We start from the raw sequence: 57180 nt of genomic DNA on the forward strand, positions 1-57180 counted from the left end.
GCATGACTGACCAGCCGGTGTTCGTCCTGGGCGAGGAACTACGGGCGCTGGAACGTGCCGGGTTCGAGACCGAGGCAGAGTTCCAGGAACTTCTCGCGCGCCATCCGCGGGTGCTGGACTTCGGCACGCTCGCGGACGGCCGGCCCCTGCGGCTGGTGCTGGTGGCCCGGGAGATGGGGATTCCGACGGGCACGGAGAGCGGGTCGGCGTACTGGCTGGACCATCTCTTCGTCGACGCCGACGGTGTGCCGACGCTGGTGGAGGTCAAGCGGGCCACCGATACCCGGATCCGGCGTGAGGTCGTCGGGCAGATGCTGGACTACGCGGCGAACGCCGCCCGTTACTGGCCGGCCGCACTGTTGCAGCGGTCCTTCGAGGACACCTGCGTCAAGGACGGGCGTCCACTGGAGGAGGCGTACGGGGAGCTCCTGGGCGAGCGTTCCGCGGACGAGTTCTGGTCGACGGTCGAGGAGCGGTTGGCCGCCGGGCAGATGCGGTTGCTGTTCGTTGCCGACAGGATTCCGCTGGAGCTGCGGGCGATCGTCGAGTTCCTCAACCGGCAGATGCGGCAGACGGATGTGTACGCGGTCGAGCTGACCCAGTACCGCGGCGGGGGAGACCGTGACCTTCGTGTCCTCGTCCCGCGCATTCACGGGGAGGTCGCCACGGCGGCGAAGTCCCCCTCCGGTCGCCGCACCACGCAGCGGACCACGCGGGCCGAGATGGACGCGGCGATTCAGTCCCGCCCCGATCCGGAGGTACGGCGGATCGCGACCGCCCTGCTCGATCACGCGGCGGCCGACGGGCGACCGGAGGGCGGAACAGCCAAGTACCGGAGCATGTCCGTCTACTACCCCGTCTCCGGGCGGCAGGTGCCGGTGTGGACCCTGTCCCTGCAGGACGGCCCGGTGAGGGACGACCTTGCCTTCGCCTTCGGTTCGATCACCTATCACCTCGGCCGCGAGCGGGCGGCAGCGTTCGCTGCTTCCCTGCCGGCCGTCCCCGGCCTGGCGGAGAGGCTGGAGGCTCTACCGGACAAGGCGTACAACGCGTGGCCGTCCGTCTCCCTGACCACGCTCGCCGCCGCGCCCGGCGCCTTGGAAGACATCCTGTCCGCGGTGGAGAGGCTCATCGACGGTCGGGAGTCCTCCGCCTGATCGCCTGCGCTGCGGAAGGACTCAGAGCAGTCCTTCCCCGACCCGTACGAGGGCACGTGGTGGCCACCCGCACCGTTGCCCTTCCAGCGGCAGGCTACGAGAACCATCGGCTCATCACGGGAAGGAAGAAGTCGTGTTCGACCACGTCACCGGGCTAAGCCCCGAGCAGGCCGCACACTGGGCCACGCTGGTCGAGCAGTCCCGACCAGTCCTTGAGAGCGACGGAATGGAGGCCGTCCAGACCCTCCTGGCCGAGCGCGGCATGAGTGTCATCCAGGCGATCGTCATCACCCGGGCCCTTCTGGGGCATGCGGAGACACCACTTCGAGTCGCCATCGACATCGTGGCCACGAGCAAGGCTCGGCAATAGGTTCAGAGAAACGGCTCGTTCCCATTCACTGGGGATCTGCTCGGCGAACGTCACCGCCGAACAACGGGCGGTGAGGCCTTTGAAACGGCGCACTGTCAGCTCGATCGCGACCGGGGCACCGCCGACGGGAACGTCAGCGAGTCGTCTCAAGTACCGGCCGAGCACTCGCCATGACGGCATCGTGCACGCCGGGCATCTCGCCGGGAGCGTACATCCCCAAAACACCCGTCCTGAAAGTGGATCAGGCCCTGCACGCTGTCGAGAAGGCCGGCGTCAACCGGTGCTCGCTGGGCGGCGCCGTCCAAGAGGCGGAGCCGCTGCTGAACGGGTTCGACTGCGGTTTCGGCCCCGACAGCTGAGATCCCGTATCCCGAAGGCACGGCAAGCCACCGGCCACAGGATCGGCAGCTTGCTCTCCTTGTGGAAGAGCGTGAACGGCGGGTCGGCGAAGACGAAGCGGGCCCACCCTGGGGTGGGCCCGTCGCAGCGTCAGCGGCGGCTCTCCCACCACAGGACGAGCAGGGTCACGGCGCCGCTGCCGAGCTTGTACGCAGCGCCCTGCAGGAACTCGCCCGGGACGTTGCGTCCCTGCTGGGCCATCCATTTCCGCAGGTGACGGGTGGTTTTGGTGCGGCGCTTGCCCCAGCGGGACGGGTGCTTGGGCGAGCGTTTCGCGTTACTCTCCTCCATACGGAGTTCCTCTCGTTGATAGGCGTGCGGGAACATCGCGCAGGGAGCCCTCCCAACTCAGTGGCCTACGAAACCCGTTGGGGACGCAGGGCTCCTTCTGCGCGTTTCGGGAAGTCTGGCGACGGCCTCCGACACCCGGTGATCTCCTGTCGGGCCCGGCAACGCCCGGCAACGCCGAGCCATTTCCGGCAACATCCAACTACCGGTGGCCGTGATGAAACCGCAGGTGGAGCCACACTGACCTCTGGAACGTGCAGCACGTCACACGCATGTTCCGTCGGCGTGATCCGCGGTCTCATTTCCGGCAGGGTCAGCGGCGGGTGAAGTCGTGCATCAGATCCGCGAGACGCTGATCGGGGCGCTGGACGATGATGCAGGAGTCGGTCTTCGCGGTGGCCAGGCGGTCGACCTCCATCTCCAGTCCCCCGGTGGGGGCGCTGGCGAGGCTGGCGCCGGTCCTGCGGACGTACAACGCGACGGCTTCCAGGGTGTCGAGGAAGGTGCCGTCGGGGGCTTCGGAGTCGAGGACGTCGTCGGTGACCTCGTGCAGCCAGTGCCGTGCCTCGCGGGATTCACCGAGGGCGAGGTGATGCAGGTGCAGGCAGTAGGCGGCGGCGCGGTGGCCGGCCCCGGCGGCGAGCTGCCACCAGAACTGCGCGCTCTCGCGGTGGTCGGTCAGGTGGAGCAGGCAGGCGAAGACGAGGGCGCCGTCAACGTCCAGGTGGCTGTGGTCTGCGGGCGTTTCGGGTTCCTGGGCGAGTCGGTCGACGTGGTCGGCGGCGTCGGGCCTGTTGAGGATCCAGCGGCACACCACGGACAGCCGTTGTCCGGCCTGGGCGGCGCGGACGGTGTCCGGGTGCGGCTTGGCCGCGACGGTGGCGGCGTCGGCGGCGAGGCGGCGCAGGGCGGCGCCGACGTCGAAGGCGCCACGCGGACCGGTGGCGATACGGGCGTCGGCCAGAAGTTCATCGATGGCGGTCACTGTCCTGCCCCCTTCTTGCTCTTGCCGGGCGCCGCAGGCAGGCCCAGCCGGATGCGCAGGCGTTCCTTGCCCTTGCGTCCGTGGTAGTCGACGGTGCGGATGTCCAGGCCCATGTAGCGGGCGATCCGCTTGGTGGAGTAGCCGAGCAGGTGGCGCAGGACGGTCACGGTGAACTGGCGGGTGGGCAGCTCCAGGATCGCCTCGTACAGGCCGCCGGCGCTGCTGCTGAGCTCCAGTTGGCTGCGGACCGCCTCCAGGTTCATGGCTATCGGGCCGTTGATGAGGAACGCCGGCGGGCGTCCGTCCTCGTCGAGGCGGCGGGTGACACCGCGGTGCAGTACCGCAAGGGTCTGCTGTTCGAGGTCGCCCTGCTGCAGCAGTTCGTCCCAGCCTCCCAGGATCTCCAGGAACACCTGGTGGACCACCTGTTCGGCAACCCGTCGGCTGCCGAGGTGGATCTCTGCGAAGTCGTGGAAAAACTCCTGGTGCCCCAGGTAGAAGCCCTCGAAATCGAGGGGCAGTTCGGGCGGGGCCTGGACGGGCCGGCCGTGGCCGCCCTCCCGGGGCGATACGTCAGTGGTGACGTCGCCGTTGCCCATGCAGTCCTCCAGGCGGTGAACCGGCCTCTCCGTTGAGGCCGGCGGGTTGGGACGCGGGCCAACTGGCCCGCGTGAGCGCCTCGTTGGGTCGGGCCCTCACGCACCACCCTGTCGCTTTTCGGGTCCTGAAACTCATGTGGTTCTCGAAAATCGTGACCCTGCGATCTTCTCCATAAACGGAACGTGATTCCGGTATGGGATCGCACGTTCGAATATGGGGGTGAGCTGCGGCGATGCAGGCAGGCGTGAAAGTCCTGATTTCTGGAACCGCCGGGCTCGTGGCGCAGGTCACATCGTCCTCGGTACTTCGTGGACATCCCGTGAAGCGCAAGCCGTCACAGGTGGCCGTTGTGCGCGCAGAGCAGATCTGCCGTCACCCGATCGGGGAAGGCGGAGTGTTGCGGGTGAACAGTGCGACGTCGGCCGGATGTGGCCCGTTCCGGGGCGGGGCACGTTTGATTCTCCCCGGATTCTCCCCAGGGATGACCCTGGCTGCGGGCAGGGAGGGGTGGGAACCCGGTGCGTATGAGGTGCCGGCTCTGACCTGCGGAAAAGGGAGCTTTGTCGGTGGAGGCCGGCGACTTGGCCCGGGGCTGACTCCGGCAACCCGGTACGGGCAGGGCCCCGAACGCGGCCACTGCGGCACTACGGCACTGCTGGCCGTACTGGCCGGCAGGTTCACCGTTGTTCTGTTCGTGGCTGTGGCCGTGGCCCGGCCGTGGCCCGCCTGTGGAAGACCCGATCGTCTGGGGTGCCCAAGGCCTTCACGGCATGTCCGGCCGCGACCCGGGGCCTCTTCATGGAGTCGGCGACGATGTTCGACGGGACCGGATCGGGAACCCGAGGCGGACAGGGACACCGGGCGAGTACAGGACGCTGACCGGGGCGTCACGGGGCGCGGGGATCCCGGCCGCCACGAGCAGGTTCTCCTCGCACGTGATCAGCTCGGCGCGGTACAGGGGCCAGCGCGGGTGGTCGTTGGGAAGATACTCCGAGCCGCCGAAGAACGCGTTGTGCATACCCCACCGGGCAGTGAGGAAGTGCTCCAGCTCGGTGGGCTCCTCGATGCGTTCACCGGTGCGCACGGTGATCCGGCTGTGCGCCCCTCGAGGGCCGGGCCGGCGGCGGGAACTCGAGTACGCGACGGTGTCCCCGTCGGACCGTATGTCCATCCGCGACCACAGATACGGCAGCCGAAACCCGAGACGCCCGATCAGCGCCGGGAGCAGCCGTGCCGCGTCCATCGACCGGAAGACGACCCCGCGACGCCCCTGCGCGTCGACCGAGTAGAGCCGCACGTTGGTCTCCGGGAAGGATCCGAGGTACGGCATCCCGGGCAGGCGCAGCAGTCCGACCTTGTGCATCCGAAAGGCGACGAGCCCCACGTGGGCAACCCCGTGATGGGTATCGGGGACGGTCCCGCTCGGCAACAGCCCGGCGACGGCGTCGGGTTCGACGGCCCAGTGGATGAACGTGAGGTCGAGCCACTGTTGGGTGAAGAGGGGACGGTCCACGGATGCGGGAGCGTCGGGCGTGACCGAGGCGGGCGATTGCATGCCACCAGAATGACCGAAGCCACCAACACCAATGATCGGTCCGCGCGTTGAGCATGTGGTTCTCGGGGGGCCTCCATGTCCTTCGTCAAGCGAGGCGTGGGGTTCTGGGCTCATGGAAGGTTCCTCGTGGAAGGTGCCGTCGCGGAGCATCGCGAACAGCACGTCGATCCGCTGTCGGGCAAGGCGGAGGAGGGCTTGTGCGTGGGCCTTTCCGCGGGCCCGCGGCTCCTCATCAGCGGTCGAGTCGTCGTGCGGCCCCGGGCGGCCGGATGTCACAGGAACCATTGAAGGCAACCGCCCCAAGCCGTGCCCGGGCCAAACGGGGGGAGGGTTTCAGTTCGTGGCGTCGAGAGCTTCGTAGACGTGCCTGATGTAGCTGTGGGTGCGCTCCGAGCCGAGGATCCCGTCGCCCAGCCGGTTCATCGTGTACGCGAAGGTGATGCGCCGGTCGAGGTCCATCATGACGACCGAACCGCCCCGGCCGACCCAGAAGCAGATCGTTCCGGTGGGCATGCCCGGCATCGTCCTCGGGTCGGCGAGCGCGTAGCCGATGCCCCAGCGCACGGGAACGCCCAGGACCAAGTCGACCCCGTCGGCCTGTACGTCGAAGATCTTGTCCACCGTGTCCGCGGAAAGGAGCCGGAAGCCGTCCGCCTCGCCGCGTCGTGAGATCACGGAGAGGGCACGGGCCATGCCTCGTGCGTTGCTGTGTCCGTTGAGGGCTCCGAGTTCGGCGTTGCGCCATTGCGGGGTGTCGACGTGCTCGTCCCGGGCGGGGCTTCCGAGCAGTGTCCTGGCGAAGATCGCCTCAGGGTCGAAATCGGCGGGTACTCCGGAGATCTGCGGCGCCACCAGCCCGGCGATACGCGGCCAGTCGGCCTCCCGCGCACCGATCTGGACGTCGGCGTCCAGTCGTTTGGCGATCTCGGTGTCGACGAACTCGGTCAGAGTGCGGCCACTGACGCGTCGGACGAGCTCTCCCACAAGCTGCCCCTGGGTCTGCATGTGGTAGCCCGCGGCGGTCCCCGGCTTCCACCAGGGCGCCTGTCCGGCCAGCCGGGCGCTCGCCGTCGGCCAATCGCAGAGGTCGTCCATGGTGAAGGGCTGCTGCCAGCCGGAGAGCCCTGACGTGTGCGCCAGGACGTGCCGCACCTCGACGTCCTGCTTGCCCTGGGCGCCGAACTCGGGCCAGTACTCCGCGACCGGGCGGTCAAGGTCCAGTGCCCCCCGATCGACGAGTACGAGGGCGGCCAGACTGCTGAGGGTCTTGGTGGTCGACCACAGGGTGACCAACGTGTCCTCGCTCCACGGAACGGTCCGTGCCTCGTCGGCGTGCCCACCCCATAGGTCGACTTCCATGACTCCGTCGACATCGACGGCGATCGACGCCCCCAGCTCGTCACCGGACTCGATGTGCGCTGCCAGTGCTGCTCGGACCGGTTCGAACCGGGCAGTGGTTTTTCCCTCGACGGTAGCCATGATTTTCTCCGCTGTGGACGACAGTCGTTCATGTGTTCAAACGATGAGTCGGCAACTTGGTTCACGCTCCGCGCCAGGACTTGGAGGAAACGGTCCTTTCGCCGGTGGGGCGACTCGCCGTGAACTGTCGTACGCAGCCGTCATCCCGGGGCATGTCATCAGGCGCCGTCAGTGACCGCCGGGTTCGGCCCTCGGTACTGGTGGACTCACGTATTCGACTGCGGTGCGCCCACCTCGCTGACGCTCCGGCGTGCTCCGGCCGTCCGCCCTCGTGTGTGACGGGGATCACGGCGAGGGTAAAACCTGCCGTCCGGGCCGGGCGTCTAGAGGGTGTGAGATCAGCGATGAAGGCACCCGGCGAACCAGACGAGGAACGTCTCGTCCGGATGGTGGCCAGGGGCGACCGTGCCGCGTTCGAGGAGCTGTACCGGCGTACATCGCCATGGATGGCGGTGCGGCTGCGCCGCCGCTGCGCGGACGACGAGATCGTCGCCGAGGTCATGCAGGAGACGTATCTGGCGGTGTGGCGCGCGGCGGGTGCGTTCGCGGGGTCCTCGGTGGGCGGGACCGCCGTCGGCTGGCTGTGGACCATCGCGGCACGCCGCCTCGTCGACGCCTTCCGGCGCAGGGCGCACCACGCCGGGCCGCCGCCGACCGCCGCTCCCCCCGACGCGGTGCCCGCCGCCGAGGACGAGGTGCTCGCGACGACCGTCGGCGGTGACGTCGGCGACGCGCTGCGACGCCTCGCGCCGGAGCTCAGGCAGGTACTGCAGGCCATGGTGCTCGACGGGCTGTCCGTCCGGGAGACCGCGGTCCTGCTCGGGCTGCCCGAGGGCACGGTCAAGACCCGTGCCCGCCGGGCCCGGAACGTCATCCGGAAGGAGCTGGCATGAATGTGGAGCACGCGTCGATGCGGATCATCGACGGGTACGCGCGCGGTGACACGGACCTCGCCGCCGACGAGGTGTGGGCCCTGGAGGCCCACCTGGAGGCGTGCCGGGTGTGCCGTGACCGGCTGTCGACCGCCGTCACGGCCGAGGCGCCCGTCGTGGCGGCGCTGGTCGGCACCGTGTGGTCCGGCCTGGAGCCTCAGTTGGCCACGGCCGTCACGATGCCGTCGCGCAGGCGCCGGCCGGCGCGGCTGTCGGTGTGGATGACGCCGGTGATGGTGCCGTGGCTGGCCATGGTCGCGAGCGTGACGCTGCTCGCGCTGCTGCTGGACGTGGCCGACACCGGTACCGGCGAGGTGTCGCTGGTGCTGCTGCTCGCCCCGGTCCTGCCCGTCCTCGGCGTCGCGGCGTCGTGGTCGCGCGGCCTGGACCCGGCGTACGAGCTGACGGCCTCCGTGCCCAGGGCCGGGCTCCACCTGCTGCTGCGGCGCACCGCGTCCGTACTCGTCGTGGTCGTCCCCGCGCTGCTGGCGGGCGGATGGGTGACGGGGACGACGGCCGCGCAGTGGCTGCTGCCCTGCCTCGCCTTCACCTCGGCGACTCTGGCGCTCGGCGGCGTCGTCGGCGTGACCCGCGCCGCCGTCGCGCTCGTGGCGTTGTGGGCCGCCGTGATCGTGGCGCCGACCCTGGCCGCCGGCCGTACGGCCTTCGCCCTGCGGACGGACGGTCTGCCGGTGTGGGGCCTGATCCTCGCGCTCGGCGTCGGTGTCGTGATCGTCCGCAGGGACGCGTACTCCGTGCTGGGAGCCCATCGATGACCATCGGAAAGGAACAGCCGTACCCGGAACCCCTGGGCCCCACCGATCTTACGAATGACCGGTTCAGACCCACATCAAGAAAGGTAGGGAACCACATGACGTCCGCCGTGAGCGCGGCCGACATCGCACCGACGGCCTACGCCTGGGAGATCCGGGCCACCGGGCTGAAGGTCAGGGCCGGAAGGAAACGGATGGCCGTCGACGGGCTCGACCTGTCCCTGGGCACCGGCGTACACGGTCTCCTCGGACCCAACGGGGCGGGAAAGACCACCCTTATCCGGACGCTGGCCACCGTACTGCGCCCCACCGAGGGCACCCTCGAACTGCTCGGCGAGCCCGCAGGCCGCCTGGGCGAGCAGCGTGCGCTGCGTCGCCGGATCGGCTATCTGCCGCAGGAGTTCGGCTACTACAGACGGTTCACGGTGCGCGAGTTCATCGAGTACATGGCGTGGTTGAAGGAGGTGCCCAAGGCGGACATCCCCGCCGCGGTGCAACGCGCCGTGGAGCGGGTGGGGTTGGCGGACCGCGCCGACGAGAGGATGAAGGCACTGTCGGGCGGCATGGTGCGACGGGTCGGCATCGCCCAGGCCATCGTCAACGACCCGGCGATCCTGCTGCTGGACGAGCCGACGGCCGGCCTGGACCCGGCGCAGCGGCTGCGTTTCCGCGGACTGCTGCAAGAACTGGGCGAGGACACGTGCGTGGTCGTCTCGACCCATCTGGTCGAGGACGTCGCCGCCGCGTGCACCGACGTGGTGCTCTTCGCCGAGGGCCGGCTCGTCTTCCAGGGACCTCCGGACGAGCTGGCCTCGGCGGGCGGCCCGGAGCACGTGGGCGACAGCCCGCTGGAGCGCGGCTACTCGGCGCTGCTGCTCAACACCGAGCAGGAAAGGGGCACATGGTGAACGTCCGCGTCCTGCGCATCGAGTCGAGGCGCTCCGTCGCCCCGTGGGCCGGGGCAGTGGTCCTGACGACCGCGCCGGCGTTCCTGTACCTGCTGAGCGGTCCGTGGTGGAAGGGCAGCGCCCTGTGGACGGCCCAGTGGACGTCCATGGCCCTGTGGACGCGCTTCCTGCTGGTCTTTCTGTGGCCGCTGGTCGTGGGGCTCGGGGCACTCCAGGGGCTGCGCGACCACCGCTCGGGAATGTCCGAGCTGCTGACGAGCACCCCGCGGCCCGCCTGGCACCGCGCGGCCACGCTGGCGGGCACGACCGCGATCACGGTGACCTCGGCCTTCGCGCTCCTCGTGCTCCAGGGCGCGGCCCAGGTGATGCTCGCGGACACCGGGTACACGCACCTCGGATGGCTGCCGATCTCGCTGGTGGGGGCACTCGCACTCGTCGCGGGGGCCGCGCTGGGCATGGGGGCCGGACGGACCCTGCCGTCCCCGCTCACCCCGCCCGTGCTGGCCGTGGGGGCCTTCGTGTTCATCAACCTGCTGCAGCAGTCGATGGAGGCGGGGATACCGACGGCCGCGGTGCCGAACCGGGTCGCGCTGCTGTCACCGGCGGTTGCGGAGGTACACGACGTGCTCCTCACTCCCGCCGCCTCTGTGCACCTCGGGCAGACGCTCTGGCTGCTCGGCATGGCCGCGACGGGCTTCGCACTGCTGGCCGCGGCCACCCCGCGCGCACGGCTGCTCGCCCTGACGCCCGTGCTGGCGGGCGCGGCGGTCGCCCTGCTCGTCCTCCCCTCCGACCCGCGCCGGACGTACGTCGTCGACGAGGCCGCCGCGGCGATGGTGTGCGACGGTCCGGTGTGCGTGACCAAGGTGCGGCAGTCACGACTCGACGGCCTCGCGGGCCCCGGCAGGAAGGCGCTGTCCCTGCTGCACGACGCCCTGGGCGGCCGGGCGCCGGACTCGATCCGTGAGAGCACCGCCCGACGGGCTCTCGGCGCCACGCCGGAACGGCCCCGCGGCGCCGTGCTCGTCGACTTCGACGACTGGGTGATCGCCGGCGCCGAGGGCGAGGAGCTGACCCGCGTCCTGCTCGCCCAGGGCATGGCTCCGGTCTGCTCCCCCCGCAGCGACGGCGAGAGCGGCACACTCCGCGAGGTCGCCGCGCAGAGCGTCGCGGCGGGCTGGGCACTCGGGGACCTCAGGCTGCTCGGTGGCAGCGTCTACTCCTCGCGTGACCAGCTCGAACTGGCCCGCCCGGTGTGGAAGGAACTCAAGACGCTGCCGCGGGCCGAACAGCTCTCGCGGATCGGCGCGATGCACGCCGCCGCGGTCTCCTGCGAGGGCGACCTTCTCGACATCCTGGCCGGCGGTGCGTCCCGGTGAGATGGCTGACGCTGTACGCACGCTCACGGCAGGTGCCCGCGTCGTTCGCCGCGGTGGTGATCAGCGCGATGGCGGTGTGGGCGCTGGCCCCGGACGGCGACGCGGGACCCGGTGATCCGCGGCTGGCCACGCTCGCCCTCGCCGCGGGGGTGACGGCGGCCTCGATCGGGCTCGGCGGACAGGACCTCGCGCTGGACCGGACGGCCGCGATCCGCTGGGCGCCCCGCAGGGCGGTGCACGTGCTGCTCATCGGCACGGTCGTCACCGCGGTGCTGCTGGCGGTGCGGACGGCGGGCGAGGACCTGGCCACCACCGCGTTCGTCGTCCGCGACTGCGCGGGCCTGACGGGTCTTTGCGCCGTCGGGGCGACGATCTGCGGCGCGCAGTACGCGTGGACGCCGCCCGTCACCTGGCTGGCGTTGTCACTCTTCGCTCCGCCCCCGACAGGCGTACCGACGCAGGTGGTCGGCTGGATGCTGCTGCCGCCCGGCACGGCCACGGGCACCTGGACAGCCCTGGTCCTCGCGGTCACCGGCACCGCGGCCTACGTCGTCGTGGGACCCAGACCGTAGCCGCGGCTGCGAGGACCTCCTGGTGCGGCAGTCCGACGGAGTCGATCGCGCACCGGGAGCGTTCGGCTCGTCGGCGGCGCGGTTCGCCGAGGACGGCGCGGCGGAGCCGGATGCCGCACGACAGCGACGGTGCCCCGTCACCGGGCAACGGTGACGGGGCGCTTGTGGTTCATCCCCCGGTGGCTGTCGGCCGTCGGGAGTCGGTCACTTGGCCAGGAAGGTGAGCAGGGCGTCGGTGACTTCCTGGGCGTGGGTCCAGAGCAGGCCGTGCGGGGCGCCGTCGATGACGGTGTAGTCGGCGTGGGGGAGCGCCTTGTGGAACGGCTCGGCGGTGGCCTCGATGGGCAGGATGCGGTCGGCGGTGCCGTGCAGGATGAGTGCGGGTACGTCGATCTTGGGGATGTCGGCGCGGAAGTCGGTGCTCCAGGTGGCCACGCAGGCCAGGGACGCGTACCAGGAGGCGCCGGCGGCGGTGTTCCAGCCGGCCCGCACGACCTCCTCGCTGATGCGGGTGCCGAGGTTCTCGTCGAGGTTGTAGAAGTCCTGGTAGAACGCGGTGAAGTAGGCGTAGCGGTCGGTGGTGACGGCCTGCTCGATGTCCTTGAAGATGCCGCCGTCGACGCCGCCGGGATTGTCGTCGGTCTTGAGCAGGAAGGGTTCGAGGGAGGCGAGGAAGGCGGCCTTGGCGATCCGGGCGGAGCCGTAGGTGCCCAGGTAGCGGCCGACTTCGCCGGTGCCCATGGAGAAGCCGACGAGGACGGCGTCGTGCAGGTCCAGGGTGGTCAGGACGGTGTCGAGGTCGGCGGCGAAGGTGTCGTAGTCGTAGCCGGTGGTGGGCCGGCTGGAGCGGCCGAAGCCGCGCCGGTCGTAGGTGATGACGCGGTAGCCGGCCTTCAGGAGGGCGGCGGACTGCTTTTCCCAGGAGTGGCCGTCGAGGGGGTAGCCGTGGATGAGTACGACGGGCTGTCCGGTGCCGTGATCCTCGTAGTAGAGGTCGATGCTGGTGGAGTTCTCCTGGCCGACGGTGATGAACGCCATGATGGTTGCTGCCTTTCGGTGAGTACGTGTCCGGTGGTGACAGTCGCGGGTGACGGTTACGTCATGGATGGCGGGCGGCTTGCGGCAGCGGCCATCGGGCGCGGGGCCGCCGCGCTGCGGCCCGGTCCGGGGATCGGAGCATCACCGCACCCCGGCGGCCGGGGTACCGCGTCCTCCGTTGTGCTCGACGACCGGAGGACGGGTCCGGTTCACCTGTACTGTCCGAAAGCCGCTTCCATGGCGGCCGAGGTCGTACCCGGCCGTGTCGAAGTCGGTCAGGACGGAGCGGTCGCGGCTGGTCCTTCGGAAGATCCGGGCGGGCGTCGCGCCGCCTGCGTGGTTCCTCGCCCTCCGCGCCCGCATGGCGGTCTCGTAGACGGCGACGGCCCGGCCGAGGTCGTCGGGGCGGGCCAGGCGGCGGGCGAGTTCGGCGCCGTCGAGCATGGCGTGGCCGGTGCCGTCGCCACGGAACGGGGACCCCAGGTGGGCGGCGTCACCGAGCAGGGTGACGCCGGGGGTGCGCGGCCAGGTGTGGGGCTGCGGGAGGACGTACACGGGCCGGTGGACGTACGGGCCGTCGTTGTCCGTGATCAGCACGCGCAGCCTCTCGTGGTAGCCGGTGAACCGCTTGAGCAGTTCGGCGCGGACGGCCGCGGTGCCGGCCGGGGCGATGCCGGCGGTGCGCCGTCGGCCGGGCTCCTCGCTCAGGACGATGCGGGCACGGATGTGCTCGCCGTCGCGCCGGCCGATCAGGCCCTTGCCGTCGCCCGTGGCGAACATCCGGCCGGAGCCGACGAGTTCGGCCACCGCCGGATGGTCACGGTCCACGTCGTGGAACCACGCCTCGAAGAACGTGACCCCGGAGTGGACGGGGATGGCGGCGCGGACCAGGGGGCGGACCGTGGACCAGGCTCCGTCGGCGCCGATGACCAGATCGGTCTCGGCCGCGGAGCCGTCATCGAATTCGAGCCGGTGGGTGCCGTCGCCGTCGGGGGTGGCCGAGAGGAGCCTGTGGCCCCAGCGGACGGTGCCCGGTTCCAGGGAGGCGGCCAGCAGTGCGTGGAGCCGGTCCCTGCCGATCACGGAGGGCGCGCTCTCGTCGGGCTCGTCGAACTCGTCGTCGACGACGAGTTCGCCTTGCGGGGTGAACATGCGCCTGCCCGGTTCCGAGGGACTTGCGGCGGCGTGGAGTTCGGCCGTCAGACCCGCTTCACGCAGAGCCCGCTGACCGAGGTCCGCGTGCAGGTCGACGATGCCGCCCCGCTCGCGGAAACCGGCCGCGGTGTCCGACTCGTACACGGTGACCTCGATGCCGTGGAGCTGCAGGACGCGGGCGCAGACCAGTCCCGCTGGGCCGGCACCGATCACGGCGATGCGAGGGGCGCTCCTGCTGGTCATGGGAATCACTCCGGTTCGGTGGTGTGCACGGGGCGGACGGGCGGTGGAGCGACGAACTGCCGGGTCGGTGGCAGGTGGGTCCCGGTCCGGGCGGGGCGGGCCCCACGGGTCACGCCGCTCGGCGGCAGGTGCCCCGGGGACGGACCACACCTCTCATTGCATGCAGTAGAGCATGCATTTGTTGGATGCTCTACATATTCTTGTGCCGTTACAGTTGTGCCATGACAAACGGAAGTGAGCACGGACAGCAGGACGACGACGCGGTCCTCGACAGCGTCGGGCCGGCGTTCTCGCGGCTCAGACGACGTGCCCCGTCCTCCGGCAAGGACCTCTCCCGCAACCTGGTGCTCAACGTCGTCGCCGAGCGGACGGGCGAGACGACGGTGGGCGCGGTCGCCGAGGAGCTCGGAGCGGACCAGTCGGTCGCCAGCCGCCTGGTGTCCGACTGCATCCAGCACGGGTACCTCAGGCGGGAGGCGTCCCAGCAGGACGGCCGGCGCACCGTACTGAGGCTGACCTCGGACGGCGAGGCGCTGCGCGACCGCTTCGCCGCGGAACAGCGCCAGGCGTTCGAGCAGATCACCCGGGACTGGCCCGCGGACGAACGCCTCCAGCTCGCCCGCCTGCTCGTCAAGTACGCGGAGGCGGCCGCCGCCCTGCGCAGACGCGAGCGGGCCTGAGCCACCACCGCGACGACGCACGGGTGGCGTCACCGGGGCCGGCCTCTCCGGGAGGGGTCCGGCCCCGGTGACGGGTCAGCGGGTGACGTCGACCGTGGCCGCGCGGGACACGAACCTCGTGTCGCCGTCCTTCGCCGTCGCCAGCACCGACAGCTGCCAGGTGCCCTTCGCGAGGTGGGCCGCGGCCGGCTGCGTCACCTTCAGGGTGTAGGTGCAGTGGGACGTCCCGGCAGAGGTGCTGCGGCACTTGGCCGTGTCCACGTACTGCAGGTCCGACTCGGTCGGGTCGAGCTTGGAGTTCGCCGGCCACGCGATGACCCTGAGCTCGCGGACACCCGAGTCGTCGCTCACGTCCGCGGTGTACGAGAGCTTCCCCGCGCTCTGCCGGGACGGAGCGGCATAACTGGCGGAGCCGTTCTTCACGGTCGGCTGCGTGTCGGTGGAGGCCATGGCGTAGCCGCCGGCCGCGATGGCTCCGAGGGCGACGACGCCGATGACGGACGGGACGAGAACGCGCTTGGACATGGTGGATCCCCCTGATGGCGAGTAAGCGGAGTGTCGTTGGGCGGGAAAGCGCGGAAGAACCTGTGGTCGGTCGGCTGCCTTCCCGATGTGATCGAGACTATGGCCGGGACCACCGGCCGGTCCTCACGCCGCGGAACGATTGCCGCGTGGAACCGCGGGTGCAGCATCTGCACCCCAGGTAAGAGAAGACGGTCCGCCTCAAGTCCGAGGACAGCCGCTCACCTGCGGCCATAGCCTTGATCTCTTATGAAGAGAACCGATGACCGGCTGCTGCCCCTCGCGCTGCTCGGCGTCCAGGCCACTGTGTGGCCGGGGGCGGACCTGATCGGCGGGAGGGTTCCGGCGGGGTCCGACCTTTTCGTGGCGGTCCTCGTCGCCGGACTGGTGACGGCCGCGCTCTCCCTGCGCCGTTCGAAACCGGTGATCGCCCTCGTCGTGGTCGCCGCGTCCTGTGCGCTGGGCTCCGGCCCCTTGCCCATCGGGGCCATGGCCGTGCTGGGGACGGCGGGCGTGGCCCTGGCCCTGTTCACGGTGGCCTGCGAACGCGACACCTTCACCGCCCTGTTGTGCGTGATGGCGCTCTCCTGCTGGCAGTCCCTGTACGGCATCAGCCTGCACGGGCTCAGTGACCGCAACGGACTCGACGTCGTCCTGACGGCCGTGCTGTACGCCGCCGCGTCCGCCGCCGGAATCCTGGTGCGGCGGAGTCGGCGCACACGGCAGGCCGCCGAACAGCGGCTGAAGCGGGCCGAGCTCGAGCGGCACCGGCTTCCGGCGGTCGAACGGCGGCGGATGGAACGGGAGTTGCACGACGTCAGTGCCCACCATCTGACGGCCGTGGTCGTCACGGCGGGTGCGGCGCTCGGGCTGCGCGACCGTCGTCCCGAACTGGTCGACGAAGCCCTCGGGTTCGCCGCCGAGACGGGCCGTGAGGTCACCCGCGCGCTCGGCGCGGTACGGGCGCCGGCGCCCTCACGGGAACAGCAGCCGTCGCCGAGGGAGCGGTTGCTGGGTCTGGTCGCCGGCTTCTCCCAGCTGGGCCGGCGCGTGGAACACGAGATCGACGCACTGCCGGATGGTGCCGTCGCGGACGCGGCGTACGGCATCGTGCGCGAGGCGCTGACCAATGTGGCGCGGCACGCGCCCGGTGCGTTCACCACCGTGACGTGCCGGTACGGCGACGCCCGCACGGAGGTCGTCGTCACCAGCGCCGCGCCGCCGGCCGGTTCGCCGGCGCACGGCGCCGGTCTCGGCTCGGGGCGCGGCCAGGGCTTTCTGCGGTCGCGGGCGCGGGAGGCGGGCGGCACCCTGACCAGCGGCCCGACGGCGGAGGGGGGTTGGGAGGTGAGCGCGGTCCTGCCCGGCCGGTTCGCCGCCGCCTCGGTGCGGCGGTCGGTCCCGTGGCAGTACCGCCTGGCGCAGCTGACGGCCGCCGTCGGTCTCGTCGTGCAACCGCTGCTTCCCCTGCTGCGCACAGGGACGGGAACCGCGTCGGCCGGCCCGGGGGTGTCGGCAGGGGTGCTCTTCGCGCTGCTGGCCGTGGGGCAGGCACTCGCGCTGCTGTGGCGGCACCGGACGCCCCGCGCCGCCCAGGGCGTCGTAGTGGGTCTGGCTCTGCTCTGGCCGGTGGCGATGTCCGTGGGTGACTACACCGGCTGGGTGCTTCTGCCGCCCCTGCTCAGCATGGCCGCCACCTGCGCGGTGGTCGCCTCCGCCGCGGCCCGCGCGACCGCCACCGGTCCGTCCGTCACCGAAGCCCGCCCGCGGCTGCCGCTGTGGGCCGGCCCGGTCGTGGCCGTGGTGGTGCACGCGGCGGCCACGACCGCCGCCCTGGTGCACCGGGGCGCGTCCCTCCCCCTCTGGGCACTCGCCGCGGAGGCGAGTGCCCAGGCGGTCCTGGTGGCCCTGGTGGTCGGCGCGGCGTGGTGGGGCGGGACCCTGCTCGGGCGTCGCCGCCGAGCTGACCGCAGCGCGCAGACGGAACATCTGGCGACGTGGACCGAGGAGGCGGTACGGGACGCCTGGGCCGAGCGTCGCCGGATCGCCACCGGGCTGGAGACGACCGTGCTGGCGCGCACCGCCGACATGGTCGCGCACGCCGAGGCGGGCCGGCTCGACGAGGTCACCGAACGCGCCCGCGAGGCTCTCGCCGCGATGCGTGCCCTGCTCGACACGGTCCGGGACGGCGAGGCCACGCCTGCGCTGCGTCCTCAGCCCACCCTCCAGGCGCTCGACCTCCTCGGTCATCAGATCCGGGCCACCGGTCGCGACGTGGAGATACGGCTCACCGACCGCATACCGAGACGGCTGCCCACCACCGTGGATCTGGCTGCCTATCATGCCTGCGAAACGGTGCTCGCGGCCGGCGGCGACGAACCGATGGTGGTGGAACTCGACGCGGACGACGCCGTGTTGACGATCACGGCGACCGGCGTTCCCGACACCGTGCGTCCCGCCCTGCACCAACAGCTGACGGCGCGGACCGCGATGGCCGGCGGGACGGTCACCGTCGGCCGGCCGGGCCCGGTACACGTCCGGCTGCCGCTGACCGCGGCGCCGGATGTGCCGCGGAACGACGAGGAGGAACAAGGATGAGCCTCAGGGTGCTGGTCGTCGACGACCAGGGCATCGTGCGGGCGGGGTTCGCCGCCGTGATCGATGCAGAGGAGGACATGACGGTCGTCGGCGAGGCCGCCAACGGTGCCGAAGCGGTACGGCTCGCCCAGGAACTGGCACCCGACGTGGTCCTCATGGACGTCCGCATGCCCGAAGTGGACGGCATCGCCGCCACCCGGATCATCACCGGCCGCCCCGACGCACCCCGCGTGCTGGTGCTGACCACCTTCGACCTCGACGCGTACGTGTTCGACGCGCTGCGCGCCGGCGCCTCCGGATTCCTCCTCAAGGACGTACACCCCGGCGAACTGCTGAACGGCATCCGGGTGGTGGCCACCGGCGAGAGCGTCCTCGCTCCGTCCGCCACCCGCCGGCTCATCGGCCACTACGCGTCCAAGCCGGGCACCGGGATCCCGGACGGCAGCACCCCTCGCGAGCTGAAGACCCTGACCGACCGTGAACGCGGCGTTCTCGGCCTGATCGCCGTCGGACTCACCAACACGGAGATCGCCCAGCACCTGGGCATCACCGTCGGCACAGTGAAGTCCCATGTCAACGCGCTGCTCCGCAAACTCGGACTACGTGACCGGGTCCAGGCGACGATCCTCGCCTACGACCTCGGCCTCGCCCACCCCAACCCGCCCCACTCACCCGCCTGACAGCCCACCGGCCACCATCATCCAGGAGCCCGTCACCATGATCCGTCCGGATCTCTTCCTCCTACGCGGCGTGCGCCGTGCGCCCGGCACCTTCGCAGCAGGGATCTATCTGACGGTCTGTGTCCTGCTGTTCGGATGGGCAGTCGTGGTCACCTCGGATGAGTCCATGGTGCTTGTCATCCCGATGTTCGCCACCATCCCGGCAAGTCTCGTCCTGCTGTTCGTCCTGCCCGAAGGCAGCATGACGTTCCTGCTCTCCATGGTTCTCGGAGCACTGATCAACGCCCTGATCATCGGCTGGTGCACCCGTGTACTGAGCCGTGGGAGCAACCCGGACACGGCATCCTGACGGCAGAAACCCGCTGTGCTCAGGCCGGACGCCGTGGATCCTCCAGATACCGCAGGACCGCGGCGACCCGCCGGTCCACCCGGTCCGTCGGCGACAGGTCGAGTTTGGCGAAGATGCTGCGGATGTGCTTGTGGACGGCGCCCTCGGTGACGACGAGCCGTTCGGCGATGGCGGCGTTGCCGAGCCCCTCGGCCATCAGCGCGAGTACGTCCCGCTCGCGGGGGCTGAGCCGGTCGAGGCGGGTGTCCTGGCGGGAGCGGGTGAAGAGCTGGGCGACGACCTCGGGGTCGATGGCGGTACCGCCGTCCGTCACGCGCCGCAACGCGTCCAGGAACTCCTCCACCCGGCCGACGCGTTCCTTGAGCAGGTAGCCGAGGCCGCTCACGCCGCCGGTGAGCAGCTCGGTGGCGAAGGACTGCTCGACGTACGCGGACAGCACGAGGACGGCGAGGCCGGGCCGCCGGCGCCGGGCCTCGACCGCCGCGACGATCCCCTCGTCGGTGTGGGTCGGCGGCATCCGTACGTCGAGGACGGCGACGTCCGGTTTGTGTTCGTCGATGGCGGCCAGCGCCTCGTCGGGAGTGCCCGCGGTGGCCACCACGTCGAGGCCCTCGGCGCGCAACAGCAGAGCGAGGCCCTCGCGCAGCAAGGGGTCGTCCTCGGCGATCACGATCCGCATGTCACGATCCACAGGGAAGGTCCGCCTTCAGGGTTGTCGGGCCGCCGGGCGGGCTGGCCAGGGAGAGGGTGCCGTCGTGCGCCGCGATCCGGCGGCGGATGCCGGTGAGTCCGGAGCCGCCGTCCTCGTCCGCGCCGCCCCGGCCGTCGTCCTCGACGCACAGGTGGAGGCGCCCGCCGCGGCTGCGCGCGGTGACGGTGGCGCTTGCGGCGCCGCTGTGTCTGGCGATGTTGGTCAGAGCCTCGGCCACGATGAAGTAGGCGGTCGCCTCGACGGAGGCGGCACACCGTTCGGGTACCGCCACATCGATCCGGCAGGGCACCGCGCAGTTCGCGGCGAGCCCCGAGAGCGCGCCGGCCAGCCCGCGGTCGTCCAGCACCGGGGGCAGGATGCTCCGGGAGACCGTGCGCAGCTCCGCGAGGGCCTGCTCGGCGGCGGACTGGGCGCGTTCGAGGAGCTCGTCGGCGCCCGCCGGGTCGCGGGCCACCATACGGCGGGCGGCGCCGAGCAGGACGGTGACGGAGACGATCCGGTTCTGGGTGCCGTCGTGCAGGGAGCGCTCGATGCGGCGCAGTTCGGTGGCGTGGGCGTCCAGGGCTGCGGCACGGGTGGCGGTGAGTTCGGCGACGCGGAGCGACAGATCCGTTTCCGGCCCGGCCGCGAGGAGCAGGCGTCCGGGCCGGGCCTGGGAACGGGCCATGCCGGGGCCGAGCCCCAGGACGATGGCGATCCAGCCCACGCCCAGCATGGCCACGGCGAGCGCCTCGGGCCAGGAGTGCGCGTGGCCGAGCCCCACGGACGTGGCGGTCGTGTCCTCGGGGAAGAGCCTCCAGTACAGCGGGAAGAGACTGTCGCGCGCGGCGACGACCGGCAGGAGGACACCGAGGATCCCCAGGAGGAGCCCCAGGGTGGCGTGCCGGGTCAGCCAGCGCATCTCCCGTCGGGTGGTGGGGTCGACGAGGGCGAGCCGCAGCCGTGTCGGCGGAGGTTCCGGGGCGATGACCTCGGGGCCCCGGCGGCCGAGCCGGTCGCGTTCCCGGCGGGCCAGGGCGTGCAGCGCGCTCAGGACCGCGGGCGCCATGAGCAGTCCCACCCCGACCGGGCTCGTCGCGGCGGTGACCGCCAGCCAGAGCAGTACGAGCAGCGCGAGGAAGGCCGTACCGAGCCCGGAGGCGAGTTGCGCGATCGCGGAGCCGGCCGCACTCGTGGTCCGTACGACGGTGTCCCTGAGGCCCACCCGCCCGTCACCGGCTGTCGCGTCCTGCTGGACCGCCATCCGTTCCCCCTCCTCCCGGCGTGTTTCGCGCGCCGTGTATTCGTGCGCCGTGTTTCGTGAAGGTGCATCCGTCTCGCGAACGACCCTATGACGCCCATCAGTTGGGTGTCAGCCGAGGGACGGAGGTACAGCCTGCTGTACCTCGGACCGGGCGGGCTGCGGGATCGGCCGTGAGGGGTGTCGATCCGTAACTTCGGTGATGTCAGCCGGAACCCCCGGACCCACCGCTCAGCACCACAGGAGAAGCCCCATGGCGACCACCGACCCCTACCGCCTCACCACCCCCGCCGACGGCACGCACGAAGCGTCGTCGCCCGCAGTCACCGGCGCGGAGGTCGTCCGTACGCTGCTCTGGATCCTGGTCGTGGCCGGCGCGGTCGCCAACACGGTGGCCAGCTACGCCGAAGCGGACACCTGGGTGCACCTGGCCTGCGGCGTGGTCACCCTCTTCGGCGCGGGCACCCTCGCCGCACGCCACCTGCGGGGCCGCACCCGGCGATGACCCGCCAGGCCGCCGCCCTCGGCCCAGCGGCGACCACGGCTCCGATCGACGGCGGTACAGCCTGCTGTACCGCCACTCGGGGCGCACACGGCAATGATCCGCGGACGCGTGACTGGTGTGCTGAACACGTCACGTCAGCCGGATTCCGGCACAGCTCCGACAGCTTCCGGCACAGCTCCGACAACTTCCGGACCGCTTCCGAAGGGACACCACGGTGAGCAGCATCCAAGCCCCCGTCAGTATCGAGGCCCGACCGGCCGGCAGGGGCCGCGAGGACGGCACAGGACTGCGGGGCAGCATTCGCCGCCGCCCCCTGACCTGGTTCTTCTCGCTGGCCTACCTGCTGAGTTGGACCGCATGGACGCCGTACGTCCTGTCCGAGAACGGCCTGGGCGTCTGGCACTTCGCCTTCCCCGGAGGCGGCCTCGGCGGCCAGCTCTTCGGCGTCCTGCCCGGCGCCTACCTCGGCCCGATCCTGTCGGCACTCCTGGTGACCGGCGTCACCGAGGGACGCCGCGGACTGCGGGCCTGGCGCGGCCGGATGACCAAGTTCAAGGTCGGCCGGCGCTGGTACGCCGTGGTCCTGCTCTCGGTGCCCGCCGTGCTGACCCTCGCCTCGGTCGCGCTGTCCGGCCGCGGTCCCGCGATGCCGCCCGTCGTCGTGCTGGCCGCGTTCCTGCCCGGCCTGCTCCTGCAGATGATCACCACCGGCCTCGCCGAGGAGCCCGGCTGGCGCGAGTTCGCCATGCCCCGCCTGCAGCGCCGCCACGGCCCGCTGCTCGGCACCCTCGTCGTCGGTCCGCTGTGGGGCGCCTGGCACCTCCCGCTGTTCCTGACCGAGTGGGGCAACTGGCCGCACGTGTCCTGGACCGCGCCGCTGGAGTTCATCGTCACCGCGGTCGCCTTCAGCTTCGTCATGACATGGGTGTTCAACCGCACCGGCGAGAGCCTGCCGATGGCCATGCTGCTGCACTGCGGCGTCAACAACTACATGTCCCTCGCCTGGTCCGACATGTTCCCCGGACTGTCCCGCGAACACGCCGCACACGCCTTCCTGCTCAGCGCCACCGTCGCGGCCCTCGTCCTGCTGGTCACCACCCGCGGCCGACTGGGCTGCCCACCGGCACACGAGGCCTCCGCACTGCCGGGCCGGACGGTTTGACCGCGCTGCTGTCGGAGTGCCGCAGATTGCGCGCGGAGTCCGTTCGCGCGATCGCCGACCATTTGGAACGAGTCTTCCCTGACTATGAAGGTTCGGCGGTTACAGAGCCGGTGCCGCCGACGCCGGAGCAGGCTCAACAGGTCGTGTCCGACGGATTGTTCGACCTGGAAGGTCTACGCGACGCGGCCTTGGAAGAAGCGTTGCGGGCCCCGATCGAGCAGTGGATGACCTTCCTACACCCCGATCAGGTCGCACTGGTACGCCGCAATTGGTCGGGTCCGGCGCGCATCAGCGACCCGGCGGGCACAGGTAGGACGGTGGTCGGACTTCACCGCGCGGCCCACTTGGCCCGGCGCACCGGCGGCCGGATCCTGTACGTCACGTACGCCAACAATCTGCCCCGCGTACAGGCCACTTTTCTCAGAACCATGGCCCCGGCGGTCGCCGACCGGGTGGACTTCCGCAGCCTCGCTCCTGGGCCCAGGAGCTCCTGCAAGGGCGCGGTGTCCCAGTGCGGCTGCACGGAGACAAGGCAGAGACCACCTTCAGTCTTGCCTGGAAGCACGTCGGACGCGACAGCCGTCTCGCCGAGATCGACCCGGCACCGATCTATTGGCGAGAGGAGATCGACCACGTCGTCAAGGGCCGCGGCATCACCACCTTCGAGGAGTATGCGACCGTGCCCCGGCGCCGTCGCAGAGCGAGCCTGCGCCGCCCGCACCGGCAGGCGGTGTGGGAGTTGTACGAGGTGTACGAGTCGCTGCGCATCGAGCGCGGCGTACACGACTTCAACGACGTGCTCTCGCTCGCCCTTACGGAAGCGTCGCGTCACACCGATCGTCTCCCGTATACGGCCGTCATCGTGGATGAGGTCCAGGACCTCACCCTCGTCGGGGTACGTCTCTTACACGCTCTCGTCCGTGATGCCCCCAACGGGCTGCTCCTGGTCGGCGACGGCCAGCAGGCCGTCTACCCGGGCGGGTTCCGCCTAGCCCGATGCCGGCATCGACATTCGTGGTGACCGCGGACAGGTCCTGCGTATCAATTACCGCAACAGCAGGCAGATCCTGGACGCGGCCCTCACGATTGTGGCTGACGACGCCTTCGAGGACATCGACGGCCTGCATACACCAGGCGGCCGCGACGTCGATCTCACTTATCACGGTGGGCAGGTGGCCCGCGTCACCAAGCCGACTGTGGATGCTCACGATCAGACGCTGCTGGACGCATTATGTGCCTCGCCCGATGGTGTGCGAGCTGATGCCGCCGTGCTGTGCCCGTCCATGCGAGCTATCGGCCATTACCAGCGACTGCTCACTCAGGCGGGTCTGATGCAGGTTCGGGTGACAGGTTGACCTGCCCCACGGTTTGGGTTCCAGCTGCGGTGGCTAACTGGCGGCGGGGATGGTGTCTTGTTCGGAGAGTAGTTCGTACTCGATCGGGGTGCGGTAGCCCAGTGCTGAGTGGCGCCGCTGTCGGTTGTGGAAGATCTCGATGTACTCGAAGATCGCGTTCGCCAACTCGACCCGGGTCTTCCACCGTTTGCGGTTCAACAGCTCGATCTGCATCGAGGACCAGAAGGATTCCATCATCGCGTTGTCCAGGCCGTCCCCGACCGTGCCGAACGACGGCAGGAGCCCGGCGGAGCGGATCCTTTCCCCGAAGACCCAGGAGGTGAACTGGGTGCCGTGATCGGCGTGCACTATCCCGCCCGGCTCAGGGCGCCGGTTGCGGATGGCCATGTCCAACGCGTTGACCACGAGGGTGGAGTCCTGTCTGGAGTCGATCGACCAGCCCACGATCTTGCGGCTGAACGCGTCCAGAACCGCCGCGCAGTACACCCACCCTTCTCTGGTGCGATGTTGCGTGATGTCGGTGACCCACAGCTCGTTGGGACGCAGCCGATGGAACTTCCGGTTGACCAGGTCATCGGCGGTTACGACACCCCGCAGGCGCTTGATCCGCACCGGTCCGGGCAGTCCGTGGATCCCGGCCTGTGTCATCAGCACCGACACGGTCCTCGAGCACACCTGGATGCCCATGCCCAGGGTGAGCTCGGCGTGGACGCGGCGGTAGCCGTAGGTGCCGCGTGAGGCGACGTGGACTTCCCGGATCAGCCCGGTCAGCCACTCCCGTCGCAGCTGCCGCGGTGTGGTGGGGGTGCGCTTGTGTTTGTAGTAGTTCTGCCGGGCGACCCCGAGGATCCGGCAGCATCGGTCGACCGGTGCCCCGGCATCGACGAGACGGTCGATCACCGGGTAGAGCCTTTTGGGGCCGGCTTGTCCTCGCCGAGGAACTTGGCGGCCTTGCGGACGATCTCGAGCTCGGTTTCCAGCTCGCGGATTCGTCGCCGCGCTGCATGCAGCTCTGCGGACTCCTCCGAGAGCCTGCCAGGGCGCCGGCCGTTGTCGATGTCGTCCTGGCGCAACCACTTCGACAACGTGACCGGATGGATGCCGAGGTCAACGGCGGTCTGCTTCTGTTCTTTTCCTGCCAGCACCAACGCGATGGCGCGGGCGCGGAACTCAGCAGGGTAGGCGCGGGGCATGTCCGGCAGCCTTTCGTGAAGGCCGTCAGCTAGTGCTCTGACCGGGAAGGTTTGCCGGGTCATTCCTTCTCGGAGGCAGCTGCGAGGTGGCGGCGGCAGAGGTCGGCAGCCGTGAGGTGGGGTGTGTGCAGCGCATCGCTGTAGAGCCGCATCTCACGGGCTGCTCGGTCGAGGTGCTGCCAGAAGGCGAGCGGCAGTTCGAGGTCGCCACCGAGATCGACGAGACAGTCGAAGGCGAGTCCCAACTCGTTGTGCTCCAGGAACTCAAGCGTCACTGAGAGGTCAATGTTCGGCAGGCCCGTCAAATGGACCCGGGCGGCATCGAGGTGGCCACGGGTCTGGTTCCAGCTGGACTGAAGTGCCTCGCGATCAACGGTCATGGCGTCAGTGTCGCCGGTGCTGTTCGTATGGTCACGCGGCTTTCTGTGCCGGTCGCCCGCCCCAGCGGATGCCCTTCTCGCTACGGATGCGGGAGCGCTCACGCCGTTGGGCGGTCAGCACGTCGGGATGCCGGGCGTTCTTGTTCCGCCAGCGCAGATAGGCGTGCAGGGCGCGCGTCTGCGCGATGTGGTTGCGGTGGTTGGAGTTGGCGACGGTGAACTGCCGCAACGGTCCGAAGTGGGCCTCGATCGGGTTGCCCAGGACGCATAGGTCGGGGTGAAGCACAGTCTGACCTTGTTCTTCTTGGCCCAGTGACGGATATTGGCGCCTTTGTAGGCGGACAGGTTGTCCAGGATGATGTAGATCGGAGCGCCGTCAGGTCGGGCAGCCCGGATCGACTTCAGCGCGGCCAGCGTGTTCGCGGCACCCTTCTTGCGGCGGTTGACGCCCCACATGGTGTCGTCACCGATCGAGTAGCAGCCGTGGAAGTAGCGCACTCCGTGGGTGCGGTGGTAGGTCGCGGGATGCCGCTCGGGCCGGCCCTGCCCGGCCCAGCACGATCCGGCAGTGGGCCGGATGCCGAGCGGCCCGAACTCGTCGAACGCGAAGACACGGTCCGGGAAACGCTCCAGCACCTCCTCGATGCGGTCCAGCTTGGCGTCACGCTCGGAGTCGGGCGACTCCTTCCACGTCTTGGTCCGCTGAAAGGTGACGCCGCGGCGGGCGAGCAGGCACCGTAACGCCTCGCGGCCGATGCGGACCACGCGGCCGTGCACTTTGCGCAAGTAGGCGGCGAGTTTGCGGATGGACCAGCGGGTGAAGGGCTGGCCGAGCTTGCTGGGGCGGGTGGTGGCCGTCTGGACGACGAAGTCCTCGTCGTCAGGCGTGAGCAGGCGGGAACGGCCTCCCGCCCATCGAGGGTCCAGGCAGGCCAGGCCGATCTCGTTGAACCGGTGGATCACATCCCGGACGGTGTCCTCGTCGGCCTGCACCAGCTTCGCGATCACCGGGACCCGGTTCCCGCCGGCCGAGGCCAGCAGCATCATCGCGCGCCGGTAGCGCACCGAACTGGTGCTGCCCCGGCGCACGATCTGCTGCAGCTTCTGCCCCTCCTGGTCGGCCAACCTGCGCACACGGACAGGCTCAGCCACCACACCCCCAGCAGTCGCACGGACGTCACCGCACATCCAACCGCCGGAACCACTAACCCGGCCAACCTTCCCGGTCAGAGCACTAGCCAGCAGAACTGGAACCTGAGAGGTGGGGCAGGTCAAGATGTCACCCGTTCGTGCGGCAGACCCGACATCTCGGTATGCCTGCTGGAGCACTACGACGGCAGCCCCGTCGACGCCGTCAAGCTGGGCAGCTACCGCAGGGCCAAGGGCCTGGAGTTCAAGCGCGTGTTCCTGCCGCAGTACGACGCCGCCCAGCCGAACGGGGCGCCAGTCGGTGATCGCGGAGTCGCTGAGGTGCCCGAAACGGTACGGGAGCGCGAAGAGTTGCTGCGCAGTCAGCTCTTCGTAGCAATGACCAGGGCTCGAGACGTACTTTGGTTGGGCAGCGTGCCCCGTTAGGGCAGCAGGCCCAGAGCCTGAACCGCCGGGCGGAGCGGAACAGCTCTTGCCCGGGTGCGAACTGCTGGCCTCGTTGAGCCACGCGTCCATCTATAGACGCAGACCCTGTCAACCTTGCCGTGCGTGTCGCGCGGCCTTCAGACCAAATGGACGAGGTTGGCTGAGCAGGACACGAGGGGTGGGAGCGTGGTGCAAATCAGCGGCCCGCTGTGCGCTCCATTCCCCCATCGCAGACCGAAGACGTATCGCGAGGATTGCGTGTGGTCAGCTCTCGGCACCAGATGGAACGAGCCAGTAGCACGGTTAGGCGCGAGACAGCACTCTGGTGATACCTGCGATTACGGTAGTGGCGAGTATCCATCCGGCCATGATGGCGGCCCAGGCTACCCACTGGCCTGGTCCGTGCGCGCTGAAGGCTCGTTGTTGACCTAAGTCGAGCACAGGAAGGAAGGTATCCGTCGAGTAAGTGAAGGCGGAGAAGGCCGGTGTTCCCACTCCTCCGGAAGGGGTCGGTGGGTTCGCCGTAAAATAGCTGGTCGTGCCCGCAATTCCTGCCACGAGCCAGGCGAGGGCCCGGGCTGGCCGATAGCCGAAGCCGATCACGCCGTCCTGGATCCAGCCCCACAACTTTGATGGGAGGCGCAGCTGGCTACGACGATGCCGCTGCTTCGCCAATAGCACCGTGCGAGCATCCTCGTCATGCCCAAGGCGCCGGTAGTAGGCGGCCAACTGCTCGTAGCGCCAGGGTTGGTAGTCGAAGTCCCCCCGTCGGAGCCATGCAATTCGTGCCCGAGCGGGCTGACGAGGTTGAAGCATGTCGTACCGGGTCTGGTCTAGGTCGAGGCGTTCTGGTTGAAATGCGGCGTCATCCCGGAGCGTGAGTACTGTTGCCCCTCTGAGCAGAACGGTCTCGGGCGATGATTTGAGCCCGTCCAGGCAGAGTTCCTCAGCTCGGGTGTTCTCACAGTCGAACACTGCAGGTTGGGGCCCTCTGAGATTCGCCCCGCGGAATGAGAGCTGACCGTTGATATGAGCGCCTGACAGAGCGACTCCACCAACTGCACTGAACCCGTCGGTGCACGAGAGGTCACCCGAGACCGTTGCGTGAGGCGCCCGGAGCGCGGGCCCCCCACGGTGGTTGGCGAGCTTCGCGCCTCTCAGCTCCACTCCCGCTCCGACAGAAGCGCCGTAGAGGTTCACGCCACCGTCAGCGGTCAAACCACTGCTGGCGTAGAGACCGCCACGCACCGTCATATTGGGAGCATTGAGCGCCCATCCATCCGTATCGGTCAGCGAAGCCCCGTTCAACCAGAGCTGGCCGCCAATCTCGGCTCCGAACAGTGAGAGCCCACCCTTCACTTCGGCTCTCGTACAAGACAGATCCGAACCCGTCACAAGGTTCTGTGCCCGGAGAGCCGGGCCCTGCTGAGGCCTGGTCAGCACAGCACCTTTCAGCTCGACGCCTGCGCCTACCGTGGTGCCGTAGAGGTTGACACCCCCATCCGCGATGAACCCCTGTCCGCAATACATGCCGCCAGAGACCTCCATGTCCGGAGCGTCGAGGGCATATCCGTCCGGGCAGGTTAGGTGAGCCCCCACCAACCAGAGTGGGCCTTCGATACGCGCCCCAAAGAGATGGACTCGGCCGCCAATGATTTTTGTGAGATCTAGATCTCCCCGGATCCGTAGCCCGTATCCATCCAATGCCGGTATCTGTGAGCCACGGAGCGACATGGAAAGAATGTCGGCGTGGGCGAGGTCAATAGGGTTGTCGAACGAGCAATCCTCAATGACCAGCGGATGGTCAGGACGGGCGTGCCTCAGGCGCAGCGTCCCTGTTATCCGAGCGCCGCGGAGTCGGAGCACTCGGGGTCTGATGGCCGGCGTCAGCTGAGCTCCCAATACGAGGGCGGTCAGGGCTTCTGCCCGGACCTGGCGCTCGGGACCCCATTCGTTAGCTCGTCCAACCGCGTTACGTAACTCGTCATCGACTCGGAGATCAAGTTCGCTGCCATCCTGGAGCGCTGTCCAAAGCTGCCGTTCCGAGGCGCTCAAGTCTTCAGGTACTCGCACCGGGCCCCCTACCTCTGGATCATCAACTCGTACAGCATGACTGTCAGGTGGCATCCGTGAGCATCGAGACTCAGAAGACGCCGGTAAACGGAGGTGACTGCTACGTGAGTCACTCCGTTCTTGCTGTATGTGCCCCGATTGACTCCGGTCGGGCCAGCAGTGATTCCTAATGCGGTCTGTCAAGCCGCGAGTGTGCTTGGTGGCGCGGGTTCGTAGGTCCGTCCGTCGCGGAGGAGGGCCCAGAGGACGTTGACGCGGCGGCGGGCCAGGGCGAGGACGGCCTGGATGTGACGCTTGCCCTCGGAGCGTTTGCGGTCGTAGAACCGGCGGGAATCCTCACAGCTTCGGATGCTGAACAACGCGGAGATGTAGAAGACGCGTTGGAGTCGGCGGTTGTAGCGTCGCGGGCGGCGGAGGTTGCCGCTGATCTTGCCGGAGTCGCGGGGCACGGGAGCAACGCCGCCGAAGCCGGCGAGGCGGTCAGGAGTGCCGAAGAGATTCATGTCGCCGCCGGTCGCGGCCAGGAACTCGGCACCGAGGATCACGCCCAGGCCCGGCATGCTGGTGATCACTTCGAAGTCCCGATGTTCGCGAAACCGGGCCTCGATCGCCTTGTCGAGTTCGGCGACCTGCTGGTTGAGGGCCATCACTTCCCGCGCGAGCGTGTGCACCATCTTGGCGGTCAGTTTCTCGCCGGGCAGGCTGGTGTGCTGACACCCGGCAGCCTCCAGAGCAGTCTCGGCGATCCGGTCGGAGCGGAGGACCTTGCGGTTGCGCAGCCAGGTCTCGAGCCGCTTCCTGCCTGTCCGGCGGATGGCGGCCGGGGTCTGGTAGCCGGTCAGCAGCGTGAGCGGGCCGGTGTTGGTCACGTCCAGAGCCCGCTCCAGGCCGGGGAAGATGTCGGTGAGTTGGGCGCGGAGCCGGTTGACGGTGCGGGTGCGGTCGGCGACCAGGTCCGTGCGACGGCCGGTGAGGATCTTGAGGTCGGTGACGGTCTCGTCGCCGGGGCGTAAGGGGTTCAGGTCGCGGCGGATGCGGGCCTGGTCGGCGATGACGGCGGCGTCTTTGGCATCGGTCTTGCCTTCGCCGCGGTAGCTCTCGCAGGCGCGGTGGATGGCCCGGCCGGAGATGTAGTGCACCGGCTGGTCGTGGTCGGACAGGATCGTGATGGCCAGGGCGGCGCCGCCGTCGGCCAGGTCGATGCCCCAGGTCACCTCGTCGCCCAGGGCCAGGACGTCGGTGAGCAGTTCGAGGATTTCGGGTTCGTCGTTGGCGACGCGTCGGGACAGCAGCCGACGGCCGCTCTCGTCGATCGCGACGCAGTGGTGGTGGGTCTTTCCTGCGTCGATGCCGGCCCAGATCATGGCCATGTGACGCCTCCGTGCGGTGTGCTGCTGGTGCTTCCCGACGGACGACCTCGCTGTCGATTCCCTACTCAGCGATCATTCGCAATTCCTCATTGGCAGCCGAATCGTCGTGGGGCACCGGGCGGCCAATCACTGAAAGCCACAAGCGGCAGAGCCTTTTGAACCACACCCGGCACCCTGGGCGGGTGAACCATACGAGGGGCTCACCGCATCCCGCAGAACAACGTAGGGAGCCCTTTCCAACCTCACGCTGACGCGTGGTGAAGGACGGCCTTCACGATATCGGTGATCCGGTTGGTGCTGCAGCGGAGCTTCCGTAGAAGACGCCAGTCTTTGAGGGTCGCCATGGCCTGCTCACCGACGCATCGGATCTTGGCGTGACTGGTGTTGTGGCGACGCTTCCACCTCTTCAGGCGGCGGCCGCAGAATGGGACCCGGATGGTGCCGCCGGCGCCTTGATACGCCTTGTCCGCCCAGCACTTCACGCCCGCGACGGTGAGCATGTCGATGATGCCGTGGCGGCGTGCGGCGGTGAGGTCGTGGGTCGATCTGGGCAAGGCGGGCGAGGCCCAGAGCAGGCGTCCGAAAGGATCGGTGAGGACCTGGACGTTCATGCCGTGACGCTTGTGCTTCCCAGAGTAGTAGGGGTTGTCGGCGGCGATCCGGTCGATCGGCAGCAGGGTGCCGTCGAGGATGACGAACGCCTTCTCCCGGATCGTCCGCATCGCTTCGGCCAGCGATGGGGCGAGGACGGCCAGGGCGTCGATCGCCTCGCGTATGTAGCGGTAGACCGTGGCAATTCTGATGCCGAACCCGGCTGCGAGCTGGGCGTAGGTGTCACCGCACCGAAGTGCGCGAGGGCGAGCAGGGCTTGACGGCCGGCCGTCAAGCGCCGCCACCGCGTCCCGATCTCCACCTGCCGCGCGGCCAGTTGCCCGGTCAGGAACCGCAAGGTACGGCTGGACAGATCGATCGAGGATGGGTAGACAAGCACGCGAAGCTCCTGGCAGACACGGGTGATCTTGGTCGAGACCCGTTTACCAGGAGCTTCGCTGTTGTGCATGACTGTCCAACTTGCGGTCAGCGCCATCAGGTTGGAAGAGGCTCAGGGATAGGACGAGGAGATCACCCGCATCACTTCTCCCCAGGGACTCCCCAGAGCTCGTCAGGGCCCCACTTTCGGAAGGTGCGAGAGCAAACAGCGCAGGCTCCGTGAGGGCGAACGCTCAATGCTAGAGCCAGTCCCGGCGCTTGAAAATCACGTACAGACTGGCACAGACCACGCCCATCAAGCCGATCGCGAAGGGGTATCCGAAGCGCCAGCCGAGCTCCGGCATGTTCTCGAAGTTCATGCCGTAGATGGTTCCTACGAGTGTGGGAGCGAACAGAATCGCCGCCCAGCTCGAGATCTTCTTGATCTCCTCGTTCTGCTCGAAGCCCGCCTCCGCCAACGCCCGCATCTCGGCGTTCTGTTGCTGGGTGACGAGGGTCGCGTTGACGGTGAGGATGTCGGTGAGGGCCTGGCGGAATCCGTCGACCCGCTCGCTGGTGTGCGTGACGTGGTCGGCGACGTCGCGCAGGTAGCGCTGGAGCTCCTCGTCCGTGCGGTACTTGGCGAAGCCGGCCATCAGGCTGTGCAGCATGCCGACGAGCGGGCGGGTGGCACGCTGGAACTCGACCATCTCGCGGGAGAGTTCGTAGATACGGCGGGACACCGCGGGGTCGCCGCGGAAGACCTCGGTCTCGATCTCGTCGACGTCGTTCTGGACGCCGAAGACCACCGGGACGTAACCGTCGACGACGGAGTCGAGGATGGCGTAGAGGACGGCCTCCGGGCCGAGCCTCAGCAGTTCCGGGCTGCTCTCCATGCGCCTGCGCACCGCCGACAGGTCCGGTGCCGCGCCGTGCCGGACCGTGATCACGAAGTCCGGCCCCACGAACACGTGCAGCTCGCCGAAGTCGACCTCCTCGGCCGCGTCCAGATAGCGGGCGGCGCTCAGGACGACGAAGAGCGTCTCCCCGTACCGTTCCAGCTTCGGACGCTGGTGTGCCTCCATCGCGTCCTCGACGGCCAGCGGATGCAGGTCGAACTCGGCCGCCAGTGAATGGAGTTCGGCAGCCGTCGGACGGGCCAGGCCGATCCACGCCATACCGTCCGGCTGCTCGCGCAGTTCACGGAAGGTCTCGGCCAGCGACCCGGGCGTCGACACCCGTACCCCGTCGCGGTACAGCGCGGACTGGACGACGCTGACGACCTCGGCGGGATCGGGCGCGGGGGGCGCTTCGTGCGGTGCCGCGGGCCGCGGGGGCGGCGCGGACGGCGGGGTCAGGGCCCGCCGCCAGAGAGACCTCCGTGCGGTCTTCGCGTCCTTCCGTCCCCCGGGGCCCCCGGAGTCTGCGGATCCCTTCGCCTCCGTGGAACCGTCCGTGTCCCCGGTGCCCCGCCGGTTCTCCGAGGCCGGGCGGGCGCGTCGCTCGGACATCGCGGCTGCCTCCAGGGTCGAACGTACGTCTACGCGATCTCCGAGCAGGATATACGGGGCAAACGGTCCGCGTGCCGTCGTCCGGGCGGCACCGGGTGAGTCCTACGGGATGCACCGGATGAGAGGTACCGGCCGCACCGGGTGAGAGGTACCGGGCGGGACCGGGTGGGAGTTGCGGACAGAAGGTGTCCGCGAGCGGCGTTAGCGTGCCGGTCATGACGAAGACGACCGCGACGGCGCCCGTGCTCGGTACCCGCGCCCTCAACCGCGCGACCCTCGACCGTCAGCTCCTGCTGCGCCGCACCCCCATGTCCGCGACGGCCGCCGTCGGACACCTCCTCGGCCTGCAGGCGCAGAACACGAAGCCCCCGTACTACGCCCTCGCGGCCCGCCTGGAAGGCTTTAGGCCCGGGGACCTGTCGGCGGCCATGGACGCACGCGAGGTCGTGCGGATCGTCACCATGCGCTCCACCATCCACACGCACACCGCCGACGACGCCCTCACCCTGCGCCCGCTGGTGCAGGCCGCCCGCGACCGGGAGCTGGTCCACTTCCGCGAGGGACTCGCCGGCGTCGACCTGGACCGGCTCGCCGCGATCAGCCGTGAGCTGGTGGAGGCCGAACCGCGCACCATGAAGCAGCTCCGGGAGGCGCTGCTCGCACAGTGGCCGGACGCCGACCCGTTCGCCCTCTCCATCGCGGCCCGCTGCACCCTGCCCCTGGTCCAGGTCACCCCGCGCGGTCTGTGGGGCCGCAGCGGCCAGGTCGCCCTCACCACCGCCGAGCACTGGCTGGGCCGTCCCGCCGAACCCGCCCCCGCGCCCGACGCGACCGTGCTGCGCTATCTCGCCGCCTTCGGCCCCGCCTCGGTCAAGGACATGCAGACCTGGGCCGGCCTGACCCGGCTCCGTGAGGTCTTCGAGCGGCTCCGGCCCTCTCTGGCGGTGTTCCGCGACGAGAACGGAGCGGAACTCTTCGACCTGCCCGACGCGCCCCGGCCCGGCCCGGATACTCCCGCCCCGCCCCGCTTCCTGCCCGAGTTCGACAATCTGCTGCTGTCCCACGCCGACCGCTCCCGTGTCGTCCCCGCGGACCTCAAGGGGCGTACCTGGCGGGGCAATCAGGCGTACCGCACCCTGCTCGTCGACGGTTTCGTGTCCGGCCTGTGGAAGCTGGAGGAGGGCGCGCTGGTCGTCGAACCCTTCGGCCGGCTCACCAGGGCGCAGCGGGACGAGGTCACCGCGGAGGGGGAGCGGATGCTCACCGTGATGCACGGCGGCGAGGGGTACGGCATCCGGTTCGGCACGGTCGCGCTGCCGTGAGATGTCGGCGGACGGGGCGCGTCGCGGGGAAGCCGTCCGCCGGCAGGTATGCGGGACGTGCAAGGGGACGTGCTCTTGGATGAGGGGCGTTGCGGACCGCTCGTGGAGGCTCGCAACGCCCCTCGGCTTTTACCTGAGGGGTACTCAGGAGATCATCGTTTCCTACGAGTCGACCTGCTCGGTCACCAGGCTGGAGAACGTCGTCAGGCGGGTGTAGACCCCCGGGTAGCCGGGCTCCGCGCAGCCCTCGCCCCAGGAGGTGATGCCGGCCAGCACCCCGCCGATGAGCAGCGGGCCGCCGCTGTCGCCCTGGCAGGTGTCGACGCCGCCGGCGGCGTAGCCCGCGCAGACCATGTCGGAGGCCACGAAGGTGGAGCCGTACGAGGCGGCGCAACTGGAGTCGGACACGGTCGGGACGGTCGCGGTGCGGAGCTGGTTGGAGGAGGTGCCGTTCTCCGAGGTGGTGCCCCAGCCGACGATGCGGGCCGTGGTGCCGGCCGCGTACAGGCCGGTGTCCGAGCCGGAGACGTACCGTGCCGGGGTGTACGGCATCGACGTGGACAGGGTCAGCACGGCCACGTCGTCGCCGTCCGTGGCGTCCGTGTAGTCGGGGTTGATCCAGATGTCGCTGACCCTGCTGACGGTGCCGTCCGTGCCGTTGAGGAACGTCCTGCCGCCCACCACCCGGATGCTGGCGGTGGTCTCGCCCGCCATGCAGTGGGCGGCGGTCACGACCTTGTCGGCGGCGACGAGGGTGCCGCCGCAGAACTGGTTCTGCCTGGCGTCGGTGATCTGCATCATGAACGGGTACGCGGTCGTCGTGGTCGTCGTGCCGCCGACGATGGGCTGGGGAACGGCTGCGGCGGACGGGGCGCCGAGCAGCGTGGTCGCGGCGGCTGCGGCGGTCGCCGCACACAGGGCGGCGCTCTTCTTGACGCGGTTGAGCCCGAACATCGGTCTCCTTGAAAGTTGCCGGTGGGGGGACGCGCGGGTGTGTGTGGGGGAGTCACGACGCCTCTGGATGGGGTGTCGTAGGGCCCGAGCGAGCGGCACGCCACACGCTAGGGGGTGTGACCGCTCTCTCCCAATGAGGGAACCCCCTAGTGGAGACGGGGGAGGGAAAACCCTTGCACGGCACGGGCCGTGTTTGACGAGGGCGCCGTCCGGTTGGTCCCGGCCCGGGGGCCCCGCCCGTCCGGCGCACGTTCACCCGAAGGAGTCACCCAGCAGCCATACCGTCCTGGCCCGGAGCTCTACCGGTGTCGGCCGGAGCGTCACCGTTCCGGCCCGCAGTCTCACCGGTCCGGCCGCTCCCCGCGCGGTCCATGTCACCGTTTCGGCCCGCATCGCTTCCGGGCCGTCGGCCGGGGGGCGTCAGTCGGGGCATCAGCCGGGGCGTCAGTCGGGCCTGCGCTCCGCCGCCAGCCGCACGATGTCGACCCGCGACCGTATCCCCAGCTTCCGGTACACCCGGGTGAGCGTGGCCTCCACGGTCTTGACGCTGATGAACAGGCGCCCGGCGATCTCGCGGTTGGTGGCGCCCTCCATGACCAGGGCGGCGACCTGACGCTCGGTGGCCGCGAGGGTGTCGAGGGCGGCGGGGGCGAGGGGCGGCGCGGCCGGGCGATGCGCGGCCGCCGTCTCGACCTGCCGGAGCCAGGGCAGCGCACGGCACCGGCGGAACAGACGGGCCGCCTCGTCGTAGGAGGTGGGTCCCGGTCCGGGCGTCCCCCCTGCCCGAGCGGATCCGGGAGCGTGGGGGAAGGTACGCAGCCCGGCGAGGGCGTAGGCGGCGCGGGCCTCCTCCAGGCCGTAGCCCAGCTTGCCGAGGCGGTCCTGCGCGGAGGCCAACTGGCGCTCCGCGGGCCCCTGTTCGCCGCGTGCGGCCCGTACCAGCGCCTCGGCGCGGTCGAGCACGGCGAGTACGCTCTCGCGTTCCAGCCGCAGCGCGCGCCTGCGGGTCACGTCGATGACGTCCTGTGCCTCCGCCGTCTCGCCGATCCTGACCAGGGCCTCGGCCAGGTCCCCGTGCCAGCGGCCCCGGGCGGGGTCGATGACACCGAGGCTCTCCTCCAGTTCGCGGACCCGGCGCAGGGAGTGGACCGCGGCCGACGCGTCCCCGGCGACGAGCTGGGCGTGCCCGAGGGCGCCCAGGGCGCGCGAGAGGTAGACCAGGTCGCCGTCCTCCTCGGCGCGGTCCACGGCCTCGCGGGCGAGCGAGAGCGCCCGGTCCACGTCGCCGCCTGCCGCCTCGGCGAGCGAGGTGAACATGGCCGTGGCGGCCTCGCCGATGCCGGTGTCGCGGGCCAGCCGAAGGCTCTCCCGGGCCAGGTCGAGAGCGCGGCCGCAGTGACCGGAGCGCAGTTCGGTCTCGGCGAGGCCGCGCAGGAAGTGCAGTTCGCTCTCGACCATCCCGCGCCGCTGCACCTCGCGCAGCAGCGCGGTGATGGCCGTACGGGCCTCGGCGAGCCGGTCGCTCATGATGAGCCAGCGGAAGCGGGCCGCTCCGGCCCCGTTGTGGTCGCAGGCGACCCGCGGGTCCTGCGGCTCGCGCATCGCCCGCTGGATGGTCGAGGGCGCGTCCGGGTGCCCCATCAGGGTCTCCATCTGCGCCTGGAAGCCGAGTGCGAGGAGTTCGGTGCGCCGGTCGCCGGCGCGCGCCGCGAGCCGCGCGGCCCGGGCGGCCTCCTCACGGGCCTTGGTCATCTCGCCGTCCATCAGCAGGGCCCGCCAGGCGAGCTGGTAGCGGACGAGGGCGACCAGGCCGGGGTCGTCGCCCGCGTCGGCGAGCGCCTGGGGGAAGACGGCGTCGATCTCGGCCATGGCCTGTCCGGCGGAGTCCACGACGACCATCCAGGCCCGGACCCGTTCGGCGGGGGCGCTGGCTCGTGACAGCACCTGGCGGGCGATGTCCCGGGCGAGGTCCGTCTCCCCGGCGGTCAGCGCGTCCTCGGCCGCCTGGAGGCGCCGTTCGTCCGGGCCCGGCCGGGCGCCGGCCGGTGTGTGCCGGGCGGCGAGCAGTCCGAGCCCGACGGCGACGGAGGGGGCGCCGCGGTCACGGGCGGCGGCCGCGGCCTCGCCGAGCCGGGCGGCGACCGCGGGGTCCGTGCCGGTGGTGGCCAGCGCGAGGTGGCGGGCCCGCTCGATGGGATCGGAGGCCGCGCGGGACAAGGCGGAGTGCGCGGCGCGCCGCTCCTGCGCGTCGGCCTCCGCGTACAGGGCGGCGGAGACCAGGGGGTGCGCGAAACGGATGCCCGGTGTCTCGCGTTCGGTGGCGAGAAGTCCGAGGGCGGCGGCCGAGGCCGTCTCCGCCTCCGCGTTCTCCCGGCCCGCGGCATGCAGCAGGGCCAGCGTCGGACGGGCTCCCGCGCTCACCACCAGCAGGGTGCGGCGGGCCTCGGCGGACAGCATGTCCAGACGGCTGAGGACGAGCGCGCGCAGTGACGTCGGTACGGGAAGCGGCTCGCCGGGACTCGGCCGGGTCGGGGACTCGGCGAGGGCGCGGCCCAGCTCCAGCGCGAAGAGGGGATTGCCGCCGCTGGTGCGGTGGATGTCGCGCACGGTGGAGCGGGGCAGACCGGTGTAGCCGCGCTGTCCGAGGAGTTCGGCCACCTGGGCGCGGGCCAGCGGGGCGACCCGCAGGGCCAGGGTCTCCGGGACAGACGCGCGTAGAAAGCGGTCGTGGTCCTGCGCCTGCGGCTCGGTCTCCGTACGGACGGCGCACAGCATACGGACCGGTGTGCCGCCCAGCCTGCGGGCGGCGAAACCGAGGAGTTCGGCGCTGGCCGGGTCGAGCCACTGAAGGTCGTCGGCGACGATCAGCACCGGCCCCCGCGCGGCCAGGGCGCGAAACGCCGACAGCACCGCGAGCCGCAGTGCCAGACCGTCGCGCTGGAGGGTGGACTCACCCCGGCCGGTGAGCGCCGACTCCAGGGCGGTGCGCTGCGGGGCGGGCAGCCGGTCGGCTATCTCGTCGACGACCAGACCGAGGAGGTCGGCCAGCGCGAGGAAGGGGAGATGGGATTCGGACTCGGTGGCCGAGCAACGCAAGACGGTCCGCGCCGATTCGGCGTATTCGGCGGCCAGTGCCCGCAGGACGGTCGATTTTCCTATTCCCGCCGGCCCGTGCACGAGCACACTGCCACCGCCGGAGAGCTGCTCGCGTGCCACCGCGATGAGTTCGTCCCGCCCGATGACCAGGTCGGGGCGCGGTCTGGCAGGTTCCCTGAAGTCCCCTCGCACGGTCACCGCTCCCCTCGTGTGTCGTGTCTTGGCCAATATTAGGCAACGTCTCTTTGAATTTCGGACAGTCCGGGTGGTGAGGGAAATAACAGATGGTTCGCATACGTCATTTCACGGTCAGGACGATTGAATGGACGGTGCCGAAGCGGGCGGCGCGCTAAGGCAGCGCCCCGGCCCGGCGCGCGGCGACGACCGCCTCCAGACGAGTGTGCGCGCCGAGCCGGCGCATCGCGGAACGCAGGTACCCCTTCACGGTCTCCGGACGGAGCCCGAGCCGCTCGGCGGCGGCCGCGTTGGTCGCCCCCGCCGCGACACAGGCGAGGACGTCCACCTCGCGCGGAGTAAGTCCGACGTCCCACGGCACCCCCGCGGACGGAGCCGCCGCGTCGGCCAGCCGGCCGCACACGGAGAGCAGCTCGGTCCGCAGCCGGTGGTCGGCGATCCGCGGCGCCAGCGCCCGCAGTGTCCCGTGCGCCTCGCGCACCTCCTCCCAGGCCGCGTCCTTCGTCGCTTCCGTCGCCGGGCAGGGCTCGCGGACGACGTCCAGCAGATCGCGTGCCGCGTCCCGCACGACCAGCGCCTGCTCCACGTCCCGGGCCGCGGCGACAGCCGCTTCCAGCGTCCGGTCACCCAGCGGCTGGGCCGTCCTCAGGGCGCCGTACAGCACACCGCGCACCCGGCGCCGTACGACCACGGGAACCGCGAGGACGGAACACAGCCCCTCCGCCGCCACCGCCGTGTCGTACTCGTGGCTGATCTGCCGCGAGGCCGGATAGTCGCTCACCGCGCAGGGCCGGGCGAGGGCCACCGCCTTGCCGCCCAGGCCGTTGCCCGACGAGACCGCGAGCGCGCTCAGCGCGGGCGTCGCCGTACCGCTCAGCTCGCTGATGCGCACCAGCCGCCCGCCGGAGTCGACCAGGCCGCCGAAGGCCACCGGCAGCCCCGTGGCACGGCGCAGCCGCACCAGCGCGGCGCGTACTTCCACCGACTCGGCCGTGTCTGCTGCCACCTGCTCTCCCTTCGTCGCGGCCTACCCCCGTTCGGGGGTGGTGAGACCTGCATCACGGAATACACGATGGTAGGCGGCGGTCCGGCAACGAGGAGGACACATGACGGCGACGACAGGCGGGGCGGACGAGTTCCGCGCCGCGCGGGACTTCCTGCTGGAGCACCGAGCGGACTACATCACGGCCTACGAGGGCTTCCGCTGGCCCCGCCCGGAGCGCTTCAACTGGGCCCTCGACTGGTTCGACGCCATCGCGCGCGACAACGACCGCACCGCCCTGCACATCGTGGAGGAGGACGGGGAACGTGTCGAGGTCTCCTTCGCCACGATGTCCGAACGCTCGAACCGGGTGGCCAACTGGCTGCGCGAGCGGGGCGTGGGGGCCGAGGACCGCGTCCTCGTCATGCTCGGCAACCAGGTCGAGCTGTGGGAGACGGCCCTCGCCGCGATGAAACTGCGTGCCGTCGTCATCCCGGCCACCCCGCTGCTCGGCCCCGCCGACCTGGCCGACCGGGTCGGACGCGGCCGGGTACGCCACGTCGTCGCGCGGGCCGAGGACACCGAGAAGTTCGACGCGGTGCCGGGCGACTACACCCGTATCGCGGTCGGCGGCACACGTCCCGGCTGGCAGGCGTACGAGGAGACGGCCGCCGCCGGCGCCGCCTTCGAGCCCGACGGCCCCACCCACGCGGACGACCCCCTGATGCTCTACTTCACCTCGGGCACCACGGCGCGGCCCAAGCTGGTGGAGCACACCCACGTCTCGTACCCCATCGGCCATCTGGCCACCATGTACTGGATCGGACTGAAGCCCGGGGACGTCCATCTGAACATCTCCTCACCCGGATGGGCCAAGCATGCCTGGTCGAATCTCTTCGCACCGTGGAACGCGGAGGCGACCGTCTTCCTGTACAACTACACGCGCTTCGACGCGGGCCGTCTGATGGCCGAGATGGACCGGGCCGGCGTCACCACGTTCTGCGCCCCGCCGACCGTGTGGCGCATGCTCATCCAGGCCGATCTGAGCCTGCTGCGGACCCCGCCGCGCGAGGTCGTCGCCGCGGGCGAGCCGCTGAACCCCGAGGTCATCGAGCAGGTCAGGAGCGCCTGGGGTGTCACCGTCCGGGACGGCTTCGGGCAGACCGAGACCGCCGTCCAGGTGTCCAACAGCCCCGGCCAGCCGCTCAAGACCGGCTCCATGGGCCGCCCCGGCCCCGGATTCCGCGTCGAGCTGCTCGACCCGGTCACGGGCGCGCCCGGCGCCTCGGAGGGCGAGATCTCCCTCGACCTGTCCGAGCACCCCGTGGGCCTGATGACCGGCTATCACGGCGACCCGGACCGTACGGCGGAGGCGATGGCGGGCGGCTACTACCGCACCGGGGACATCGGCTCGCGCGACGCCGACGGCTACATCACCTACGTCGGCCGCGCGGACGACGTGTTCAAGGCCTCCGACTACAAGATCTCGCCCTTCGAGCTGGAGAGCGCGCTCCTGGAGCACGAGGCGGTCGCCGAGGCCGCCGTGGTCCCGGCCCCCGACGAACTGCGCCTGGCCGTCCCGAAGGCGTACATCGTCCTCGCGGCCGGGTACGAGCCGGGCCCCGACACCGCCAAGGTCCTCTTCGAGCACGCGCGCACGGTGCTCTCGCCGTACAAGCGCATCCGCCGCCTGGAGTTCGGCGAGCTGCCCAAGACCGTCTCCGGCAAGATCCGCCGGATCGAGCTGCGCGAGGCCACGGCCGCCGGCTCGGACGCCGAGTACCGCGAGGAGGACTTCCGGTGAGTGAACTGTCGTATGCGCACGGGACGGGCGGCACGGCGCTGCTCGGCGACACCATCGGGGCCAACCTCGACCGGGCCGTCGCGGCCTGGCCGGACCGGGAGGCGCTGGTCGACGTGCCCTCGGGCCGGCGCTGGACCTACGCGCAATTCGGCTCCGCCGTGGACAAGTTGGCGTACGCACTGCTCGCGACCGGAATCGCCAAGGGCGACCGGGTGGGCATCTGGGCGGTCAACTGCCCGGAGTGGGTGCTCGTCCAGTACGCCACCGCCCGCATCGGCGCGATCATGGTGAACATCAATCCGGCGTACCGCACCCACGAGGTGGAGTACGTCCTGAACCAGGCCGGGATCTCGCTCCTCTTCGCCTCCCTCAGTCACAAGAGCAGCGACTACCGGGCGATGGTCGAGGAAGTACGCCGCAGGTGCCCGCAGTTGAGGGAGACCGTGTACCTCGGCGACCCGAGCTGGGACGCGCTGCTGCGGCGCGGGACCCCGGACCTGTACGAGGACTTCCACGCCCGCGGGAGCGAGCTGTCCTGCGACGACCCCATCAACATCCAGTACACCTCGGGCACGACGGGCTTCCCCAAGGGAGCCACGCTCTCCCACCACAACATTCTCAACAACGGCTATTTCGTGGGTGAGTCGATCGCCTACTCCGAGCAGGACCGGGTCTGCATCCCCGTGCCGTTCTACCACTGCTTCGGCATGGTGATGGGGAATCTGGCCGCCACCTCGCACGGCGCGTGCATGGTCATCCCCGCGCCGTCGTTCGACCCGGCGGCCACGCTGAGGGCCGTGCAGCAGGAGCGGTGCACCTCGCTCTACGGCGTACCCACCATGTTCATCGCGGAGTTGAACCTCCCGGACTTCGCGTCGTACGACCTCTCCACGCTGCGCACCGGCATCATGGCGGGCTCGCCCTGCCCGGTCGAGGTGATGAAGCGGGTGGTCGCCGAGATGCACATGGAAGAGGTGTCCATCTGCTACGGCATGACGGAGACCTCGCCCGTCTCGCTCCAGACCCGCAGGGACGACGACCTGGAACACCGCACGGGCACGGTCGGCCGGGTCCTGCCGCACCTGGAGGTGAAGGTCGTCGACCCGGTGGACGGGGTGACCCGGCCGCGCGGCAGGGCCGGGGAGCTGTGCACCCGCGGCTACAGCGTGATGCTCGGCTACTGGAACGAGCCGGAGAAGACCGCCGAGGCCGTCGACGCGGGGCGCTGGATGCACACGGGCGACCTCGCCGTGATGCGCGAGGACGGGTACGTCGAGATCGTCGGCCGCATCAAGGACATGATCATCCGGGGCGGCGAGAACATCTATCCGCGCGAGATCGAGGAGTTCCTGTACGCCCACCCGAAGATCGCCGACGTCCAGGTGGTCGGCATTCCCCATGAGCGCTACGGCGAGGAAGTGCTCGCCTGCGTCATCCCGCGCGACCCGGCCGAGCCCCTCACCCTGGACGAGCTGCGCGCCTTCTGCGAGGGCCGGCTGGCGCACTACAAGATCCCGAGCAGGCTGCGCATCCTGGAGACCTTCCCGATGACGGTCTCGGGGAAGGTACGGAAGATCGAACTGCGGGAGACGTACGCCGAGTAGGCGCCCGGGGCGCTCTCGCGCCGCGTGGGCACCCGGGGCACTCGTGCCGCTGTCCCGGCCGCGCCCGTGCCGCCCGTGCCCGCGCCCGTGGCCGGTGGTCAGTCCGTGACGGCGATGAGTTCGTCGGCAGGGCTGTTCACCGGCTGGGGCGTGCCCGTGAGGTCCAGGACGAAGAGGGGGACACCGAGGGTGTCGGCGCGGGCACGGGCGTCCTCGGCGTATCCGGCCAGGGAGAAGAAGACGCAGTCCGCCGACTCCGTCATGGCGGTCAGCCACAGACACTCCACGTCGCGCAGCGAGGCCGGCCGCACGGTGGGGTCCACCTGGGCGAGGATGCCGCGCGCGGCGAGCCCGATCCCGGACGGGGGCCGCTGGTCCGCGCGCCGGATGTCGCGGTAGCCGAGCCAGCCCAGATACAGCGCGGCGGCGGTGACGGCGTCGCGCGCGGTACGAATGGTGACCGGCCGGAACACCGGCCGGCCCGCCCGCGCCCCCTCTCCGGAGCCATGCCCGCCGTCCGCCCCGGCGCCCTGGTCCGTGCCCCCGGCGGTGTCCCGTGACGCGTCGGCCTCGACTTGGCCCCCGTTCCGGCCGTCGCCCCGGGATGTGCCGGCCCCGGCGTCCCGGCCGGGCTTCCGGGGCCGGACGGTGGCCCGGGGCGCACCGATCCCCGCTCTCCCTTCCCGCTCCCCGGGGGCGACGGGATCCTCGCTCTCGCCGCGGGATTCCGAGTGGGCCGGGGTGGGGTCCGCGTCGCGGGGTTCCGGATGGGCCGGGGGCGGGTCCGTGACGTGGGGCTCCGGGTGGGCAGGGGTGGGGTCCGTGGGGTTCGGCGGGCGGGTGGGTCGCGCCGTGCCGGCCGCCCGCAGCGGGATCCGCAGCGTCGTTCCGCAGGGGCAGCCCACCTCGGGATGCGGCCACTGGGTCTCGCGGCCGCAGGCGTCGCAATGGACGGTGGTCCATTCGTCGTCCCACGCGCGGTGGGTGACGGGGGCCGGCTCCGCGTGGCGGTCGAGCGGGGCCGTCACGGGCGATCCGCACACGCAGGGGTAGGACGGGGCCGCGTACAGGTGCTCGCGGCGGCAGGCCGGACACCGCACCGGCACGCTCTCGGCCATGGACCGCTCCAGAAGCTCACATCGGGTTTCGGCGCGTCCATCGTCCTCCTGCCGGACGGTGTCCGGCAGCGAAACGCCGCGACGCGCGCCGGCCCGGTACGGCGTCCCGCCCACCGTTGACACTCCCTGCCCCGACGCCTACATTGCTTCCAGATAGTAGAAGTTAGTTTCCACGATACGGAATAACGAGCTCTCCGCGGGCGCGACGGGAGCGCGAATCCGACAGCCGAAGCAGGAGTACTCCATGGCTCGTATGACCGCTGCCCGCGCGGCAGTCGAGATCCTCAAGCGCGAGGGCGTGACCGCCGCGTTCGGTGTTCCCGGCGCGGCGATCAACCCCTTCTACGCGGCGCTCAAGGCGTCCGGCGGGATCAGTCACACCCTGGCCCGCCATGTCGAGGGCGCCTCTCACATGGCCGAGGGCTACACCCGGACGCACCCGGGCAACATCGGTGTCTGCGTCGGCACTTCGGGCCCCGCGGGAACCGACATGGTCACCGGTCTCTACTCCGCCAGCGGCGACTCGGTCCCGATCCTGTGCATCACCGGCCAGGCGCCGACCGCGGTGATCCACAAGGAGGACTTCCAGGCCGTCGACATCGCCTCGATCGCGGGGCCCGTCACGAAGATGGCGGTCACCGTGCTGGAGGCCGCGCAGGTTCCCGGCGTCTTCCAGCAGGCCTTCCACCTCATGCGCTCCGGGCGCCCCGGGCCCGTCCTGATCGACCTGCCCATCGACGTCCAGCTCGCCGAGATCGAGTTCGACCCCGAGACGTACGAGCCGCTCCCGGCGTACAAGCCCGCCGCGACCCGCGCCCAGATCGAGAAGGCGATCGGGATGCTGAACGCCTCCGAGCGCCCGCTGATCGTGGCCGGTGGCGGGGTCGTCAACGCCGACGCCGCCGAACTGCTCGTCGAATTCGCCGAGTTGACGGGCATCCCGGTCGTCCCGACGCTCATGGGCTGGGGCGTGCTGCCCGACGACCACGAGCTCAACGCGGGCATGGTGGGCCTCCAGACCTCCCACCGCTACGGCAACGCGACCTTCCTGGAGTCCGACTTCGTCCTCGGCATCGGCAACCGCTGGGCCAACCGCCACACCGGCGACCTCGGGGTCTACACGGCCGGACGGAAGTTCGTGCACGTCGACATCGAGCCCACCCAGCTCGGACGGATCTTCGCCCCGGACTTCGGCATCGCCTCCGACGCCAGGGCCGCCCTGGAGCTCTTCGTCCAGGTGGCAGGGGAGTCGAAGGCGGCCGGCCGGCTGCCCGACCGTTCCGCGTGGGCCGCCGCCGCGCAGGAGAAACGGGCCACCCTCCAGCGCCGGACGCACTTCGACGACATCCCGATCAAGCCGCAGCGCGTCTACGAGGAGATGAACAAGGCCTTCGGCCCGGAGACGCGGTACGTCACCACCATCGGCCTCTCGCAGATCGCCGGCGCCCAGATGCTGCACGTCTACCGGCCGCGCCACTGGATCAACTGCGGTCAGGCGGGCCCGCTCGGCTGGACGATCCCGGCCGCGCTCGGCGTCGCCACGGCCGACCCCGGCGTGCAGGTCGTCGCGCTCTCCGGAGACTACGACTTCCAGTTCATGATCGAGGAACTGGCCGTCGGGGCCCAGCACAGGATCCCGTACGTCCATGTCCTGGTGAACAACGCCTACTTGGGCCTCATCCGGCAGGCGCAGCTCGGTCTGGACATCGACTTCCAGGTCAACCTGGAGTTTGAGAACATCAACTCCCCGGAGCTCGGGGTCTACGGCGTCGACCACGTCAAGGTCGTCGAGGGCCTCGGCTGCAAGGCGATCCGGGTCACCGACCCGGGCGAACTCGGCGCCGCCTTCGAACGGGCCAAGAAGCTCGCCGCCGAGTTCCAGGTCCCCGTCGTCGTCGAGGCGATCCTGGAACGCGTCACCAACATCGCCATGAGCAGGACGAACGACATCGGCAACGTGGTCGAGTTCGAGGAGATCGCGACCGAGCCGGGGCACGCGCCCACCGCGATCAGGACACTGAAGGTCTGACGCGGACGCTGGTTCCCGGGCCGGACGGCCCGTCCCGGCTGGACGACCCGTCCGGGGGAGCGGTGCGGTCCGTCCCGGCCGGGCACCCGTCCCAGGCCGGACGATCCGTCCAGGGGAGTGGTGCGGCCCGTCCCGAGCGGTGCGGCCGCCCCGACCGGTGCAGCCCCTCCCGACAGGGGCGGCCCGTTCCAAGTGGCGGGCCGCACAGGCGCGTTGTTCCCAGGAGCGGGCGGGTCCGGCATGCTCGCCCCATGCGGATGACCGTCCCCACCCACCTCGGCGACATCGCCGTACGCCGGCTCGACCCCCTCCCCGGCTCCCGGCCGCAGGGAGCCCCGGCCCCGTCCGACGCCCCCGCGCTGCTGCTCCTGCACGCCAACCCCGGGGACGGCCGCGACTTCGACGCCGTACTGCCCGCCCTCGCCGACCGGTACCGCACGTTCGTCGTGGACTGGCCCGGGTACGGCGGCTCGACCGCCCCGGAACCCGGGCGGGTGACCCCCGAAGGCCTGGTGGAGGTCGCGGAGCGGGTGATCGACGCGCTCCGCGAGGAGCAGGGCGTGCGGGAGGTCGCCGTGCTCGGCAACAGCGTCGGCGGCTATGTCGCCTGCCGTCTGGCCGAGGGCCCCCGTGCCGCGTCGGTCACCGCGCTGATCCTGGTCGACCCGGCGGGCTTCACCCGGCACAGCGCGCTCACCCGCTGGTTCTGCCGCGAGGTGATGGGCCGCCCCGCCCGTGCCCGCCGGCTCGTCGTCCCGCTGGCCCGCGCCTATCTGGGCCGGCTGGGCACCCCGAGCGCGCGGGAGACGTACGCCCGTGTGCGCCGGCTGCCGCACGACGAGCGGCGACTGGCGGTGCACTGCGCGCTCTGGCGCGGCCTCGCCGGCCCGGACTTCGGCCTCGCGGACCCCGCCGCCCTCGACCTGCCGATCCTGCTCCTGTGGGGGATCCGCGACCCCGTCGTCCCCGCGTTCCTCGACGGCCGCCGCGCCCAACGCGCGCTTCCCGCACGGACGTTGAGCGTCCTGCTGCCCACGGCCCACGAGCCGTACAACGAGCGCCCGGGGCTCTTCCTGCGGCATGTCCTGCCGTTCCTGGAGAATCCGCGGGCGGTCACCGCGCGCCGCCTCAAGCCCCCCAGCCGCCCCCGCAGCCGCTGAAGCCGGAACCGTTCCCGGCGGAGCCCCAGGGCAGTCCGCCCCCTGCCGACCGCCGCGGCCCGTCAGACACGCAGCAGCGCGACGGTCCGAGGCTCTCGCCCGACCGCCGCGCTCCCGCTCATGGTGCTGCCCCCGTACCCCCGTACCCCCGTTCGGGACCCGCCGCCCCCGTGCCGGCGGGCCCCGTGTGCCGAGGATGTGCCTTATCCGGCGGCAGGTGAAGCCCCTGGGGCACTGTTCAGAGGTTGATTTGAGGGTTCCGTAGGCGTCCTACGCCCGCTTGCGTACGGAGGGAGCCCGTCCGGCGCCCGTTTCACCGCGCCGGTCAGGGTCCGCGACGCGTGGTCCGGCGCCCACGACGTGCGGCTCTCATTCGTCCGCGCGCCCCGTGTGCCCCGTGTGTTCCGTGTGCTCGGAGAGTCCTGGCCAGTCGTCCGGGCCGCCGCCCTGCCACTCGATGATGTCGCTCTCCTCGACCTCGATCGCGTCGAGGTCGACGTCCGCCTGGCGCAGGATCTCGACCACGTCGTCGAGGTGGTACGCGATACCGAGCACCCGGTCGCCCTCGGTGACCCGCCGCGACCCGTCCAGTGCCGGTGTGTGCACCACGATCCTGGGGAATTCCATGCCGTCAGCCTCCATGGTCCAAGGCTGCTGGCCGCGGCCGCGATCCGCACCCGGAGCCGGCGCCCGGAGCCGGGTCCCCGGTGGGCCGCGGGGTTGGTGCCGTCCGACGGCGCGAGGCTGGGCGCGACAGTACGTTCGCGCCGCCGGACGGGGCCTGTGGGGCCTGGCCGAAGCCACGCTGTGGCCGGAGCCGAGGTGTGGCGGGGACCGCGGCGGCCGCGACGGACCGGCGTCACCCTTCCCTCAGGTCGAGAAGGGGAACCGATCCTTCACCACCGCACCGGCTCGCGCGCCGCCGCGGTCCTCACCCTGCCCGCACCGTGTCCGAAGCGGCCACCCCTCATCCGGGCCGTTCGTGACGCGGTCCGGGAGCTCATCTCCCCGAACGCGGATCCGGGTCGCGGCGGCGCCTGGGCGCGACAGGACAGATGTCGGCGCCGCCGCGGCCCGGACGTTCGAGGTGTCCGCTCAGACCCGGGCGCCGGAGAGGCGTTCGACCGCGCGCAGCAGCGCGGAGTGGTCCAGGCCGCCGTCGCCCTGCGCGCGCAGACTGGCGACGAGTTGGGCGACCACGGCTCCCACGGGCAGCGCGGCGCCCACGGTACGGGCGGCGTCGGTGACGATGCCCATGTCCTTGTGGTGCAGGTCGATGCGGAAGCCGGGCTTGAAGTCGCGGTTCAGGAAGTTGTCCTTCTTGCGGGCCAGCACGGTGGAGCCCGCGAGGCCGCCGCCGAGGACGTCGAGCGCCGCCCTCAGGTCCACGCCGGAACGCTCCAGGAAGACCACGGCCTCGGCGCACGCCTGGATGTTCACGGCGACGATGAGCTGGTTCGCCGCCTTCACGGTCTGGCCCGAGCCGTGCGGACCGCACAGCACGATGGTCCGTCCGAGCGCCTCGAAGAGAGGCTCCGCCTCGTCGAAGGCGCCCTGTTCGCCGCCGACCATGATCGACAGCACGGCCTCGACCGCCCCGGCCTCGCCGCCCGACACCGGGGCGTCCAGGACACGGACACCCTTCTCGGCACCGGCCTTCGCGAGGTCCACCGAGGTCCCCGGGGTGATCGAGGACATGTCGATCAGCAGCGTGCCGGGCCGCACGTTCTCCAGGATGCCGTCGGGGCCGTACGCGACGGCCTCGACCTGCGGGGAGGCGGGCACCATCGTGATCACCACGTCGGCGTCCCGCACGGCCTCGGCGATCGAACCGGCGGCGGTGCCGCCCGCGGCGGCCAGGCGCTCCAGCTTGTCCCGCTCCAGCGTGTAACCGGTGACGTCGTACCCGGCCTTGATCAGGTTCTCCGACATGGGCGAGCCCATGATGCCGAGCCCGATCCATGCCACCTTGGGGAGGTTGTCGCTCATGAGGGTGCCTCTCTGAGATCTCTGCTGCTTCATCGGAGTGCCGCTCAGCGGGCGGCCCGTGCCACGGCGGGCAGCCAGTCGAAGGCCTGTGCGCTCGGCCGGTCGCCCGGCTTGTACTCCAGGCCGACCCAGCCGGCGTATCCGGCCTCGGCGAGCTGGTCGAGGAGCTCTTCGAGGGGGAGCGCGCCGGTCCCCGGTGCGCCGCGCCCGGGGCTGTCGGCGATCTGCACATGCCCGGTCCGGTCGGCATAGGCGGCGATCACCCGCGGCAGGTCCTCGCCGTTCATGGCGAGGTGGTAGAGGTCCATGAGGAACCTGGTGTTGCCGAGGCCGGTCGCCGCGTTGACCTTGTCGACGACGGCGATGCCCGCCGGGGCGCTCACCAGCGGATAGTCCGGCGACTCCCGCTCGTTGAGGGTCTCGACGAGCAGGATCGCGCCGATCCGGTCGGCGGCCCGGGCCGCGAGGACCAGGTTCTCCAGCGCGAGCGCGTCCTGCTCCTCCGGGTCCACGCCGTCGACGCGGTTGCCGTACAGGGCGTTGAGCGCCGTGCAGCCCAGCGACCCGGCGAAGTCGGCGGCCACGTCGATGTTGGCCCGGAACCGCGCGGATTCCTCCCCGGGGAGGGAGAGGGCGCCCCGGTCCGGACCGGGCAGCCGTCCGGCGTAGAAGTTCAGTCCTGTCAGCCGGACACCGGCGGTCTCGATCGCCGATTTCAGGGCGTCGAGCTCGGACCGCCCGGGGGTGGGGGAGTCGACCCAGGGCCACCACAGCTCGACCGCGGTGAAGCCGGCCGCCGCGGCGGCCGCGGGGCGTTCCAGAAGCGGGAGTTCCGTGAAGAGGATCGACAGATTGACGTTGAAGCGCTGGTCCGCGAATCCCATGGGTCGGCGCTCCCTTCCGTATCGGCGGCCGTGCTGTCGGTCCGGCCGGATGTCGAGGGTTCTTCCGCAGTGGTTCCGCATGGCGAGTGATTCCGTATCGCGGAAACTTATTTCTGCTCAATGGAAGATTGCCGTCGGGTCGCGAGGGTTGTCAAGGGGGGTCCCGGCGGAAAGGCGTGGCCGTGACCCGCTCCCGCCGCAAGGTGCTTGCCGGGGTGTCCACGGCGCGCAGTAGGTTGAGCCCGTGCGATTGAGAGTGGAGTTCACGACCGAGCCCTTCGACCTCGACGAGGCGCCCCGGCACGCCCTGGTCGCCCGTGAGGTCATCGAGGCGGCCGAGCTGGACGCCGTGGACGTCGGGCCGTTCGGCAACACGGCGGAGGGCGGGGCGGACGCCGTGCTCACCGCCGTCGAGGCGCTGCTGCGCCAGGTCCTGGACGCGGGTGCCACCCGGGTCTCGCTCCAGGTGAACGTCATCGGGGCGACGGGGGAGGGCGATAAGTGACCGGAATCGGGGACGACCCCTTCGTCGCGGCGGTCAAACCACTGGTCGACGCCATGGGCGGCGAGATGCTGGCGCCCGAGCTGGCCGGTGTCGACGACGTCGTGCTGTCCTGGGAGGGCGCGGACGTCGTCGCCGTGCGCCTGCCCCAGCTCGCCGACTCGCTCGACCACATCCTGGCCGCACTGGAGCGCAAGCGGGGCAAGCCGCTCGCGGAGCTCGACCGCAAGGCCAAGCAGGAGATCGTGCGCATACTGGAAGCCCGCGGGGCCTTCTCCGTGCGGCACGGTGTGGAGACCGTGGCGAGCGCGCTCGGCGTGAGCCGGTTCACCGTCTACAACTACCTAAATCGCGAAAAGGGCGTCTGACCGGCGCGAACACGCCTCGGGGCGGCAGGTGTCACCGGCCGCCACCTCGCCGCCGTCCGGACGACCGGGCGGCGGCTTTCGTCACTTCCCGTAACGCGAAGTTTTCAACAAAGTGTTGACGTCGGGTTCGCCGAGGGCGTTAGCTGTCCGCAGCCCGTCCAGTACACGGTCACGGAGGCTTCCCATGGAGTCGAGTACGGCATCCGGCGGCCTCGCCCGCTTCAACACCCTTGAGGAGTCCGCGGCCTTCGCCGTCCTCCACGAGGTGTGCGCCTCCCGGGCGTGGGCCGAACGGCTGGTCTCCGCCCGTCCCTGCACCACCGCCGAGGACCTGTACGCCGAGAGCGACGCCGCCACCGCGGGCCTCACCATCGCCGACCTGACAGAGGCGATGGCGGGGCACCCGCCCATCGGACGGCCCAAGCCCGGCGACCCGGCCTCCTCCCGTGAGCAGCGCGGGATGGCCGGCGCCTCGGCGGAGCTCAAGGAGGAGATGCTCGAACTGAACCTGGCCTACCAGGAGAAGTTCGGCCACGTCTTCCTCATCTGCGCCACCGGCCGGACCGGGGAGCAGATGCGCGACGCGCTCAAGGAGCGGATCGGCAACCCGGCCGGGCGGGAGCGTGAGATCGTCCGCGTCGAACTGGGAAAGATCAACCGCATCCGGCTCGGCCGTCTCGTGAGGGACCCCGTACAGGAAGAACGCGTGACGGACCCCGTACAGGAAGAAGAGGCATGAGCACCGACACCACGGCCTCCGTGTCCACCCACATCCTGGACACCAGCGTGGGCCGCCCCGCGCGGGGCGTCGCGGTCCGGCTCGCCGCCCGGGCGGGGCGCGAGGGCGACTGGCGGGCGCTCGGCGGTTCCGCGACCGACGCGGACGGCCGGTGCAAGGACCTTCCGGCGCTGCCGGAGGGGACGACCCAGGTACGGCTCGACTTCGAGGTCGAGCGGTACTTCGAGCAGGATCCGGCGACAACGACACAGCGAGCCGATGCGCAGCAGGACGCCCCCGCGAATCGGGACAGCGAGACGTTCTTCCCCGAGGTGACCGTCACCTTCGCCGTCAGGCCGGGCGAGCACTACCACGTACCGCTGCTGCTCAACCCGTTCGGCTACTCCGTTTACCGAGGGAGCTAGCAGACATGACCGAACCATCCCGCCAGGGCCGCCCGGTGCTCCTGGGACAGAACCAGTACGGCAAGGCCGAGAACCGCGTCGTCAGGATCACCCGCGACGGCGCCACGCACCACATCAAGGACCTGAACGTGTCCGTCGCGCTGAGCGGCGACATGGACGAGGTCCACCTCTCCGGCTCCAACGCGAACGTCCTGCCGACGGACACCACCAAGAACACGGTGTACGCCTTCGCCAAGGAGCACGGCATCGAGTCCGCCGAGCAGTTCGGCATCCATCTCGCCCGGCACTTCGTGACCAGCCAGGAACCGATCCAGCGGGCGCGCGTCCGGATCGAGGAGTACGCCTGGGAGCGCATCGAGGCCCCGGACGGCGCATCCCGGGCCGCCGGCGCGGACGAGGCCCGGCACTCCTTCGTCCGCAAGGGCCAGGAGACCCGCGTCACCCAGATCACCTACGACGGTGAGGCGTGGGAGGTCGTCTCGGGCCTGAAGGACCTCGTCGTGATGAACTCGACGAACTCCGAGTTCTGGGGCTACGTCAAGGACAGGTACACGACGCTCCAGGAGGCCCACGACCGCATCCTGGCCACCCAGGTCTCCAGCCGCTGGCGCTTCGGCTGGAGCGGCGACGAGCAGCGGATGCCCGACTGGGACAAGTCCTACGACGAGGTCAGGAAGCACATGCTCCAGGCCTTCGCGGACACCTACTCCCTCTCGCTCCAGCAGACCCTGTACGAGATGGGCGCGCGGATCATCGACCACCGGGACGAGATCGACGAGGTCCGCTTCTCGCTCCCGAACAAGCACCACTTCCTGGTCGACCTGACGCCGTTCGGCCTCGAGAACGACAACGAGGTCTACCTCGCGGCCGACCGTCCGTACGGGCTCATCGAGGCCACCGTCCTGCGCGACGGCCGCGACCCGCGCATCCCGGTGGACCTCACCAACCTGTAGGACCGCACCCGGCGGTCCACCCGGACCGCCCCCGCGGTACTGCCGCTGTATCCCCGACGCGGGCGCCGGCGTCACATCCCAGGGGAGAGCGGGGGCATCTGCGCAACCACAGCACCACGGACCCGGTCGTCACCCCGCTCGGCCCCCGGGTCCGACCGCCGACGGGAAGAACGAGGAACCGCAGTGGCAGTCCAGCGCATCGTCATCGAGAACTGCGCCATCGCGACCGTGGACGCGGGCGACACCGAGTACGCCTCGGGGCACATCGTCGTCGCCGGCAACACGATCGAGTCGGTGGGCTCCGGAAAGGCCCCCGAGAACCTGGAGAACGTGGTCCGCCGTGTCGACGGCACCGGCCACCTGGCCACCCCCGGCCTGGTCAACACCCATCACCACTTCTATCAGTGGATCACCCGCGGCCTCGCCACGGACCACAACCTCTTCGACTGGCTCGTCGCGCTCTACCCGACCTGGGCCCGCATCGACGAGCCCATGGTCCACGCGGCCGCCCAGGGCTCCCTCGCCATGCTGGCCCGCGGCGGTGTCACCACCGCCATGGACCACCACTACGTCTTCCCCCAGGGCTCCGGCGACCTGTCCGGCGCCGTCATCCGGGCCGCCCGCGAGACCGGCGTCCGCTTCACCCTCGCCCGCGGCTCCATGGACCGCAGCGAGAAGGACGGCGGACTGCCGCCGGACTTCGCCGTCGAGACCCTCGAAGGGGCGCTGGCCGCCACCGAGGCGACCGTCGACGAGCACCACGACGCATCCTTCGACAGCATGACCCAGATCGCCGTCGCACCCTGCTCGCCCTTCTCCGTCTCCACCGAACTCATGAGGCAGGGCGCCGAGTTGGCCCGCCGCAAGGGGGTACGGCTGCACACCCACGGTTCGGAGACCGTGGAGGAGGAGCAGTTCTGCAAGGAACTGTTCGGCATGGGCCCGACCGACTACTTCGAGTCGACCGGCTGGCTCGGCGAGGACGTGTGGATGGCGCACTGCGTCCACATGAACGACTCCGACATCGCCGCCTTCGCCCGTACGAGGACGGGCGTTGCCCACTGCCCCTCCTCCAACGCCCGCCTGGCCGCGGGCATCGCCCGGGTCCCCGACATGCTGGCGGCCGGCGTCCCGGTCGGCCTCGGCGTCGACGGCAGCGCGTCGAACGAGTCCGGCGAACTCCACACCGAGCTGCGCAACGCCCTGCTCATCAACCGGCTCGGCGCCCACCGCGAGGCGGCCCTGAACGCCCGTCAGGCGCTGCGCCTCGGCACCTACGGAGGGGCCCAAGTCCTGGGCCGGGCAAGCCAGATCGGCTCCCTGGAGGCCGGCAAGCTCGCCGACCTCGTGCTGTGGAGACTCGACACCCTGGCGCACGCCTCGATCGCCGACCCGGTGGCGGCGCTCGTCCTCGGCGCCGCCGCCCCGGTCACCCTCTCGCTCGTGAACGGAAAGCCGGTCGTCGAGGACAGCCGGCTCCTCACCGTCGACGAGGACGTCATCGCCCGCTCGACGCGGGACGAGGCACAGCGCCTGGCTCGGATCGCCGCGCAGGCCTGATCACCGCAGAACTCCGGCAGAGGGGGACGGCCCTCGGCCGGTAGCCATGGACCCGAGCGGGGTCCATGGCGGCCGTAGCCGGGGCGTGCATGGACGTGCGCGCCCCGGAACGGTCTCCGCCGCCGGACACCATGTCCGCGCGACGGGCGTCGTCCCGGTCCCGCACGACCGCGCATCACCTCCCTGACACCCACGTCGACGGCGACGTGTACCCGACCGGAGGAGCCGCCGTGGCCGCCCAGCCCGAGCCCAGCACCGATGCACGACCAACTGGAACAACTGGAACAACTGGAGCAACCGGATCAGCCGAAGGGACTGGATCGACCGGCCGGTCGAAGCACCCGGTCGACGAGAAACTGCCCGCCCTGAAGATGGCGACCAGCGGTCTGCAGCACGTGGCCGCCATGTACGCCGGAGTCGTCGCCCCACCCCTGATCGTCGGCGCGGCGGTCGGTCTCTCCGCCACCGAACTCACCTTCCTCACCGGCGCCTGCCTGTTCACCGCGGGGCTCGCCACCTTCCTGCAGACCATCGGTTTCTGGAAGATCGGAGCCCGGCTGCCCTTCGTCAACGGCGTCACCTTCGCCGGCGTCGCACCCATGACGGCGGTCGCCGCCTCCGCCAAGGACAAGAGCGACGCCCTGCCGATCATCTTCGGCGCGGTCATCGTCGCCGGCGTCCTCGGATTCATCGCGACCCCCTTCTTCAGCAAGGCCGTCCGCTTCTTCCCGCCCGTCGTCACCGGCAGCGTGATCACGCTCATCGGCGTCTCGCTGCTGCCGGTCGCCTTCGGCTGGGCGCAGGGCCCGAACCCCGCGGCGGACGACTACGGTTCGCGGGCCTATCTGGGCCTCGCGGCGACGACGCTCGTCATCGTCCTGCTGCTGCGCCGGTTCACCCGCGGCTTCGTCAAACAGATCGCGGTCCTGCTCGGCCTGGTCATCGGCACGCTCGTCGCGATCCCCCTCGGCGTCACGGATTTCGGGCCGGTGGCCGACGCGGACGTGGTCGGCTTCCCGACGCCGTTCCACTTCGGCGCCCCGCAGTTCCAGCTCGCCGCGATCCTCTGGCTCTGCGTGGTGATGGTCGTCTCGATGACCGAATCGACCGCCGACATGCTGGCGTTGGGTGAGATCGTCGAGCGCCCTGCCGATGAGAAGACCATCGCGGCCGGACTGCGGGCCGATACCCTCGGCTCGGCGCTGAGCCCGCTCTTCAACGGCTTCATGTGCAGCGCCTTCGCCCAGAACATCGGCCTCGTCGCGATGACGAGGATCCGCAGCCGGTACGTCGTCGCCACCGGCGGCGGCTTCCTGGTGCTGATGGGGTTGTGCCCGATGGCCGCGTCGCTGATCGCCGTCGTCCCGCGCCCGGTACTCGGCGGAGCGGGTGTCGTCCTCTTCGGCTCGGTCGCGGCCAGCGGTATCCAGACCCTGGTCAGGGCGGGCCTGGAGAAGGACAACAACGTGCTGATCGTGGCCGTTTCCCTCGCGGTCGGCATCATCCCGATTACCGCGCCCGCGTTCTACCACGCGTTCCCGGAGACCGTACGGATCGTCCTCGACTCCGGTATCTCGACGGGCTGCCTCGCGGCCGTCGTCCTCAACCTCGTCTTCAACCACCTCGGCAGAGGGCGCGAGAACGCGGGCGAGGTGACCCACCCCATGGAGGCGGGTGAGGACCTCAAGGCAGTACCCGCCCGCTGAGAAGACCGAACGATCCCGAGGGCGAACGATCCGGGGAGTGGACGGACTTATGGAGGTGAACGGCGCGCGGAGGGCGCGGCACGAGGAACGTGCCGCGCCCTTGCCCTGTCGGGCCCGTCAGCCGATGTGGTAGCTGTCGCCGTAGACCTTCCAGTCCAGCGGTGTGTTGAGGTTCAGGTTCCGGTTGCGGACGAAGACCCGCTGTGCGGTGTCGACGCGGCTGGTGTCGGAGTGGGCCTCCTCCTGCTTCATGGCCCACACACGTGCGTCGAGGAAGGCGTTCAGATACGTCACCTCGTCGCCGCCCTGGGCCGGCGGCCTGGCCCTGGTCAGGGCGCGCCGACGGATGTTGCCGAAGCTGGTGCTGTCGCCGCCGTCGCCGTGCATCACGATGGCGTCGTAGTACGTGAACTGGCCGAGGGCGCCGATGCCGTCGGCCTTGCCCTGCCGTACGGCGGGGTTGAAGTAGACGCGGTCGCGCTCGTCGTTCTGGGCCTGCTGGAACGCCGAGTCCTGGGCGGCCCGGCGCCAGTCGGCCGGGAAGCCGGGGTCCAGGCCCTCGTGGGAGTCGCTGCCGTCGACCTCGCGCAGCGCGGGCAGGTACTTGGCCAGGACGTTGCCGGGCTTGCGCTGCGTGTACAGCTCGACGAGGTCGAGCATGTCGTGGGTGCCGGAGCAGAAGCCGATGATGCCGGCGGTGTAGCCGCGCCCGTCACCGATGTCCTCGATGTACTTGTACTGCGCCTTCCAGTCCAGCGAGGAGTTCTCCGCGCTGGAGACCAGCTTCATGGCGATCTCCTTCTTCGCCGAGTCGTCCAGGCCGACCGGAGCGGCGGTCGCGGTCTGGGTGGCGATGAGGGGGCCTGCCACCAATGAGGCTCCGATCAGGGTGAGCAGGGTGCGCCGCGACGTGCCTATGTGGGGGGTGTGCACGGTACCTCCGATGGGGGAGTGGTGTTGGGCGTACTGTTAGGAAAGTTTCCTACCAGAGATTGAGGGCGACGTATACCCGTCAGGGGAAGGCGAGTTGACGCTCCGGGGCCGAATGTCGAACCGCGCTGGGCTACGGTCGGAGCGCGCGAACGGCACGGACAGCACACAGGT

The 57180-nt window shown here is 70.5% G+C and carries 50 protein-coding genes and 4 pseudogenes; 28 read left to right on the forward strand and 26 right to left on the reverse strand.

Going from position 1 to position 57180, the window contains the following annotated elements; all coding sequences use genetic code 11:
- Positions 1-2 precede the first annotated feature (2 nt).
- Positions 3-1157, forward strand: coding sequence for a hypothetical protein (locus tag OG410_RS32035; protein WP_329302285.1), 1155 nt, complete (start codon positions 3-5; stop codon positions 1155-1157).
- Between the two features lie 133 nt (positions 1158-1290).
- A complete protein-coding gene (locus OG410_RS32040) occupies positions 1291-1527 on the forward strand; it encodes a hypothetical protein (RefSeq protein ID WP_329302286.1) in 237 nt (78 codons plus the stop codon).
- 90 nt (positions 1528-1617) lie between these two features.
- Here OG410_RS32040 and OG410_RS42660 read toward each other — a convergent pair.
- Positions 1618-1752 (reverse strand): annotated as a pseudogene (locus OG410_RS42660) (hypothetical protein); the annotation flags it as partial.
- Positions 1753-1763: 11 nt separating this feature from the next.
- On the opposite strand from OG410_RS42660, the gene OG410_RS32045 reads away from it, so the two are divergent.
- Entirely contained in the window at positions 1764-1886 is a 123-nt protein-coding gene (locus tag OG410_RS32045; RefSeq protein WP_329302287.1) for a hypothetical protein, read from the forward strand.
- A gap of 130 nt (positions 1887-2016) precedes the next feature.
- Here the strand turns inward: OG410_RS32045 and OG410_RS32050 are convergent, their stop codons facing one another.
- The 5 genes from OG410_RS32050 to OG410_RS32070 all read right to left on the reverse strand — a co-directional run bounded on the left by OG410_RS32050 (position 2017) and on the right by OG410_RS32070 (position 6833).
- Complete coding sequence (locus OG410_RS32050) at positions 2017-2217, reverse strand: hypothetical protein (RefSeq protein WP_329302288.1); 201 nt, start codon at positions 2215-2217, stop codon at positions 2017-2019.
- 310 nt (positions 2218-2527) lie between these two features.
- On the reverse strand, positions 2528-3199 hold the full coding sequence (locus OG410_RS32055; RefSeq protein ID WP_329302289.1) for a hypothetical protein: 672 nt from the start codon (positions 3197-3199) through the stop codon (positions 2528-2530).
- Positions 3196-3798, reverse strand: a complete 603-nt coding sequence (locus OG410_RS32060) for a sigma-70 family RNA polymerase sigma factor (protein WP_329302290.1) — start codon at positions 3796-3798, stop codon at positions 3196-3198. Before OG410_RS32060 ends, OG410_RS32055 begins: the two co-directional genes overlap by 4 nt.
- A 797-nt stretch (positions 3799-4595) precedes the next feature.
- Positions 4596-5354 (reverse strand): YqjF family protein, encoded by a 759-nt coding sequence (locus OG410_RS32065; protein WP_329302291.1) that lies wholly within the window; start codon positions 5352-5354, stop codon positions 4596-4598.
- Between the two features lie 333 nt (positions 5355-5687).
- A complete protein-coding gene (locus tag OG410_RS32070) occupies positions 5688-6833 on the reverse strand; it encodes a serine hydrolase domain-containing protein (RefSeq protein ID WP_329302292.1) in 1146 nt (381 codons plus the stop codon).
- Positions 6834-7177: 344 nt separating this feature from the next.
- Between OG410_RS32070 and OG410_RS32075 the strand changes: the two genes are divergently transcribed.
- From OG410_RS32075 to OG410_RS32095, 5 genes are all read left to right on the forward strand, one after another.
- Positions 7178-7726 carry an RNA polymerase sigma factor gene (locus OG410_RS32075; protein WP_329302293.1) on the forward strand — a complete coding sequence of 183 codons (549 nt, stop codon included), beginning with the start codon at positions 7178-7180 and terminating at the stop codon, positions 7724-7726.
- Entirely contained in the window at positions 7723-8541 is an 819-nt protein-coding gene (locus OG410_RS32080; protein WP_329302294.1) for a zf-HC2 domain-containing protein, read from the forward strand. The genes OG410_RS32075 and OG410_RS32080 overlap by 4 nt, the downstream gene beginning before the upstream one ends.
- 95 nt (positions 8542-8636) lie before the next feature.
- On the forward strand, positions 8637-9446 hold the full coding sequence (locus tag OG410_RS32085) for an ABC transporter ATP-binding protein (RefSeq protein WP_329302295.1): 810 nt from the start codon (positions 8637-8639) through the stop codon (positions 9444-9446).
- Entirely contained in the window at positions 9443-10825 is a 1383-nt protein-coding gene (locus tag OG410_RS32090; protein ID WP_329304309.1) for a hypothetical protein, read from the forward strand. Before OG410_RS32085 ends, OG410_RS32090 begins: the two co-directional genes overlap by 4 nt.
- Positions 10822-11397 (forward strand): hypothetical protein, encoded by a 576-nt coding sequence (locus OG410_RS32095; protein WP_329302296.1) that lies wholly within the window; start codon positions 10822-10824, stop codon positions 11395-11397. Before OG410_RS32090 ends, OG410_RS32095 begins: the two co-directional genes overlap by 4 nt.
- Positions 11398-11601: 204 nt before the next feature.
- On the opposite strand, the gene OG410_RS32100 is transcribed toward OG410_RS32095, so the two are convergent.
- Positions 11602-12435 (reverse strand): alpha/beta fold hydrolase, encoded by an 834-nt coding sequence (locus OG410_RS32100; RefSeq protein WP_329302297.1) that lies wholly within the window; start codon positions 12433-12435, stop codon positions 11602-11604.
- Between the two features lie 141 nt (positions 12436-12576).
- Positions 12577-13833 carry an FAD-dependent oxidoreductase gene (locus OG410_RS32105; protein ID WP_329302298.1) on the reverse strand — a complete coding sequence of 419 codons (1257 nt, stop codon included), beginning with the start codon at positions 13831-13833 and terminating at the stop codon, positions 12577-12579.
- A 221-nt stretch (positions 13834-14054) separates the two neighbouring features.
- On the opposite strand from OG410_RS32105, the gene OG410_RS32110 reads away from it, so the two are divergent.
- The gene (locus OG410_RS32110) at positions 14055-14513 is read left to right on the forward strand and encodes a MarR family winged helix-turn-helix transcriptional regulator (RefSeq protein WP_329302299.1); all 459 of its coding nucleotides are present in this window, start codon (positions 14055-14057) and stop codon (positions 14511-14513) included.
- Between the two features lie 75 nt (positions 14514-14588).
- On the opposite strand, the gene OG410_RS32115 is transcribed toward OG410_RS32110, so the two are convergent.
- Positions 14589-15038 carry a DUF5707 domain-containing protein gene (locus OG410_RS32115; protein ID WP_329302300.1) on the reverse strand — a complete coding sequence of 150 codons (450 nt, stop codon included), beginning with the start codon at positions 15036-15038 and terminating at the stop codon, positions 14589-14591.
- A 246-nt stretch (positions 15039-15284) separates the two neighbouring features.
- Here OG410_RS32115 and OG410_RS32120 point away from each other — a divergent pair, with 246 nt between their 5' ends.
- The 3 genes from OG410_RS32120 to OG410_RS32130 are packed head-to-tail and all read left to right on the forward strand — an operon-like array spanning position 15285 to position 18662.
- Positions 15285-17633, forward strand: a complete 2349-nt coding sequence (locus tag OG410_RS32120; RefSeq protein ID WP_329302301.1) for a sensor histidine kinase — start codon at positions 15285-15287, stop codon at positions 17631-17633.
- Positions 17630-18313: a response regulator transcription factor gene (locus tag OG410_RS32125; RefSeq protein WP_329302302.1), complete on the forward strand. Its 684-nt coding sequence runs from the start codon at positions 17630-17632 to the stop codon at positions 18311-18313. Before OG410_RS32120 ends, OG410_RS32125 begins: the two co-directional genes overlap by 4 nt.
- A gap of 37 nt (positions 18314-18350) precedes the next feature.
- The gene (locus OG410_RS32130) at positions 18351-18662 is read left to right on the forward strand and encodes an SCO4225 family membrane protein (protein WP_329302303.1); all 312 of its coding nucleotides are present in this window, start codon (positions 18351-18353) and stop codon (positions 18660-18662) included.
- A 19-nt stretch (positions 18663-18681) separates the two neighbouring features.
- Here the strand turns inward: OG410_RS32130 and OG410_RS32135 are convergent, their stop codons facing one another.
- Positions 18682-19341, reverse strand: a complete 660-nt coding sequence (locus tag OG410_RS32135) for a response regulator transcription factor (RefSeq protein ID WP_329302304.1) — start codon at positions 19339-19341, stop codon at positions 18682-18684.
- A 1-nt stretch (position 19342) separates the two neighbouring features.
- Positions 19343-20617: a sensor histidine kinase gene (locus tag OG410_RS32140; protein ID WP_329302305.1), complete on the reverse strand. Its 1275-nt coding sequence runs from the start codon at positions 20615-20617 to the stop codon at positions 19343-19345.
- 250 nt (positions 20618-20867) lie between these two features.
- Here OG410_RS32140 and OG410_RS32145 point away from each other — a divergent pair, with 250 nt between their 5' ends.
- From OG410_RS32145 to OG410_RS32160, 4 genes are all read left to right on the forward strand, one after another.
- Positions 20868-21119: a hypothetical protein gene (locus tag OG410_RS32145; RefSeq protein WP_329302306.1), complete on the forward strand. Its 252-nt coding sequence runs from the start codon at positions 20868-20870 to the stop codon at positions 21117-21119.
- Positions 21120-21333: 214 nt separating this feature from the next.
- Positions 21334-22281 (forward strand): CPBP family intramembrane glutamic endopeptidase, encoded by a 948-nt coding sequence (locus tag OG410_RS32150; protein ID WP_329302307.1) that lies wholly within the window; start codon positions 21334-21336, stop codon positions 22279-22281.
- A gap of 511 nt (positions 22282-22792) precedes the next feature.
- Positions 22793-23302: a UvrD-helicase domain-containing protein gene (locus OG410_RS32155; protein ID WP_329302308.1), complete on the forward strand. Its 510-nt coding sequence runs from the start codon at positions 22793-22795 to the stop codon at positions 23300-23302.
- A 67-nt stretch (positions 23303-23369) separates the two neighbouring features.
- Entirely contained in the window at positions 23370-23636 is a 267-nt protein-coding gene (locus OG410_RS32160) for a hypothetical protein (protein WP_329302309.1), read from the forward strand.
- A 33-nt stretch (positions 23637-23669) separates the two neighbouring features.
- Here the strand turns inward: OG410_RS32160 and OG410_RS32165 are convergent.
- The 7 genes and pseudogenes from OG410_RS32165 to OG410_RS32195 form a co-directional block, all read right to left on the reverse strand.
- Positions 23670-24829: pseudogene (locus OG410_RS32165) on the reverse strand (IS3 family transposase).
- 59 nt (positions 24830-24888) lie between these two features.
- Positions 24889-25209: a MafI family immunity protein gene (locus OG410_RS32170; protein ID WP_329302310.1), complete on the reverse strand. Its 321-nt coding sequence runs from the start codon at positions 25207-25209 to the stop codon at positions 24889-24891.
- 31 nt (positions 25210-25240) lie between these two features.
- Positions 25241-26361: pseudogene (locus OG410_RS32175) on the reverse strand (IS630 family transposase).
- A 726-nt stretch (positions 26362-27087) separates the two neighbouring features.
- Entirely contained in the window at positions 27088-28332 is a 1245-nt protein-coding gene (locus OG410_RS32180) for an oxidoreductase (RefSeq protein WP_329302311.1), read from the reverse strand.
- Between the two features lie 704 nt (positions 28333-29036).
- Positions 29037-30227: an IS110 family transposase gene (locus tag OG410_RS32185; RefSeq protein ID WP_329302312.1), complete on the reverse strand. Its 1191-nt coding sequence runs from the start codon at positions 30225-30227 to the stop codon at positions 29037-29039.
- 242 nt (positions 30228-30469) lie between these two features.
- Positions 30470-31218, reverse strand: a pseudogene (locus OG410_RS32190) (transposase family protein).
- 238 nt (positions 31219-31456) lie between these two features.
- Entirely contained in the window at positions 31457-32707 is a 1251-nt protein-coding gene (locus tag OG410_RS32195; RefSeq protein WP_329302313.1) for a magnesium and cobalt transport protein CorA, read from the reverse strand.
- 215 nt (positions 32708-32922) lie between these two features.
- Between OG410_RS32195 and OG410_RS32200 the strand changes: the two genes are divergently transcribed.
- Positions 32923-34029, forward strand: a complete 1107-nt coding sequence (locus OG410_RS32200; RefSeq protein ID WP_329302314.1) for a winged helix DNA-binding domain-containing protein — start codon at positions 32923-32925, stop codon at positions 34027-34029.
- Positions 34030-34191: 162 nt separating this feature from the next.
- On the opposite strand, the gene OG410_RS32205 is transcribed toward OG410_RS32200, so the two are convergent.
- From OG410_RS32205 to OG410_RS32215, 3 genes are all read right to left on the reverse strand, one after another.
- Positions 34192-34983: a S1 family peptidase gene (locus OG410_RS32205; protein WP_329302315.1), complete on the reverse strand. Its 792-nt coding sequence runs from the start codon at positions 34981-34983 to the stop codon at positions 34192-34194.
- Between the two features lie 444 nt (positions 34984-35427).
- Positions 35428-38277, reverse strand: a complete 2850-nt coding sequence (locus tag OG410_RS32210; RefSeq protein WP_329302316.1) for an ATP-binding protein — start codon at positions 38275-38277, stop codon at positions 35428-35430.
- A 151-nt stretch (positions 38278-38428) separates the two neighbouring features.
- On the reverse strand, positions 38429-39280 hold the full coding sequence (locus OG410_RS32215; RefSeq protein ID WP_329302317.1) for a helix-turn-helix transcriptional regulator: 852 nt from the start codon (positions 39278-39280) through the stop codon (positions 38429-38431).
- A 100-nt stretch (positions 39281-39380) separates the two neighbouring features.
- Here OG410_RS32215 and OG410_RS32220 point away from each other — a divergent pair, with 100 nt between their 5' ends.
- Entirely contained in the window at positions 39381-41060 is a 1680-nt protein-coding gene (locus OG410_RS32220) for an AMP-binding protein (protein ID WP_329302318.1), read from the forward strand.
- The gene (locus OG410_RS32225) at positions 41057-42664 is read left to right on the forward strand and encodes an AMP-binding protein (protein ID WP_329302319.1); all 1608 of its coding nucleotides are present in this window, start codon (positions 41057-41059) and stop codon (positions 42662-42664) included. Before OG410_RS32220 ends, OG410_RS32225 begins: the two co-directional genes overlap by 4 nt.
- 98 nt (positions 42665-42762) lie before the next feature.
- Here OG410_RS32225 and OG410_RS32230 read toward each other — a convergent pair whose 3' ends face one another.
- On the reverse strand, positions 42763-43782 hold the full coding sequence (locus tag OG410_RS32230) for a hypothetical protein (RefSeq protein ID WP_443063819.1): 1020 nt from the start codon (positions 43780-43782) through the stop codon (positions 42763-42765).
- Positions 43783-44026: 244 nt separating this feature from the next.
- Here OG410_RS32230 and gcl point away from each other — a divergent pair, with 244 nt between their 5' ends.
- Positions 44027-45811, forward strand: a complete 1785-nt coding sequence (gene gcl, locus OG410_RS32235) for a glyoxylate carboligase (RefSeq protein WP_329302320.1) — start codon at positions 44027-44029, stop codon at positions 45809-45811.
- A gap of 251 nt (positions 45812-46062) precedes the next feature.
- Positions 46063-46971: an alpha/beta fold hydrolase gene (locus OG410_RS32240; RefSeq protein ID WP_329302321.1), complete on the forward strand. Its 909-nt coding sequence runs from the start codon at positions 46063-46065 to the stop codon at positions 46969-46971.
- A 369-nt stretch (positions 46972-47340) separates the two neighbouring features.
- Here OG410_RS32240 and OG410_RS32245 read toward each other — a convergent pair whose 3' ends face one another.
- The 3 genes from OG410_RS32245 to OG410_RS32255 all read right to left on the reverse strand — a co-directional run bounded on the left by OG410_RS32245 (position 47341) and on the right by OG410_RS32255 (position 49844).
- Complete coding sequence (locus OG410_RS32245; protein ID WP_326784756.1) at positions 47341-47598, reverse strand: hypothetical protein; 258 nt, start codon at positions 47596-47598, stop codon at positions 47341-47343.
- A 468-nt stretch (positions 47599-48066) separates the two neighbouring features.
- Entirely contained in the window at positions 48067-48960 is an 894-nt protein-coding gene (locus OG410_RS32250; protein WP_329302322.1) for a 2-hydroxy-3-oxopropionate reductase, read from the reverse strand.
- 44 nt (positions 48961-49004) lie between these two features.
- Positions 49005-49844 (reverse strand): TIM barrel protein, encoded by an 840-nt coding sequence (locus OG410_RS32255; protein ID WP_329302323.1) that lies wholly within the window; start codon positions 49842-49844, stop codon positions 49005-49007.
- A gap of 244 nt (positions 49845-50088) precedes the next feature.
- Between OG410_RS32255 and OG410_RS32260 the strand changes: the two genes are divergently transcribed.
- From OG410_RS32260 to OG410_RS32290, 7 genes are all read left to right on the forward strand, one after another.
- Complete coding sequence (locus OG410_RS32260; RefSeq protein ID WP_329302324.1) at positions 50089-50349, forward strand: hypothetical protein; 261 nt, start codon at positions 50089-50091, stop codon at positions 50347-50349.
- Positions 50346-50714, forward strand: coding sequence for a helix-turn-helix domain-containing protein (locus tag OG410_RS32265; RefSeq protein ID WP_328672247.1), 369 nt, complete (start codon positions 50346-50348; stop codon positions 50712-50714). The genes OG410_RS32260 and OG410_RS32265 overlap by 4 nt, the downstream gene beginning before the upstream one ends.
- Before the next feature lie 184 nt (positions 50715-50898).
- On the forward strand, positions 50899-51453 hold the full coding sequence (gene uraD / locus OG410_RS32270) for a 2-oxo-4-hydroxy-4-carboxy-5-ureidoimidazoline decarboxylase (protein WP_329302325.1): 555 nt from the start codon (positions 50899-50901) through the stop codon (positions 51451-51453).
- Positions 51450-51857: a hydroxyisourate hydrolase gene (gene uraH, locus OG410_RS32275; protein ID WP_329302326.1), complete on the forward strand. Its 408-nt coding sequence runs from the start codon at positions 51450-51452 to the stop codon at positions 51855-51857. Before uraD ends, uraH begins: the two co-directional genes overlap by 4 nt.
- 5 nt (positions 51858-51862) lie before the next feature.
- Complete coding sequence (gene pucL, locus OG410_RS32280) at positions 51863-52810, forward strand: factor-independent urate hydroxylase (protein ID WP_329302327.1); 948 nt, start codon at positions 51863-51865, stop codon at positions 52808-52810.
- A gap of 183 nt (positions 52811-52993) precedes the next feature.
- Positions 52994-54370, forward strand: coding sequence for an 8-oxoguanine deaminase (locus OG410_RS32285; RefSeq protein WP_329302328.1), 1377 nt, complete (start codon positions 52994-52996; stop codon positions 54368-54370).
- A gap of 371 nt (positions 54371-54741) precedes the next feature.
- Positions 54742-56076, forward strand: a complete 1335-nt coding sequence (locus OG410_RS32290) for a nucleobase:cation symporter-2 family protein (protein WP_443063820.1) — start codon at positions 54742-54744, stop codon at positions 56074-56076.
- Between the two features lie 117 nt (positions 56077-56193).
- Here the strand turns inward: OG410_RS32290 and OG410_RS32295 are convergent, their stop codons facing one another.
- Entirely contained in the window at positions 56194-57009 is an 816-nt protein-coding gene (locus OG410_RS32295) for a chitosanase (protein WP_329302329.1), read from the reverse strand.
- Positions 57010-57180: the final 171 nt, after the last annotated feature.

The sequence above is a fragment of the Streptomyces sp. NBC_00659 genome, from assembly GCF_036226925.1.
In the GTDB taxonomy this organism is placed as follows: Bacteria; Actinomycetota; Actinomycetes; order Streptomycetales; family Streptomycetaceae; genus Streptomyces.

Coding starts and splice junctions, on each gene's coding strand:
- OG410_RS32080 (WP_329302294.1), top strand. CDS start 7,723: ATGAATGTGGAGCACGCGTCGATGCGGATCATCGACGGGTACGCGCGC.
- OG410_RS32105 (WP_329302298.1), bottom strand. CDS start 13,833: ATGACCAGCAGGAGCGCCCCTCGCATCGCCGTGATCGGTGCCGGCCCA.
- OG410_RS32290 (WP_443063820.1), top strand. CDS start 54,742: ATGGCGACCAGCGGTCTGCAGCACGTGGCCGCCATGTACGCCGGAGTC.
- OG410_RS32060 (WP_329302290.1), bottom strand. CDS start 3,798: ATGGGCAACGGCGACGTCACCACTGACGTATCGCCCCGGGAGGGCGGC.
- OG410_RS32100 (WP_329302297.1), bottom strand. CDS start 12,435: ATGGCGTTCATCACCGTCGGCCAGGAGAACTCCACCAGCATCGACCTC.
- gcl (WP_329302320.1), top strand. CDS start 44,027: ATGGCTCGTATGACCGCTGCCCGCGCGGCAGTCGAGATCCTCAAGCGC.
- OG410_RS32205 (WP_329302315.1), bottom strand. CDS start 34,983: ATGTTCGGGCTCAACCGCGTCAAGAAGAGCGCCGCCCTGTGTGCGGCG.
- uraD (WP_329302325.1), top strand. CDS start 50,899: ATGGAGTCGAGTACGGCATCCGGCGGCCTCGCCCGCTTCAACACCCTT.
- OG410_RS32050 (WP_329302288.1), bottom strand. CDS start 2,217: ATGGAGGAGAGTAACGCGAAACGCTCGCCCAAGCACCCGTCCCGCTGG.
- uraH (WP_329302326.1), top strand. CDS start 51,450: ATGAGCACCGACACCACGGCCTCCGTGTCCACCCACATCCTGGACACC.
- OG410_RS32185 (WP_329302312.1), bottom strand. CDS start 30,227: ATGGCCATGATCTGGGCCGGCATCGACGCAGGAAAGACCCACCACCAC.
- OG410_RS32135 (WP_329302304.1), bottom strand. CDS start 19,341: ATGCGGATCGTGATCGCCGAGGACGACCCCTTGCTGCGCGAGGGCCTC.
- OG410_RS32065 (WP_329302291.1), bottom strand. CDS start 5,354: ATGCAATCGCCCGCCTCGGTCACGCCCGACGCTCCCGCATCCGTGGAC.
- OG410_RS32125 (WP_329302302.1), top strand. CDS start 17,630: ATGAGCCTCAGGGTGCTGGTCGTCGACGACCAGGGCATCGTGCGGGCG.
- OG410_RS32110 (WP_329302299.1), top strand. CDS start 14,055: ATGACAAACGGAAGTGAGCACGGACAGCAGGACGACGACGCGGTCCTC.
- OG410_RS32075 (WP_329302293.1), top strand. CDS start 7,178: ATGAAGGCACCCGGCGAACCAGACGAGGAACGTCTCGTCCGGATGGTG.
- OG410_RS32230 (WP_443063819.1), bottom strand. CDS start 43,782: ATGGCCGAGAGCGTGCCGGTGCGGTGTCCGGCCTGCCGCCGCGAGCAC.
- OG410_RS32195 (WP_329302313.1), bottom strand. CDS start 32,707: ATGTCCGAGCGACGCGCCCGCCCGGCCTCGGAGAACCGGCGGGGCACC.
- OG410_RS32220 (WP_329302318.1), top strand. CDS start 39,381: ATGACGGCGACGACAGGCGGGGCGGACGAGTTCCGCGCCGCGCGGGAC.
- OG410_RS32250 (WP_329302322.1), bottom strand. CDS start 48,960: ATGAGCGACAACCTCCCCAAGGTGGCATGGATCGGGCTCGGCATCATG.
- OG410_RS32140 (WP_329302305.1), bottom strand. CDS start 20,617: ATGGCGGTCCAGCAGGACGCGACAGCCGGTGACGGGCGGGTGGGCCTC.
- OG410_RS32180 (WP_329302311.1), bottom strand. CDS start 28,332: ATGGAGGTCTCTGGCGGCATGTATTGCGGACAGGGGTTCATCGCGGAT.
- OG410_RS32145 (WP_329302306.1), top strand. CDS start 20,868: ATGGCGACCACCGACCCCTACCGCCTCACCACCCCCGCCGACGGCACG.
- OG410_RS32120 (WP_329302301.1), top strand. CDS start 15,285: ATGAAGAGAACCGATGACCGGCTGCTGCCCCTCGCGCTGCTCGGCGTC.
- OG410_RS32130 (WP_329302303.1), top strand. CDS start 18,351: ATGATCCGTCCGGATCTCTTCCTCCTACGCGGCGTGCGCCGTGCGCCC.
- OG410_RS32085 (WP_329302295.1), top strand. CDS start 8,637: ATGACGTCCGCCGTGAGCGCGGCCGACATCGCACCGACGGCCTACGCC.
- OG410_RS32115 (WP_329302300.1), bottom strand. CDS start 15,038: ATGTCCAAGCGCGTTCTCGTCCCGTCCGTCATCGGCGTCGTCGCCCTC.
- OG410_RS32255 (WP_329302323.1), bottom strand. CDS start 49,844: ATGGGATTCGCGGACCAGCGCTTCAACGTCAATCTGTCGATCCTCTTC.
- OG410_RS32170 (WP_329302310.1), bottom strand. CDS start 25,209: ATGACCGTTGATCGCGAGGCACTTCAGTCCAGCTGGAACCAGACCCGT.
- pucL (WP_329302327.1), top strand. CDS start 51,863: ATGACCGAACCATCCCGCCAGGGCCGCCCGGTGCTCCTGGGACAGAAC.
- OG410_RS32200 (WP_329302314.1), top strand. CDS start 32,923: ATGACGAAGACGACCGCGACGGCGCCCGTGCTCGGTACCCGCGCCCTC.
- OG410_RS32245 (WP_326784756.1), bottom strand. CDS start 47,598: ATGGAATTCCCCAGGATCGTGGTGCACACACCGGCACTGGACGGGTCG.
- OG410_RS32035 (WP_329302285.1), top strand. CDS start 3: ATGACTGACCAGCCGGTGTTCGTCCTGGGCGAGGAACTACGGGCGCTG.
- OG410_RS32070 (WP_329302292.1), bottom strand. CDS start 6,833: ATGGCTACCGTCGAGGGAAAAACCACTGCCCGGTTCGAACCGGTCCGA.
- OG410_RS32240 (WP_329302321.1), top strand. CDS start 46,063: ATGCGGATGACCGTCCCCACCCACCTCGGCGACATCGCCGTACGCCGG.